At 64.7% G+C, this 57219-nt stretch carries 51 protein-coding genes and 1 tRNA gene (2 of these 52 running past the window's edge); 30 read left to right on the plus strand and 22 right to left on the minus strand.

The genetic code is table 11. From position 1 onward, the window contains the following. From GJ695_RS08155 to GJ695_RS08165, 3 genes are all read left to right on the plus strand, one after another. On the plus strand, positions 1–285 hold the 3' portion of the coding sequence (locus GJ695_RS08155; RefSeq protein WP_166455021.1) for an Ig-like domain-containing protein. The gene continues 12780 nt to the left of window position 1, outside the view; 285 of the gene's 13065 nt are visible here — the last part of the coding sequence; the start codon falls outside the window, past its left edge; its stop codon occupies positions 283–285. Between the two features lie 107 nt (positions 286–392). Continuing rightward, positions 393–1196 (plus strand): response regulator transcription factor, encoded by an 804-nt coding sequence (locus GJ695_RS08160; protein WP_166455032.1) that lies wholly within the window; start codon positions 393–395, stop codon positions 1194–1196. Further along, complete coding sequence (locus tag GJ695_RS08165) at positions 1193–2113, plus strand: ATP-binding protein (protein ID WP_154363652.1); 921 nt, start codon at positions 1193–1195, stop codon at positions 2111–2113. The genes GJ695_RS08160 and GJ695_RS08165 overlap by 4 nt, the downstream gene beginning before the upstream one ends. On the opposite strand, the gene prmC is transcribed toward GJ695_RS08165, so the two are convergent. The 5 genes from prmC to GJ695_RS08190 form a co-directional block, all read right to left on the minus strand. Further along, on the minus strand, positions 2114–2956 hold the full coding sequence (gene prmC / locus GJ695_RS08170; protein ID WP_154363654.1) for a peptide chain release factor N(5)-glutamine methyltransferase: 843 nt from the start codon (positions 2954–2956) through the stop codon (positions 2114–2116). Further along, on the minus strand, positions 2953–3432 hold the full coding sequence (locus tag GJ695_RS08175; protein WP_154363656.1) for a disulfide bond formation protein B: 480 nt from the start codon (positions 3430–3432) through the stop codon (positions 2953–2955). The genes prmC and GJ695_RS08175 overlap by 4 nt, the downstream gene beginning before the upstream one ends. Before the next feature lie 133 nt (positions 3433–3565). Beyond that, positions 3566–4642 carry a peptide chain release factor 1 gene (gene prfA, locus GJ695_RS08180; protein WP_154363658.1) on the minus strand — a complete coding sequence of 359 codons (1077 nt, stop codon included), beginning with the start codon at positions 4640–4642 and terminating at the stop codon, positions 3566–3568. Positions 4643–4711: 69 nt separating this feature from the next. Beyond that, a complete protein-coding gene (gene hemA / locus GJ695_RS08185; protein WP_154363660.1) occupies positions 4712–5986 on the minus strand; it encodes a glutamyl-tRNA reductase in 1275 nt (424 codons plus the stop codon). Positions 5987–6083: 97 nt separating this feature from the next. Then, the gene (locus GJ695_RS08190) at positions 6084–6773 is read right to left on the minus strand and encodes a response regulator transcription factor (RefSeq protein WP_154363662.1); all 690 of its coding nucleotides are present in this window, start codon (positions 6771–6773) and stop codon (positions 6084–6086) included. 236 nt (positions 6774–7009) lie between these two features. Here GJ695_RS08190 and GJ695_RS08195 point away from each other — a divergent pair, with 236 nt between their 5' ends. Next, entirely contained in the window at positions 7010–7522 is a 513-nt protein-coding gene (locus tag GJ695_RS08195) for a hypothetical protein (RefSeq protein WP_154363664.1), read from the plus strand. Positions 7523–7625: 103 nt separating this feature from the next. Here GJ695_RS08195 and minE read toward each other — a convergent pair whose 3' ends face one another. The 4 genes from minE to metE all read right to left on the minus strand — a co-directional run bounded on the left by minE (position 7626) and on the right by metE (position 11953). Then, on the minus strand, positions 7626–7877 hold the full coding sequence (minE, locus tag GJ695_RS08200) for a cell division topological specificity factor MinE (protein WP_154358125.1): 252 nt from the start codon (positions 7875–7877) through the stop codon (positions 7626–7628). 2 nt (positions 7878–7879) lie between these two features. Beyond that, positions 7880–8695 carry a septum site-determining protein MinD gene (gene minD, locus GJ695_RS08205; RefSeq protein ID WP_166455020.1) on the minus strand — a complete coding sequence of 272 codons (816 nt, stop codon included), beginning with the start codon at positions 8693–8695 and terminating at the stop codon, positions 7880–7882. A gap of 27 nt (positions 8696–8722) precedes the next feature. Next, positions 8723–9499: a septum site-determining protein MinC gene (minC, locus tag GJ695_RS08210; RefSeq protein ID WP_154363666.1), complete on the minus strand. Its 777-nt coding sequence runs from the start codon at positions 9497–9499 to the stop codon at positions 8723–8725. A gap of 117 nt (positions 9500–9616) precedes the next feature. After that, on the minus strand, positions 9617–11953 hold the full coding sequence (gene metE, locus GJ695_RS08215; RefSeq protein WP_154363668.1) for a 5-methyltetrahydropteroyltriglutamate--homocysteine S-methyltransferase: 2337 nt from the start codon (positions 11951–11953) through the stop codon (positions 9617–9619). Positions 11954–12060: 107 nt separating this feature from the next. Here metE and GJ695_RS08220 point away from each other — a divergent pair, with 107 nt between their 5' ends. From GJ695_RS08220 to GJ695_RS08245, 6 genes are all read left to right on the plus strand, one after another. Further along, a complete protein-coding gene (locus tag GJ695_RS08220; RefSeq protein ID WP_154363670.1) occupies positions 12061–12969 on the plus strand; it encodes a LysR family transcriptional regulator in 909 nt (302 codons plus the stop codon). A 247-nt stretch (positions 12970–13216) separates the two neighbouring features. Next, positions 13217–14395 (plus strand): acetyl-CoA C-acetyltransferase, encoded by a 1179-nt coding sequence (locus GJ695_RS08225; RefSeq protein ID WP_154363672.1) that lies wholly within the window; start codon positions 13217–13219, stop codon positions 14393–14395. Positions 14396–14468: 73 nt separating this feature from the next. Beyond that, positions 14469–15209: an acetoacetyl-CoA reductase gene (phbB, locus tag GJ695_RS08230; protein WP_154358129.1), complete on the plus strand. Its 741-nt coding sequence runs from the start codon at positions 14469–14471 to the stop codon at positions 15207–15209. Positions 15210–15300: 91 nt separating this feature from the next. After that, positions 15301–16257, plus strand: coding sequence for a prolyl aminopeptidase (gene pip / locus GJ695_RS08235; RefSeq protein ID WP_154363673.1), 957 nt, complete (start codon positions 15301–15303; stop codon positions 16255–16257). A 68-nt stretch (positions 16258–16325) separates the two neighbouring features. Beyond that, positions 16326–16766, plus strand: coding sequence for a DUF2721 domain-containing protein (locus tag GJ695_RS08240; protein WP_154363834.1), 441 nt, complete (start codon positions 16326–16328; stop codon positions 16764–16766). A 20-nt stretch (positions 16767–16786) separates the two neighbouring features. Then, complete coding sequence (locus tag GJ695_RS08245; RefSeq protein ID WP_154358131.1) at positions 16787–17239, plus strand: hypothetical protein; 453 nt, start codon at positions 16787–16789, stop codon at positions 17237–17239. A gap of 11 nt (positions 17240–17250) precedes the next feature. On the opposite strand, the gene GJ695_RS08250 is transcribed toward GJ695_RS08245, so the two are convergent. Then, positions 17251–17847, minus strand: coding sequence for an SRPBCC family protein (locus GJ695_RS08250; protein ID WP_229260295.1), 597 nt, complete (start codon positions 17845–17847; stop codon positions 17251–17253). Between the two features lie 96 nt (positions 17848–17943). Between GJ695_RS08250 and GJ695_RS08255 the strand changes: the two genes are divergently transcribed. After that, positions 17944–20010 (plus strand): NADPH-dependent 2,4-dienoyl-CoA reductase, encoded by a 2067-nt coding sequence (locus GJ695_RS08255; RefSeq protein WP_154363675.1) that lies wholly within the window; start codon positions 17944–17946, stop codon positions 20008–20010. Here GJ695_RS08255 and GJ695_RS08260 read toward each other — a convergent pair. The 4 genes from GJ695_RS08260 to pdxR all read right to left on the minus strand — a co-directional run bounded on the left by GJ695_RS08260 (position 20007) and on the right by pdxR (position 24507). Continuing rightward, positions 20007–20771, minus strand: coding sequence for a substrate-binding periplasmic protein (locus GJ695_RS08260; RefSeq protein ID WP_154363677.1), 765 nt, complete (start codon positions 20769–20771; stop codon positions 20007–20009). The two genes, GJ695_RS08255 and GJ695_RS08260, sit on opposite strands and share 4 nt — an antisense overlap. After that, on the minus strand, positions 20771–22483 hold the full coding sequence (locus GJ695_RS08265) for a cation:proton antiporter domain-containing protein (RefSeq protein ID WP_154363679.1): 1713 nt from the start codon (positions 22481–22483) through the stop codon (positions 20771–20773). The genes GJ695_RS08260 and GJ695_RS08265 overlap by 1 nt, the downstream gene beginning before the upstream one ends. Positions 22484–22563: 80 nt before the next feature. After that, positions 22564–23010 carry a carboxymuconolactone decarboxylase family protein gene (locus tag GJ695_RS08270; RefSeq protein ID WP_154363681.1) on the minus strand — a complete coding sequence of 149 codons (447 nt, stop codon included), beginning with the start codon at positions 23008–23010 and terminating at the stop codon, positions 22564–22566. A gap of 87 nt (positions 23011–23097) precedes the next feature. Next, on the minus strand, positions 23098–24507 hold the full coding sequence (gene pdxR, locus GJ695_RS08275) for a MocR-like pyridoxine biosynthesis transcription factor PdxR (protein ID WP_154363683.1): 1410 nt from the start codon (positions 24505–24507) through the stop codon (positions 23098–23100). Between the two features lie 80 nt (positions 24508–24587). Here pdxR and GJ695_RS08280 point away from each other — a divergent pair, with 80 nt between their 5' ends. Together GJ695_RS08280 and GJ695_RS08285 are read left to right on the plus strand one after the other, a co-directional pair. Then, positions 24588–25007, plus strand: coding sequence for a GNAT family N-acetyltransferase (locus tag GJ695_RS08280; RefSeq protein ID WP_154363685.1), 420 nt, complete (start codon positions 24588–24590; stop codon positions 25005–25007). Next, positions 25004–25534: an FMN-dependent NADH-azoreductase gene (locus tag GJ695_RS08285; protein WP_154363687.1), complete on the plus strand. Its 531-nt coding sequence runs from the start codon at positions 25004–25006 to the stop codon at positions 25532–25534. Before GJ695_RS08280 ends, GJ695_RS08285 begins: the two co-directional genes overlap by 4 nt. Here GJ695_RS08285 and GJ695_RS08290 read toward each other — a convergent pair. After that, positions 25531–26652, minus strand: coding sequence for a beta-ketoacyl-ACP synthase III (locus GJ695_RS08290; protein WP_154363689.1), 1122 nt, complete (start codon positions 26650–26652; stop codon positions 25531–25533). The genes GJ695_RS08285 and GJ695_RS08290 overlap by 4 nt on opposite strands. Positions 26653–26778: 126 nt before the next feature. After that, positions 26779–28212, minus strand: coding sequence for a S41 family peptidase (locus GJ695_RS08295; protein ID WP_154363691.1), 1434 nt, complete (start codon positions 28210–28212; stop codon positions 26779–26781). 344 nt (positions 28213–28556) lie between these two features. Between GJ695_RS08295 and GJ695_RS08300 the strand changes: the two genes are divergently transcribed. From GJ695_RS08300 to GJ695_RS08325, 6 genes are all read left to right on the plus strand, one after another. Continuing rightward, positions 28557–29150, plus strand: a complete 594-nt coding sequence (locus tag GJ695_RS08300; RefSeq protein WP_154363693.1) for a hypothetical protein — start codon at positions 28557–28559, stop codon at positions 29148–29150. Between the two features lie 118 nt (positions 29151–29268). Further along, the gene (locus GJ695_RS08305) at positions 29269–31497 is read left to right on the plus strand and encodes a TonB-dependent receptor plug domain-containing protein (RefSeq protein WP_154363695.1); all 2229 of its coding nucleotides are present in this window, start codon (positions 29269–29271) and stop codon (positions 31495–31497) included. A 57-nt stretch (positions 31498–31554) separates the two neighbouring features. Further along, on the plus strand, positions 31555–33549 hold the full coding sequence (locus tag GJ695_RS08310) for a M13 family metallopeptidase (protein WP_154363838.1): 1995 nt from the start codon (positions 31555–31557) through the stop codon (positions 33547–33549). Between the two features lie 77 nt (positions 33550–33626). Then, positions 33627–35648, plus strand: a complete 2022-nt coding sequence (locus tag GJ695_RS08315) for a M13 family metallopeptidase (protein WP_154363697.1) — start codon at positions 33627–33629, stop codon at positions 35646–35648. Between the two features lie 112 nt (positions 35649–35760). Further along, positions 35761–37800 carry a M13 family metallopeptidase gene (locus GJ695_RS08320; protein WP_154363840.1) on the plus strand — a complete coding sequence of 680 codons (2040 nt, stop codon included), beginning with the start codon at positions 35761–35763 and terminating at the stop codon, positions 37798–37800. A 95-nt stretch (positions 37801–37895) separates the two neighbouring features. Then, positions 37896–38456: a hypothetical protein gene (locus tag GJ695_RS08325; protein ID WP_154363699.1), complete on the plus strand. Its 561-nt coding sequence runs from the start codon at positions 37896–37898 to the stop codon at positions 38454–38456. A 48-nt stretch (positions 38457–38504) separates the two neighbouring features. Here GJ695_RS08325 and GJ695_RS08330 read toward each other — a convergent pair whose 3' ends face one another. Further along, on the minus strand, positions 38505–39053 hold the full coding sequence (locus GJ695_RS08330; protein WP_154363701.1) for a c-type cytochrome: 549 nt from the start codon (positions 39051–39053) through the stop codon (positions 38505–38507). A gap of 201 nt (positions 39054–39254) precedes the next feature. On the opposite strand from GJ695_RS08330, the gene GJ695_RS08335 reads away from it, so the two are divergent. Beyond that, a tRNA-Arg gene (locus GJ695_RS08335) sits at positions 39255–39330 on the plus strand. Between the two features lie 267 nt (positions 39331–39597). Here the strand turns inward: GJ695_RS08335 and GJ695_RS08340 are convergent. The 3 genes from GJ695_RS08340 to GJ695_RS08350 all read right to left on the minus strand — a co-directional run bounded on the left by GJ695_RS08340 (position 39598) and on the right by GJ695_RS08350 (position 41517). Beyond that, positions 39598–40302 carry a hypothetical protein gene (locus GJ695_RS08340; RefSeq protein ID WP_154363703.1) on the minus strand — a complete coding sequence of 235 codons (705 nt, stop codon included), beginning with the start codon at positions 40300–40302 and terminating at the stop codon, positions 39598–39600. A gap of 105 nt (positions 40303–40407) precedes the next feature. After that, entirely contained in the window at positions 40408–40923 is a 516-nt protein-coding gene (locus tag GJ695_RS08345; RefSeq protein ID WP_154363705.1) for a DUF1993 domain-containing protein, read from the minus strand. A gap of 168 nt (positions 40924–41091) precedes the next feature. Next, the gene (locus GJ695_RS08350; RefSeq protein WP_154363707.1) at positions 41092–41517 is read right to left on the minus strand and encodes an Rrf2 family transcriptional regulator; all 426 of its coding nucleotides are present in this window, start codon (positions 41515–41517) and stop codon (positions 41092–41094) included. Between the two features lie 241 nt (positions 41518–41758). Between GJ695_RS08350 and GJ695_RS08355 the strand changes: the two genes are divergently transcribed. The 8 genes from GJ695_RS08355 to GJ695_RS08390 all read left to right on the plus strand — a co-directional run bounded on the left by GJ695_RS08355 (position 41759) and on the right by GJ695_RS08390 (position 54285). Next, complete coding sequence (locus GJ695_RS08355) at positions 41759–43219, plus strand: glycoside hydrolase family 30 protein (RefSeq protein WP_229260294.1); 1461 nt, start codon at positions 41759–41761, stop codon at positions 43217–43219. Positions 43220–43240: 21 nt separating this feature from the next. After that, positions 43241–45952, plus strand: coding sequence for a TonB-dependent receptor (locus GJ695_RS08360; protein WP_154363711.1), 2712 nt, complete (start codon positions 43241–43243; stop codon positions 45950–45952). 97 nt (positions 45953–46049) lie between these two features. Further along, on the plus strand, positions 46050–48209 hold the full coding sequence (locus GJ695_RS08365; RefSeq protein WP_154363713.1) for an ATP-binding protein: 2160 nt from the start codon (positions 46050–46052) through the stop codon (positions 48207–48209). Between the two features lie 100 nt (positions 48210–48309). Beyond that, positions 48310–49719 carry an ATP-binding protein gene (locus GJ695_RS08370; RefSeq protein ID WP_154363715.1) on the plus strand — a complete coding sequence of 470 codons (1410 nt, stop codon included), beginning with the start codon at positions 48310–48312 and terminating at the stop codon, positions 49717–49719. Beyond that, the gene (locus GJ695_RS08375; protein WP_154363717.1) at positions 49716–50396 is read left to right on the plus strand and encodes a response regulator; all 681 of its coding nucleotides are present in this window, start codon (positions 49716–49718) and stop codon (positions 50394–50396) included. The genes GJ695_RS08370 and GJ695_RS08375 overlap by 4 nt, the downstream gene beginning before the upstream one ends. A gap of 21 nt (positions 50397–50417) precedes the next feature. Further along, on the plus strand, positions 50418–51146 hold the full coding sequence (locus GJ695_RS08380; RefSeq protein ID WP_154363719.1) for a gluconate 2-dehydrogenase subunit 3 family protein: 729 nt from the start codon (positions 50418–50420) through the stop codon (positions 51144–51146). Between the two features lie 4 nt (positions 51147–51150). Then, entirely contained in the window at positions 51151–52926 is a 1776-nt protein-coding gene (locus GJ695_RS08385; RefSeq protein ID WP_154363722.1) for a GMC family oxidoreductase, read from the plus strand. Positions 52927–52938: 12 nt separating this feature from the next. Continuing rightward, positions 52939–54285 carry a cytochrome c gene (locus GJ695_RS08390; protein WP_154363724.1) on the plus strand — a complete coding sequence of 449 codons (1347 nt, stop codon included), beginning with the start codon at positions 52939–52941 and terminating at the stop codon, positions 54283–54285. Here GJ695_RS08390 and GJ695_RS08395 read toward each other — a convergent pair. Both GJ695_RS08395 and GJ695_RS08400 read right to left on the minus strand, forming a co-directional pair. Further along, positions 54185–54946 (minus strand): PEP_CTERM-anchored TLD domain-containing protein, encoded by a 762-nt coding sequence (locus GJ695_RS08395; protein WP_154363725.1) that lies wholly within the window; start codon positions 54944–54946, stop codon positions 54185–54187. The genes GJ695_RS08390 and GJ695_RS08395 overlap by 101 nt on opposite strands. A gap of 101 nt (positions 54947–55047) precedes the next feature. Then, positions 55048–55944 (minus strand): LysR family transcriptional regulator, encoded by an 897-nt coding sequence (locus GJ695_RS08400; protein ID WP_154363726.1) that lies wholly within the window; start codon positions 55942–55944, stop codon positions 55048–55050. A 101-nt stretch (positions 55945–56045) separates the two neighbouring features. On the opposite strand from GJ695_RS08400, the gene GJ695_RS08405 reads away from it, so the two are divergent. Both GJ695_RS08405 and GJ695_RS08410 read left to right on the plus strand, forming a co-directional pair. Then, positions 56046–56828 (plus strand): TauD/TfdA dioxygenase family protein, encoded by a 783-nt coding sequence (locus GJ695_RS08405; protein ID WP_154363729.1) that lies wholly within the window; start codon positions 56046–56048, stop codon positions 56826–56828. 345 nt (positions 56829–57173) lie between these two features. Then, a protein-coding gene (locus tag GJ695_RS08410; protein WP_154363731.1) for a response regulator crosses the window boundary here: on the plus strand, positions 57174–57219 show its start. Its footprint extends 3455 nt past the window's final position; the window shows 46 of its 3501 coding nt (coding positions 1–46); the start codon lies at positions 57174–57176; its stop codon lies off the right edge, out of view.

Genomic DNA, 57219 nt, shown 5'->3' on the forward strand with positions numbered 1-57219 from the left:
TTCGGCTACTGGCTCGACACCGGTTTGCAGGACGCCGCGCTGGGCGCCGCCTTCCTCGACTCGGCGGAATTCCGCAGCCGTTTCGGCGGCATGGACGACAACACTTTCGTCAGCCAGCTGTACCACAACCTTGGCCAGCAGGCCGACGGCGCCACGCTGGCCAAGTGGGACACTTACCTGGATACGCATAGCCGCGCCGACCTGACCCTGGCGCTGGCGCACGACGTGACGCTGGTGGGCAGCCAGTTCGGCGCCAACGGCATGAGCCTGATCGCTAGCTTGTAGGATGCCATTCTGAACGAGGTGAAAACAGTTTTGCCGGAGGGCGGACTCGACAACTGTGAAAAAAATGTGGGCATAATCGGGCGGTAGTTCCTGACGAGGAGCGCGCTATTCTTGCCCTGAATACAACTGAACAAGCACGGCCCGGCATCCTGATCGTCGACGACGAGCGGGAGGAACTGCGCTTTCTCACCGATCTGCTGCGCCGCCAGCTGTACCACGTGCGCAGCGCCAGCGACGGCATGGCCGGCTACCAGGCCGCGCTGGCCGCGCCGCCGGACCTGATCCTGATGGACGTGCGCATGCCGGGCATGGACGGCTTTGCCGCCTGCCGGCTGCTGAAGGCCAATCCGGCCACGCGCGCCATTCCCATCATCTTCCTCAGCGCCCTGGACGAGCCGGACGAGCGCGTCGCCGGACTGGCCATGGGCGGCGTCGATTTCGTCGCCAAGCCCTACCACCCGGCCGAGGTGTTCGCGCGCGTGCGCATCCACCTGGAACTGGCCGGCCTGCGCAAGGCCGGGCCGGCAGCCGAGGATGCGCCGGCGCCGGCGCTGCCCAGCCTGCACGACCCGGACGAGGTGGTGGCGCTGGCCGCCATGCGCCTGATCGACGACAACCTGGCGGCGTCGCTGACGCTGGCCGGCATCGCCCGCGCGCTCGGCACGCACGAGAAGCGGCTGTCGCAAGCCTTCCGCCGCCACGTCGGCACCACCGTGTTCGCCTACCTGGGCGAGGCGCGCATCCGGCGCGGCCGGCAACTGCTGGCCGACACCGACATGACGGTGCAGCAGATCGCCGAGCTGACCGGTTTCCGCAGCGCCGCCAACTTCGCCACCGCCTTCCGCGAACAGGTCGACAGCACGCCCACCGCCTACCGCCAGGCCATGCGCCAGCAGGTTTCGCTGCCGTGAGCGGGGACGAGCTGGACGCCGCCCGCATCCGCGCCCGCCTGCTGGCGGCCCTGCACCACGACCTGCGCGCGCCGCTGGCGCGCATCGCCACCCGCGCCAGCACCGGCTGGGTCGACGTGCCGGCCATGGAGAACGACGCGCGGCGCCAGCTGGAGTGGCTGTCCGACTTGCAGGAGTGCGCGCGCTTCGAGTTGCAGCCGCCGGAACTGGCGGCGGCGCCGGCCTATCTGCACGGGCTGATGCGGCATGTGACGCACGACGGCGCCGAACTGCCGCCGCTGGCGGTGCTCGATGCGCGCCGCCTGGCGCAGGTGCTGGCGCGGCTGCGCGAACATTCGGGCGGGCCGCTGGTGCTGCAAGTGCGGCGCACGGCGGACGCGGTGCGGCTGCACTTCCAGTCCGGCACGGCGGAAGCCCCCTGGCGCGACTTTAAAGGCTCGCTGGCGGACGAACGCATCCTGCCCGGGGTGATGGTGGCGGCGCACCTGGTGCGCGCCATGGGCGGCGTTTTGCAGCAGAGCGGCGACGCCCTGCGCTTCGAGACGAGCGCACCGCTGGCGGAGGAGCAGGACGCCATGCCGCCGACGCCGCACTTCGACTGGCCCGAACCGTTCGGCAGCGGCCACGCCATCCTGCTATTGGAGCCGCACCAGCCGATGCAGGATTACCTGAGCGAGATCCTGGAAAGCGCGGAGTTCGACGTGCAGTACGAGCCGCAGGACCGCGAGCCGGCGCTGATCCTGTGCGCCGACGAAAGCGTGTGGGACATCTGGCCGCGCGAGGAAGCGCCGCCGGTGCTGTTGCATGGCGTGGTGCCGCCGGCGCGGCCGATGGATTTCGTCGAGGTGCTGTACAAGCCGGCGCCGCCGGCCATGCTGCTGTCGGCCTTGCGCCGGCGCCTGCAGATCAGGATTTGATTAGCCTGGCAGCTTGCCGCCGCTGACGCGTTCGATGCCGGCCAGGTCCTGCCAGCTGCGGACTTCCGCGTAGCCCGCCGCGGTGAGCAGCGCGCGCACCGCCTGCGCCTGGTCGTAGCCATGTTCCATCAGCAGCCAGCCCTGCGGCTTGAGGTGCGGCGGCGCGCCGGCGATGATGATGCGCAGCGCCGACAGGCCGTCGGCGTGGTCGGTCAGCGCCCCCACCGGCTCGTAGCGCAGATCGCCTTCCGACAGATGCTGGTCGCCGCTGGCGATGTAGGGCGGGTTGGAGGCGATCACGTCGAACGGCGCGGCCCCTTGCAGCGCGGCATACCAGTCGCTTTGCAGGAAGGTGACGCGGGCGTGGTTGGTATCGGCGTTGCGCCGGGCGACGGCCAGCGCGTCGGCGCTGACGTCGAGCGCGGTGACGTCGGCGTCGCGGCGCGTGTGCGCCAGCGAGACGGCGATGGCGCCGCTGCCGGTGCCCATGTCGAGCGCGCGGCCGTTGAGCGGCAGGCGGTCCAGCGTCAGCTCGACCAGCAGTTCGGTGTCCGGCCGCGGAATCAGCACGGCGCTGCCGACTTCAAACGGCAGGCCGAAAAACTCGCGCTGGCCGACGATGTAGGCGATCGGTTCGCCATCGAGGCGGCGCCGCACCAGCGCGGCGAAGCGCTGCGCCTCGCCGGCGCTCAATTCCCGTTCGGACTGGGTGATCAGGGCGATGCGGTTCAGGTCCAGCGCGTGGCACAGCAGCACGCGGTAATCCAGTCCGTCGAGCAGCGACTGTCGTTGCAGCGCGGCGATGGTGACGCCGGCCATGATGGCGCTGGTGGCGTCGATCATGCGCGCACGCGGCGGATCAGCACCCAGGCCAGGGCCAGCGTGCACAGCGCGAACCACAGGAAGGACCACTGCGGAATCGACAGGCCGAACCATGGCGCCAGCGCGTCCTCGCACAGGCCGTCGGCCTGGAACAGGAACGGCAGGTAGGTGGCGGTCGGGATTTTGTTGAGCATGGTTTCCATCGGATCGATGCCGCACGACAGGCCGGGATGGGCCAGCACCCACAGGTGCTTGCCGGCGGTGCCCAGGCCGCCCAGCGCGGCCAGCAGGCCGAGGCCGACGGGCGCCAGCGGCTTCGGCTTGCCGACGTAGGCGCCGATCAGCGCGCACACGCCGATGGCGATGAACAGGTAGCGCTGGATCACGCACAGCGGGCAAGGCAGCATGTCCAGCCCGTGCTGCAGATACAGGGCGACGCCGATCAGGCCAAAGGCGGCGATGGCGATGGACAGCAGCAGGGAGCGGGTAGTTATCATGACGTGGTCCGTAGGGGTAATGCGCGCAATTTTCGCACAATGTTGCTAATCGGGCCTTAGACGGCTCTTAATTTCCCCCACCGGCGCATGCCCGGGGTCTGACCCGGCGGGTCAGACCCCTTCGGCCTTGGGTTTAATCGCCGAGCGCCGCCAGCAGCTCGGCCTGGTGTTCGGCGATCAGCGCGTTGGTCATCTCGGTCAGGTCGCCGTCCATGATGAAGTCCAGCTTGTACAAGGTCAGGTTGATGCGGTGATCGGTCATGCGCCCCTGCGGATAGTTGTAGGTGCGGATGCGTTCGCTGCGGTCGCCGGAACCGATCAGGCTCTTGCGGGTGGCCGCTTCCTTGGCCTGCGCCTCGCGCAGCTGCACGTCCTTGATGCGGGTGGCCAGCACCTTCATCGCTTGCGCCTTGTTCTTGTGCTGCGAGCGGTCGTCCTGGCACTCGACCACGATGCCGGTCGGCAGGTGGGTGATGCGGACGGCGGAATCGGTCTTGTTGATGTGCTGGCCGCCGGCGCCGGACGCGCGGTAGGTGTCGATGCGCAGCTCGGACGGATTGATGTTGACGTCCTCCACCTCATCGGCCTCCGGCATCACCGCCACCGTGCAGGCCGAGGTGTGGATGCGGCCCTGGGTTTCGGTGGCCGGCACGCGCTGCACGCGGTGGCCGCCGGATTCGAACTTCAGCTTGGAGTACACGCCGTTGCCGACCAGGCGCACGATCACCTCGCGGTAGCCGCCCAGGTCCGAGGTCGATTCCGACACCATCTCCACCTGCCAGCGGTTGCGCTCGGCGAAGCGGGTGTACATGCGCAGCAGGTCGCCGGCAAACAGCGCCGACTCGTCGCCGCCGGTGCCGGCGCGGATTTCCAGGAAGATATTGCGGTCGTCGTTGGCGTCCTTCGGCAGCAGCATTTTCTGCAGCTCCAGGTCCAGTTCGGCGGTGCGCGATTTGGCGGCTTCGATTTCTTCCTGGGCGAAGTCCTTCATGTCGGGATCGGCCAGCATCTCTTCGGCGGCGGCGATGTCGCCCAGCGCTTCCTGGTAGGACTTGTAGACCGCCACCAGCGGGCCGATCTCGGCGTGCTCGCGGGTCATCTTGCGGTAGCTGTCCATGTTGTCGGTGGCGCCTTCGGACATCAGCAGTTCATCGAGTTCGACCAGACGGTTTGCCAATTGATCGAGCTTGGCCAGCATGGATGGTTTCATAGCGTATTCTTTGGAGAGTGAAGCAGGCGCCGCGGGGCGGCGAGGGGAGGCGGCAGGGAAGCGGAAGCGCTAACGGCGGCCGCGGAACATCTGTGGCAGGATTTCCGCCAGCTGCGCGCGTTCGTCGCCGTGGGCATGGCGCAGCGCCTGCTGCGGGCCATGCATGAACTTGGCGGTCAGGCCTTTGGACAGGGCTTCGAGCACGGTGTCGATGTCCTCGCCCCTGGCCAGCATCTTGCGCGCGCGTTCCAGTTCCAGCAGGCGCAGCGCTTCGCCGTTTTCCTGCAGGCTCTGGATCACCGGCACCACGGCGCGGTCGTCGATCCAGTGCATGAAGGACTGCACGCGGGTTTCGATGATGGCTTCGGCCTGCGCCACGGCGGCCTGGCGGTTTTCCAGGCCGGTCTGCACCACCTTGCCGAGGTCGTCGACGGTGTAGAGGAAGGCGTCGTTGAGGCGCGCCACTTCCGGTTCGATATCGCGCGGCACGGCCAGGTCGACCATGAACATCGGCTTGTGGCGGCGCGCCTTGATCGCGCGTTCCACCATGCCCAGGCCGATCAGCGGCAGCGACGAGGCGGTGCACGAGATGACGATGTCGTACTGGTGCAGCTTGTCCTGCAGGTCGGCCAGGCGGATGGCGCGGCCGCCGTAGCGGTGCGCCAGCAGCTCGCCGCGTTCCAGCGTGCGGTTGGCGATGGTGATGGATTTCGGATTCTGCGCCGCGAAGTGGGTGGCGCACAGCTCGATCATTTCGCCGGCGCCGATGAACAGCACGTTCTGCTCGGCGATCTTGTCGAAGATGCGCTGCGACAGGCGCACGGCGGCGGCGGCCATCGACACGCTGTGGGCGCCGATTTCGGTGGTGCTGCGCACTTCCTTGGCCACCGAGAACGAGCGCTGGAACAGCTGGTGCAGATAGGTGCCGAGGCCGCCCGCTTCGTCGGCGGTGCGGATGGCGTCCTTGATCTGGCCGAGGATCTGCGTTTCGCCCAGCACCATCGAGTCCAGCCCGGAGGCGACGCGGAAGGTGTGGCGCACGGCGTCGTGCTGCGGCAGCATGTACAGGTGCGGACGCAGTTCGGCGTAGTTGAGCTTGTGGAAATCAGCGAGGAAATGCGCGCCGGCGTCGAGCGGGTCGGGCACGGTGCTGGCCGCGTACAGCTCGGTGCGGTTGCAGGTCGACAGGATGGCGGCCTCGTCGGAACCGCGATGGTCGATGCGTTCAAACCACGAGCGCGCCGCCACCACCGCCTGCCCGAGCTGGTCGGGGGCGAACGCCAACTGCTCGCGGAGCGAGACCGGAGCGGTAGTGTGGTTGAGGCCGACGGCAAGCAGCTGCATTTCGGGTCCAGGCGTTGAATATGCGGTCATTATACCGTGAGTACCCGGATGTTGCTTCTAGGACTGCTCAAAGAGATAGCAACAGCCTGTCCGCAGGTCAGGCGCCGAGCTTTTCCAGGCGGTAGCCGTAGCTGTAGACCGGCACCAGGCGGAAGCCGTTTTCTGGTTTTAACTGCAATTTGTTGCGGACGCGGGAAACGTGGGTGTCCATGGTGCGCGACGGCACCACGGTTTCACGTATCCATACCGCCTCATGGATGTAGGCGCGCGACAGCGGACGGCCGATGTTGCGGAAAAATAACAGTGCCAGGTAGAACTCTTTGTGGGTGACATCCAACACTATGCCGTCCATCAGCAGCCGGCCGGGGCGCGTTTCGAAGACATATTGCCCGAATTGCAACTGCTCGGCGCCATTCTGCGCCGGGTAGGCGCGGCGCAGCAGGGCTTGCACGCGCGCCACCATTTCGCTGCGGCGCAGCGGCTTGATCATGTAATCGTCGGCGCCGGCGGCCAGGCCGGCGACGATGTCGTCCTCGCCCGAGCTGGTGGTCAGGAACAGCACCGGCGCGCTGTCGTGCAGCTTCTCCTTGGCCCGGCGCAGCACCTCGGCGCCGCTCAGGTCGACCACCTGCCAGTCGAGGATCAGCATGTCGTAGCTGTCCTTGCGCAATTGCGCCAGCACGTCTTTGGCGGTCTGGAAGCTGTGGCAGATGTGGCCGGCCGAGGTGAGGACCTGGCAGATCAGTTCGGCTTGGCTGCGATCGTTGTCGAGTACGGCAATTCTCATACTGCTGCCTGCTGGAAAATGTTAAGGAGAAGTCACTCCAAATATAACAGAGATTTACAAATACCTTAGCAAAAAGGCTAAAAATATTTTTTTAAGACACTATCTGTGCCTTCTTGATAATGCTTGATTTCCCTGTGCGCGCCCGCATGTTGATTACACGGTACACTGGAAAAACGCTGAATTCAATGCAGAAGTTGAAAAATAGCAAGAAGTGACAAGGCTCTCCGGGAGGCACGATGCGCGGCAAAAAAGACACAAATTGGGCGCTGGTGCCGGCTTCGGCAGGCGATATCGCCGCCGTGCGCGAACGCTGTCGCCAGCTGGTGCGGCGCCGCGCGATGCTGTCGGCCGGCGTGGCGGCGGTGCCGATTCCGGGTCTCGACGTGGTGTCCGACCTGCGTCTGTTCGCGCTGCTGATCGACGACATCAACCAGGAATTCGGCCTGTCGGAACAACAGATCGAGCGCCTGCAGCCGAAGTTCCGGCTGATCGCCTACGAAGCGGCGATCGGCGTCGGCGGCATGCTGGTGGGCAAGGTGGTGACGCGGGAAGTGGTGGTGCAGCTGTTGAAGCGCACCGGTTTCAAGGCGGTGGCCAGGCAGGCCGGCAAGCTGGTGCCGCTGGCCGGGCAGCTGGCGTCGGCCGGCATCGGCTTTTTCGCCTTCCGCCAGATCGGCTACCAGCACGTGGAAGCCTGCGCCAGGGTGGCGCAGGAACTGGTGACGGCCGGCGTGCACCGGCCGGCGTGATACTCAGGTTGTTTCAAAATGCGCGCAGCGAGGCGCGGCGACGAAGACAGTGCAACCTGCACGGCAAGGAGCCGCAACGAAGCTGCGTGCTTTTTGAAACGACCTAGGCGTCGGGGAGGACCACGTTGACGTCCAGGACTTCCAGGTTGCCCTGGCGGTCCAGCGAGATCTTGATGTCGTCGGCATTGACCTTGGTGTACTTGGAGATCACCTCGATCAGTTCCTTGTGCAGCGCCGGCAGGAAGTCCGGGCCGGCGCGGCCGCTGCGCTCGCGCGCGATGATGATCTGTAACCGTTCCTTGGCCGCGGTGGCGGTCTTTTGTTTAGGCGGAAACAGGAAAGAAAGCAGTGCCATGGTTACTTGCTCCCGAAGATACGCTGCAACAGGCCGGGCTTTTCATAATTGGTAAAGCGCAGCGGCAAGTCTTCGCCGAGGAAGCGCGACACCACGTCTTCGTAGGCTTCCGCAACATCGGTGCCCTTGAAGTGAATCGCCGGGTTGCCCTGGTTCGAAGCATGCAGCACCGATTCCGATTCCGGAATGATGCCGATCAGTGGAATGCGCAGAATCTCCTTCACATCTTCGAACGACAGCATCTCGTCCGCTTCCACGCGTTTCGGCGAGTAGCGGGTGATCAGCAGGTGCTCCTTGACCGGCTCGCCGCCGGTCTGGGCGCGGCGCGACTTGGCCTGGATGATGCCGAGGATGCGGTCGGAATCGCGCACCGACGACACTTCCGGATTGGTGACGATGATCGCTTCATCGGCAAAGGTCAGCGCCATCAGCGCGCCGTGCTCGATACCGGCCGGCGAGTCGCAGATGATGAACTCGAAGCCCATGTTGATCAGTTCATGCAGCACTTCTTCCACGCCGTCTTCCGACAGCGCGTCCTTGTCGCGCGTCTGCGAGGCCGGCAGGATGAACAGGTTGTCGCAGTGCTTGTCCTTGATCAGCGCCTGGGTCAGCGTCGCTTCCTTGTTGATCACGTTGATCAGGTCGTACACCACGCGGCGTTCGCAGCCCATGATCAGGTCGAGGTTACGCAGGCCGACGTCGAAGTCGATGACCGCGGTCTTGTGGCCGCGCATGGCCAGGCCGGTCGAGAAGCTGGCGCTGGAGGTGGTTTTACCGACACCGCCCTTGCCGGACGTTACAACAATAATTCTTGCCACGAATAATCCTTTTCAGAGTGGTGTGCGTCAAGCGCGGTTAGCCGTATTGACAGATGATATATCGATTCTGTCACCGACCAGGCGAATTTGCGTCGGCGAGCGCGCATATTCCTGGGGGAAACCGTCTTCAAACGTGCTGTAGACGCCGGCGATGGAGACCAGCTCCGGCGACATGTTCAGTGCAAAAATGCGCGCCTGGGCATTGCCCGAGGCGCCCGCCAGCGCGCGGCCGTTGAGCGTGTTGTACACGTGGATGCTGCCGTCGGCGATGATTTCGGCGCCGTTGTTGACCACGGCGGTGACCACCAGGTCGCAGCCGCGCGCGTAGATGCGCTGGCCGGCGCGCACCGGCGTGTCGATGATCATCACGCCGCCGTCGGCGACCGGCTGGGCCTGGGCGGCAGCCACCGCCACCGGCGTCGGCGCGGTGTCCGGCGTGGCGGCAGGCGCCGGCCTGGCCGCTTCCTCTTCACGCGGCTTGGCGCTGGCGGTTTCCAGGCTCAGACCGTGGGCGGCGATGTCGGCCGCCATGTCCGGCGGCGCGTTGCGCACGGCGACCGGGTTCAGGCGGTATTTTTTCAGCAGGGCGATCAGGCCGCCCCAGTCGACCGCTTCGCAGCCGGCCGGCAGCGCGGCGACGTCGATCACGGTCAGGTCGTCTTCGAAGAAGTCGGCGGTGCCGCCGGTCATTTCGGCCAGCGCGGCGTCGAGAGCGAGGCGGTCGGCCGTCGCCAGAATGGCGGAGACGGCGACGACGGTGGAAATCTTGATTTCGATGGGCTTTTGAAACAGGCTCTTGGACATGGGCGACAGTATCAGGGTTAGCCTCGCGCGCATGCGCAGGCACCAGCATTCTACTGTGGAAAATGGGGAAAGGGGAGGCCCGCCACGCGTGCGGGCCTTGAAAAATGCGGGATTTGGCTAGTAGATGGCGCGCAGCTGGCGCGCGGCGGCGACCATATTGCGCAGCGCGGCCTGGGTTTCCGGCCAGCCGCGCGTCTTCAGGCCGCAGTCCGGATTGACCCACAGGTTGGCCGGCGGGATCACCGCGCTGGCCTTTTGCAGCAGCCGCACCATCTCCTGCTGGTCCGGCACCCGCGGCGAGTGGATGTCGTAGACGCCGGGACCGATCTCGTTCGGGTAGCGGAACTGGCCGAAGCCGTTCAGCAGTTCCATGTCCGAGCGGCTGGTCTCGATGGTGATGACGTCGGCATCCATGGCGGCGATCTGCGGCAGGATGTCGTTGAACTCGGCGTAGCACATGTGGGTGTGGATCTGCGTGGCGTCGCCCACGGCGCTGGCCGACACGCGGAAGGCCTGCGTGGCCCAGTCCAGGTAGTCGTCCCAGCGGCTGCGGCGCAGCGGCAGGCCTTCGCGCACGGCCGGTTCGTCGATCTGGATGATGCCGATGCCGGCCTGTTCCAGGTCGGCCACCTCGTCGCGGATGGCCAGCGCGATCTGCAGCGCGGTGCGCGAGCGCGGCTGGTCGTCGCGCACGAACGACCATTGCAGGATGGTGATGGGGCCGGTCAGCATGCCTTTCATCGGTTTGCCGGTCAGGCTTTGCGCGTGCACGGTCCAGTCGACCGTCATGGCTTTCGGACGGCTGACGTCGCCGTAGATGATCGGCGGCTTGACGCAGCGCGAGCCGTAGGATTGCACCCAGCCCAGCCGGGTGAAGGTGAAGCCGTCGAGCTGCTCGCCGAAGTATTCGACCATGTCGTTGCGTTCGGCTTCGCCGTGGACCAGCACGTCCAGGCCCAGTTCCTCCTGCTGGCGCACGGCGTAGGCGATTTCCTCGCGCATCGTGGCGGCGTAGCCGGCGGCGTCGAGTTCGCCGCGCTTGAAGCTGGCGCGGGCGCTGCGGATGGCCGGTGTCTGCGGGAAGGAGCCGATGGTGGTGGTCGGGAAGGGCGGCAGCTGGAAGCGGGCGCGCTGTTCGGCCTGGCGCTGGGCGAAGCCGGAGCGGCGCTGGCCGGCGTCGGCCGGCAGGGCGTCCAGGCGCTCGCGGACGGCGGCCTGGTGCACGCGCGGACTGGCGCGGCGGCTGGCGATGGCGGCGCGGGAGGCGGCCAGCGCGCTGGCGGCATCTTCACCGTGCAGCGCGCGTTTCAGCACGTCCAGTTCGTCCAGCTTTTCGCCGGCGAAGGCGAGCCAGGAGCGGATCTCGCCGTCGAGCTGGTTTTCGGCCGCCAGCGTGAACGGCACGTGCAGCAGCGAGCACGACGAGGACAGCCACAGCTTGCCGGCGCGCTTCTCGACGATCGGCGCCAGCACGGCCAGCGCGGCGTCGAGGTCGGTGCGCCAGATGTTGCGGCCGTCGACGATGCCGACCGACAGCACCTTGTGCACCGGCAGCCAGTCGGCGATGCTGGCCAGTTCCTGCGGCGCGCGCACGCCGTCGACGTGCAGGCCGGCCACCGGCAGGCGGCAGGCCAGGCCGAGGTTTTCTTCCAGCGGCGAGAAATAGGTCGCCAGCAGCAGCGGCACGCCGACCTGGTTCAGCTGCCAGTAGCTGTTTTCGAAGGCGCTGCGCCATGGCGCCGGCAGGTCGAGTCCGAGGATGGGTTCGTCGACCTGCACCCATTGCACGCCCTGGGCTTTCAGGCGGTCCAGCACCTGGCCGTAGATCGGCAGCAGCTGGTCCAGCAGGGCGAGGCGGTCGAAACCGGCGGTCCTGGTTTTGCCCAGCCACAGGAAGGTCAGCGGGCCGATCAGCACGGCCTTGACCGCGTGACCGAGGGCCTGCGCTTCGGCCACTTCGTCGAACAGGCGCTCGCAGGCCAGCGAGAAGGCGGTTTCCGGCGTGAACTCGGGCACCAGGTAGTGGTAGTTGGTGTCGAACCACTTGGTCATTTCCAGCGCGGCGGCGGCCGGCAGGGCGTCGGCCGTGTGCGCGCCGCAGCCGCAGCCGGCGTCGTGGGCGTCGCCGCTGCGGCCGCGCGCCATGGTGAAGTAGCGGCTCAGTTGCGACTGCTGCGGCTGGAAGCCGTAGCGCGCCGGTTCGCAGCCCAGCAGCTGGATGTGGTTGGCCACCTGGTCGTAAAAGGCGAAATCGCCGACGCTGACGAAATCGAGGCCGGCGTCGCGCTGCAAGGCCCAGTGGCGCGCGCGCAGTGCGCGGCCGGTGCTTTCCAGTTCGGCGTCGCTGAGTTCGCCGCGCCAGTTTTTCTCCAGCGCAAATTTCAGTTCGCGCGCCGCGCCGATGCGCGGGAAGCCGGGAACGTGGGTATGGATCGCATTCTTGGTGGTGGTCATGGTGCCTGTCATCCGCATTTAATATTGGTGGGATAAAGTGTGCGGCAAACCGGTCTATAATCAAAACGAAAGATTTTGCGGCTTCACATGAAAAAAATTAATAGACCATGCTAGAGATACGCCACCTCCGCACCTTGAGCGCGCTGCGTTCGGCCGGCAGTCTGGTGCGCGCTGCCCAACTGCTCAACCTGACGCAGTCGGCCCTGTCACATCAAATCAAATTGCTGGAAGATCGCTACGGCGGCCCGCTGTTTGAGCGCAAATCGGTGCCGATCGGCTTTACCGCCACCGGCAGCCGGCTGCTCAAGCTGGCCGACCTGCTGCTGCCGGAAATCGAAACCGCCGAGCGTGAAGTTGCGCGCCTAATGCAGGGAGATACCGGCCAGTTGCGGGTGGCTCTGGAGTGCCACACCTGCTTCGACTGGCTGATGCCGGTGATGGACGAATTCCGCAAGCGCTGGCCCGAAGTGGAGATCGACCTGGTGTCCGGCTTCCATAGCGAGCCGGCCGATTTGCTGCGCAGCGGCGAAGCCGACCTGGTGATCGGTTCGGACTACGGCCCGGACTTCGCCACCTTCCCCCTGTTCCGCTTCGAAATCCTGGTGGTGATGGCGCAGAAGCACCGCCTGGCCCAGCAGCGCCGCCTGCAGGCCGCCGATTTCGACGGCGAAACGCTGATCACCTACCCGGTGCCGGAAGAACGCATCGACCTCATCCGCGAGGTGCTGCATCCGGCCCACATCCCGTTCCAGCGCCGCACCGCCGAATTGACGGTGGCGGTGCTGCAACTGGTCGCCAGCCGCCGCGGCATTGCCGCGCTGCCCAACTGGGCCATCAAGAACTACGTCGACTACGACTACGTCATCGCCCGCCCGGTCGGTGAGCAGGGCTTGTGGAGCGATCTGTTTGTCTCGGTGCAGGAGGCGCAAAAGCACAAGGCCTATGTGCTCGACTTCGTCAATGTGATACGCGAACAATGCGCCGCCTCGCTCGACGGTATCAAATTATTATCGTGACAAATAGTTATTGTTTCTGCAAAATATACTCATGGGATTTGATACGCATCAAAGTGCGTGCTGATATCGGCGCATACGATTAGTGCCCACCAGTTGCGCTGCGGGCATGGATGCTGCTAGCAAATCTGGAGTTTCTCGCGGCAGCGCAGCATTGAAACCTCCCACGCCTTTCAGACGGACGGCGTATGATAAAAGTTCGCGTTGTCGCTCAACTTAGCCGGCTCCGGCTGGCGCATTGGAGAATCAAATGGATGATGTAGTTATCGTTGCTGCCGGCCGCACCGGTGTGGGTAAATTCGGCGGCAGTCTGGCCAAGATCCCGGCTTCCGAGCTGGGCGCTCATGTCATCAAGGGCCTGCTGGCCAAATCCGGCATCGATCCCAACCTGATCAGCGAAGCCATCCTCGGCCAGGTGCTGACCGCCGGCGTCGGCCAGAACCCGGCGCGCCAGGCGGTGATCAAGTCCGGCCTGCCGAACACCATTCCCGGCTTCACCATCAACCACGTGTGCGGCTCCGGCCTGAAGGCCACCCACCTGGCGGCGCAGGCGCTGAAGGCGGGCGACTCGCAGATCATCATCGCCGGCGGCCAGGAAAACATGAGCGCCGCACCGCACGTGCTGCCGGGCTCGCGCGACGGCTTCCGCATGGGCGACATCAAGATGATCGACAGCATGATCGTCGACGGCCTGTGGGACGCCTTCAACCAGTACCACATGGGCACCACCGCCGAGAACGTCGCGAAGAAATACGAGATCTCGCGCGCCGAGCAGGACGAGTTCGCGCTGCAGTCGCAGTTGAAAGCCGAAGCCGCGCAAAAGGAAGGCAAGTTCAAGGACGAAATCCTGCCGCTGGAAATCGTGCAGAAAAAAGGCAGCTTCGTTTTCGACACCGATGAATACGTCAAGCCGGGCTCGACGCTGGAAGGCCTGGCCGCCCTGCGTCCGGCCTTCGCCAAGGACGGCACCGTCACCGCCGGCAACGCCTCCGGCATCAATGACGGCGCCGCCGCCGTCATCATGACCACCGCCACCAAGGCCAAGGAACTGGGCCTGCCGGTGCTGGCCAGGATCAAGGCCTACGCCTCGTCCGGCCTGGACCCTGCCTACATGGGCATGGGCCCGGTCTCGGCCACCAAGCTGTGCCTGAAAAAAGCCGGCTGGACGCCGGACGACCTGGACCTGCTGGAAATCAATGAAGCGTTTGCCGCGCAAGCGGTGGCGGTCAACAAGGAAATGGGCTGGGACACTAGCAAGATCAACGTCAATGGCGGCGCCATCGCCATCGGCCACCCGATCGGCGCGTCCGGCGCCCGTATCCTGGTCACGCTGATCCACGAAATGATACGCCGCGACGCCAAGAAAGGCCTGGCCTCGCTGTGCATCGGCGGCGGCATGGGCGTGGCGCTGGCGATCGAGCGCGCGTAAGCACAATAAAAACAGCGGCCCGGCTCCAGGCCGGGCCAACTTCGAATTTTCGGCATCATACGAGGGGACAATTATGGCAAGAGTGGCATTGGTAACCGGTGGCATGGGTGGTCTGGGCGAAGCAATCAGTTATAAACTGTCGGCGCTGGGCTATTGCGTCGTGACGACCTATTCCCCCGGCAATCCGAAGGTGGAACAGTGGCTGGCGACGACGCGCGACCAGGGCTACAACTTCCGCGCCTATCCATGCGACGTGTCGGACTACGAGTCGGCACAGGCTTGCATCGCCGCGATCGAAAAAGACATCGGCCCGGTCGACATCCTGATCAACAACGCCGGCATCACGCGCGACATGACGTTCAAGAAAATGGACAAGGTCAACTGGGACGCGGTCATGAAGACCAACCTCGATTCCGTGTTCAACATGACCAAGCCGGTGTGCGACGGCATGATCGAGCGCGGCTGGGGCCGCATCATCAACATTTCGTCGGTCAACGGCCAGAAGGGCGCGTTCGGCCAGACCAACTATTCAGCCGCCAAGGCCGGCATGCACGGCTTCACCAAGGCGCTGGCGCTGGAAGTGGCCAAGAAGGGCGTCACCGTCAACACCATCTCGCCCGGCTACATCGGCACCAAGATGGTGATGGAGATCCCGCAGGACGTGCTGGACAGCAAAATCATCCCGCAGATTCCGATGGGCCGCCTGGGCAAGCCGGACGAGGTGGCGGGCCTGGTGGCCTACCTGTCGTCGGACGAGGCAGCTTTTGTCACCGGCGCCAACATCGCCATCAACGGCGGCCAGCACATGTCGTAACACGCGGCACCGTTGAAACGCCAGAGCCGGGTTCGTTCGCGATCCCGGCTTTTTTTTCGTACAATCTGCTATCGATGCCTAAAGGATAGCCATGTTCGACCCTGCCGCCACTTTGTTCCCGCCGATCGCGCCGTCCCGTCACGGCATGCTGGCGGTCGACGACCTGCACACCATTTATTGGGAAGAGGTCGGCAATCCGGACGGCATTCCGGTGATTTTCCTGCATGGCGGCCCCGGCGCCGGCCTGTCGCCGCAGCACCGCCGCTTCTTCGATCCGGAACAGTACCGCGTGATCCTGTTCGACCAGCGCGGCGCCGGCAAGTCGACGCCGGTGGGCGAGTGCCGCCACAACACCACCCAGCTGCTGATCGAGGACATCGAGCGCCTGCGGCGGATGTTCGGCATAGAACAGTGGCTGGTGTTCGGCGGCTCGTGGGGATCGACCTTGGCGCTGGCCTATGGCGAGGCGCATCCGGAGCGCTGCCTCGGCTTCGTGCTGCGCGGGATCTTCCTGTGCACGCAAAAGGAAATCGACTGGTTCCTCGACGGCGCCCAGTGGTTCCATCCTGAAATCCATGCCGAATTCATCGCGCCGATTCCCGCAGCCGAGCGCGGCGACCTGTTGCAGGCTTATGTGAAGCGCATCATGAGCGACGACCCGGCCGTGCACTGGCCGGCGGTGCGCGCCTGGAGCCGTTTCGAAGGCCGCCGCGTGTTCCTGCTGCCGCAGCCCGACGATACGCCGTCCGACGCGCTGGACCTCGGCATCGGCCGGCTGGAATCGCACTACATGGCCAACCTCGGCTTCTTCAGCGACGACCAGCTGGTGCGAAACGTCAGCCGCATCGCCCACCTGCCGGTGGTGATCGTGCAGGGCCGCTACGACGTGATCTGTCCGCCGGTATCGGCCTGGCGCCTGCACCAGGCCTGGACCGGCTCGGTGCTGCACCTGATTCCGGACGCCGGCCACGGCGCCATGGAAAAAGGCATCGCGCAGGCGCTGGTGACGGCCACCGAGCAGTTCAAGCGGCAGCGCCGCTTTGCCTGAAAACGGCCCGTGGGAGACGCGGGCTGCTACACTGTGACTAATCGATAAGAATAAAACGTATGGCAATCATGAACATCCAGACCGGGGACATCGGTCACATCATTCAACTGGCGATCGCGCCGGTGTTCCTGCTCTCGGGCGTGTGCACCAACCTGATCGTGCTGACCAACCGGCTGGCGCGCATCATCGACCGTTCGCGCGTGCTGGAAGACCGGCTCGATGTCGCCTACAGCGACCCGTATCTGAATGAACTGGATCTGCTGTACCGCCGTTCGCACCTGATCAATATGTCGATCGGCCTGTCGACCGCCTGCGGCCTGATGGTCTGCCTGATCATCGCCCTGCTGTTCCTGGGGGACATCACCAACATCGCGCTCGATAAATACATCGCCGGCATGTTCGTGGTGGCGGTGATCTGCCTGGTCGGCAGCTTTGTCGCCCTGATGCGCGAAATCTTTGTGGCGTCGGCGTGGATGCGTTCCCAGCGCCACGTGCGCCGCAAGCGTTAACCTTTTTTTGTGAGAACACCATGCACGACTACCAACGCCCGCCCACCCTGTACCGCTACGGCGTGCGCGAAGACCTGGAACTGGCGCTGACCCAGGGCCAGTTCATCCTCCGTCCCGCCTCCAACTGCCTGACCCTGAGCTTTTCCCAGGCCTGGGACAGCAAGCTGTTCGAGCTGTTCTCGTCGGATGCCTGCCTGATCGTGCACAACACCGAGGAATTCGGCGAGCGCCTGCACCGCGCGGTGCAGCGTGCCCTGCCGAGCTGGGCCGGCATCGACGGCGCGGTGGAATACGGCACGCGCGCGGCCCTGGGCGCGGCCTTCACCAAGACCGCCGCCGAGGCGCAGGAACAGGAGTGGCAGTTCGCCTGGCGCGCCATGCAGGCGCAATTGAGTCTGAATCCGGTGCTGATCAAGATCGGCAGCCTGGAAAACTTCGCCGAGCTGCGCTCGCAGGACACCTACCTCGCTTAGATAGCAGCCGCTCAAGGCTGGGGAATCGCCTCGACCTTCGGCGCGTCGCGCCGATCGAGGCGCGCCAGCACGGCGTTCATCATTTTCTCGATGTCGCCGCGCACCATCTTGGCGCCGAGCAGGCTGGGGACGTAGAAGTTCGGCATCAGCTTGCCGTGGTAGATGATCTTGGTGCCGCCGGTTTCCGGCACCGGCACCAGTTCCCAGCGCGCCTCGTAGTGCTTCATGTCGCCGGAGATCAGCGAGATCTCGATCGAGGACATCGGCTGTTCGACCGCGCGCACGATCAGGTGGATGGTCTTGGCCATGAACAGGAAGCGGGCCACGCCGAATTGTTCGATGATCACCTCACCGCTGTTGCGCGACAAGACCTTGGACGATTCCATGTCCGGGACAAATTCCGCCATGCGTTCGTAGCCGGTGAGGATGCGCCATACCTTGGGCAGTGGCGCGGCCACCGTGCCGGTGGCGTCCACTTCATACATATGTTGGCCGTCCTGATCGACGCGGTTGACCGACACTTCCAGCTTGGGCAATTCAAGCTTTGGTGTTTGCGCCATCACCTGGGCGGTCACACCCAACAACAAAAACACAAGGAATCGCATCATTTGACCAGCGTAAGGCAAAGGGTGGCAGAATACAAGAGCAGCACGCACGGACTTTAGAAGCCCGGGTCTAGAGATTTGGGATTTAATGCGGGCATTATGAAAACGACACCTTACCCCCACCTGCTGGCTCCCCTCGACCTCGGATTCACGACGCTGCGCAACCGCGTCGTCATGGGATCGATGCATACAGGCCTCGAAGACCGCTTCTACAACTACGGCAAACTGGCGGCATTCTATCGCGAACGCGCGCGCGGCGGCGTCGGTCTGATCGTCACCGGCGGTATTTCTCCCAACCGGTCCGGCTGGCTGTTACCCTTTGGAGGTACGCTCAATTACAAGGGCGACGTGGTCAATCACCGCCGCGTGACCAGGGCGGTGCACGAGGAGGGCGGCAAGATTCTGATGCAAATTCTGCATTCGGGCCGCTATGGCTACCAGCCCTTCGTGGTGTCGGCCTCCGACAAGAAATCGCCGATCTCGCCGTTCAAGCCGCGCGCGCTGACCGAGGCCGGCATCGAACAGACCATCCGCGATTACGCGCGCTGCGCCAGGCTGGCGCGCGACGCCGGCTACGACGGCGTCGAGGTGATGGGCAGCGAAGGGTATCTGCTCAACCAGTTCCTGTGCGCGCGCACCAACCTGCGCACCGACCAGTGGGGCGGCAGCATCGAGAACCGCATGCGGCTGTCGGTGGAAATCGTCAAGCGCATCCGCGCGGAAGTGGGCAATGACTTCATCATCATGTACCGCCACTCGCTGCTGGACCTGGTCGAAGGCGGCAACACCTGGGACGACGTGATCGCCGTCGCCAAGGCCTTGCAGCATGCCGGCGTGTCGATCCTGAACACCGGCTACGGCTGGCACGAGGCGCGCGTGCCGACCATCGTCACCTCGGTGCCGCGCGGCGCCTTCGCCAGCCTGGCGGGCCGCCTGCGGCTGGAGGTGAGCATTCCGGTGGTGGCGTCCAACCGCATCAACATGCCGGCCGAAGCGGAAGGCATCCTGCAGCGCGGCGAGGCCGACATGATTTCGATGGCGCGGCCGTTCCTGGCCGATTCGCATTTCGTGGTGAAGGCGGCCGAGGGGCGCGCCGATGAAATCAACACCTGCATCGGCTGCAACCAGGCCTGCCTGGACCACACCTTCTCGCGCCAGCGCGCCAGCTGCCTGGTGAATCCGCGCGCCTGCCACGAGACGGAGCTGGTGTATGCGCCGGCGGCGAAGAAGCGCCGCGTGGCGGTGGTCGGCGCCGGACCGGCCGGCTTGTCGGCGGCCACGGTGGCGGCCGAATGCGGCCACGATGTGACGCTGTTCGACGCCAGCGACAGCATCGGCGGCCAGTTCAAGATCGCCATGCAGGTGCCGGGCAAGGAGGAATTCGCCGAGACCATCCGCTACTTCGGCCGCAAGATCGAACTGACCGGCGTCAAGCTGCAACTGAACACGCGCGTCACGCGCGAGCAGCTGCTGGCCGACGGCTATGACGACGTGATCGTCGCCACCGGCATCAAGGTGCGCATGCCGCCGATCGACGGCATCGACCACCCGAAGGTGCTGTCGTACCTCGACGTCCTGCGCGACAAGGCGCCGGTGGGCAAGCGCGTGGCCATCATCGGCGCCGGCGGCATCGGCTTCGACATGGGCGAGTACCTACTGCACGATCCGAAACATGCGCTGCCGCTGGCGCTGGATGTCTGGGCCAAAGAGTGGGGCGTGAGCATGAAGGGCGATACGCCGGGCGGCCTGGTGCCGGCGGCGCAGCCGGAGCCGGTGCGCCAGCTGTATCTGTTGCAGCGCAAGACCTCGCGCCTTGGCGCGGGCCTGGGCAAGACCTCGGGCTGGGTGCACCGCGCGGTCTTGGCGCGCAACGGCGTGGTGATGATCGGCGGCGTGCAGTACGACCGCATCGACGAGCAGGGCCTGCACATCACGGTGGGCGGCGAACAGCGCCTGCTGTCGGTGGATAACGTGGTGATCTGCGCCGGGCAGGACAGCCTGGTGGAGTTGATGCCGTCCGAGGAAGAGGCCAAGGCGAATGCGCAATGGCCGCGCTTCCACAAGATCGGCGGCGCCGCGCTGGCGGCGGAACTGGACGCCAAGCGCGCCATCAAGGAAGGCGCCGAACTGGCCGTCGCGCTGTCGCCGCTGACGGCTAACCGCTAGCAGCTGCTTTCGGCGCTGCGCTTGTCCATGTACTTCTGCACGGTGCGCGCCTTGTTCATGCGCTCGATGGCCTCGTTCAGCACCGGCATATAGCTGTTGAAGGACGAGGCTTTCGGCACCGCGATCACCGCCGGTTCCGCGTTGACCGGCCTTGGCGTCACCGCCCATTTGCTGACGCCGGGGAACAGGCAGTTGAGGCGGACTTCCAGCTGCGGCGGGGTGCGGTTGCTGTCGATGAGTACCGCGTCCACGCGGCCGCTGTCGAGCATCTTGAAGCGGCTCGCGAGCGTGACCGCGTTTTCCTCCACCATGAAGGTCTTGCCGCGCTGCGCCTCGAATTCGGGGCCGAACTGGCCGCCGCTGGAAATCGAGATGATCTTGCCGCGCAAATCCTCCCAGCTGCGGAAATCGATCGGCCGCTGTGTGGTCGTCACCAGCCACTGATTGACTTCATACAGCGGCCTGGTGAAGTTGAAGACGCGCGCGCGTTCCTGCGTCTCGGTGGCGCCGAACAGCAGGCCTTCGCCGTTCTTCGCCTTCATCTGTGCGCGGCGCCACGGATAGGGGTGCACCACCAGCTTCAGGCCCGACTCGGCGGCCAGCAGGCTGATGATGCCGCTCATGGTCACCATGCCGGTGGAGGGCTGGCCATTCGGTTCGATCTGCTCGGCGAGGAACACCGGGATTTCCGGCTTGTCCTCGGCCCGGCTCACCGCGCTCAAGACGGTGAGCGCCAGCATGGCAAATACAGTTTTCTTCATCAGTGCGCGTGGTCGGTTTTCTTTAGCGTGTCCATCACGTAGGCGGTCATGCCCTTGGCCAGCTCCTGTTCGCCCATGAAGATCTCGCCGGCGCGCTCGCTGCGCAGCAGGTCCGCTTCCGCATCGTTGTGGGTGCGCACCACGGTCTTGATGTCCGGGTTGAGCGCGCGCGCGGTCTCGATCATGGCGCGCACGTGGAAGGTGTCCGGCGTGGCGATCACCAGCATCGACGCGTGCTGGATGTGGGCCTGGATCAGCACCGCCGGCTCGCCGGCGTTGCCGGCCACCGCCGGCGTGCCTTCCTTGCGCAGCTGGTCCACCACTTCGCGGTTCTGCTCCGCCACCACGTAGGGAATCTTCTGCTCCTTGAGCGCGGCGGCGATGCGGCGGCCCACGCGGCCGTAGCCGACCAGCACCACCTGGTTGCGCAGGTGCTCGTGCGGCACGTTCATCGGCAGCTCGGCCAGCGGGTCGGCCGGGCGGTCGAACCTGGCGGCCAGGCCGGGATTCCGGCCCAGCCAGCGCTCCAGCGGCTTGGTGAGGCGGAACACCACCGGATTGACGGCGATGGAGATGATGGCGCCGGCCAGGATCAGGCTCTGGCCTTCGACCGGCATCAGCTTCAGCGACAGGCCCAGCGCCGCCAGGATGAAGGAGAACTCGCCGATCTGCGCCAGGCTGGCCGAGACCATCAGCGCGGTCTTGGCCGGGTAGCGCAGCAGCAGCACCAGCAGGAAGGCGGCCACCGACTTGCCGACCACGATGATGGCGACCACGGCCAGCAGCTTGAGCGGCTGCTCGACCAGAATCGACGGCTCGAACAGCATGCCGACCGAAACGAAGAACAGCACCGCGAAGGCGTCGCGCAGCGGCAGCGATTCCTCGGCGGCGCGGTGCGCCAGCGCCGATTCGCGCAGCACCATGCCGGCAAAGAAGGAACCCAGCGCGAACGACACGCCGAAGTAATGGGTGGAGGCGTAGGCGATGCCGACGGCGGCGGCGATCACGCACAGCGTGAACAGCTCGCGCGAGCCGGTGCGCGCCACCTGCCACAAGATCCACGGGAACAGCTTGCGGCCGACCACCAGCATCAGCACGATGAAGGCGCCGACCTGGCCCAGGGTGATGGCCAGCGTGGTCCACAGGCCGCCGTCGCCGGCGCCGTGGCCATCCACCGCTTCACCGCCGAGTGAACCGGCCAGCGCCGGCAGCAGCACCAGCACCAGCACGGTGACCAGGTCTTCCACCACCAGCCAGCCGACCGCGATGCGGCCGTTGAAGGTGTCGAGGATGCCGCGCTCCTCCAGCGCGCGCAGCAGCACCACGGTGCTGGCCACGGACAGCGCCAGGCCGAACACCAGGCCGCCGCCGATGGTCCAGCCCCAGAAGTGGGCCAGTCCCATGCCAAGCGCGGTAGCGACGGCGATCTGCAGGATGGCGCCGGGCAGCGCCACCTTGCGCACATCCCACAGGTCTTCCAGCGAGAAGTGCAGGCCGACGCCGAACATCATCAGCATCACGCCGATTTCGGCCAGCTGGCCGGCCAGGGCGGTATCGGCCACGAAGCCCGGCGTGGCCGGACCGATGATAATGCCCGCAGCGAGATAACCCACCAGCGCCGGCAGCTTCAGGCGCGTTGCAAGATAACCGAACAGGAGACCGGCTCCCAGTGCGGCGGCGATGGTGGTAATCAGACCGATATTGTGGGGCATGCGTGCGGGGTTCCTTCAAAAAGGATAAGGGAAACCCCGAGATTATCATACTCGCCCTGCCGGAACCTTAAGCTTGCCCTTTAAGCCAATGCCGCCGGCTGCATGCGGAAGCTGACGCCGAAGCGGTTGTAGGCGTTCATCAGCGCCACGGCGACGGTGAGGTCGGCCAGCGCCTGCTCGCCCAGCACTTTCAGCGCCTGCTGGTAGTCGGCGTCCGGCACCCTGGTCTGGTCGACGCGGGTGACGGTTTCGGCCCAGGCCAGCGCGGCCTGTTCCTTGTCGCTGAACAGGGCGGCCGCTTCGTCCCACACCGGCACCAGCGCGATCTTGTCGCTCTTGACGCCCTGCTTGAGCAGGTCGCGGGTGTGCATGTCGATGCAGTAGGCGCAGCCGTTGATCAGCGAGATGCGCAGGTACACCAGTTCCAGCAGCTCGGCCGGCAGCGCCGACTTCACATACTCGTGGACGGCGCCGAAGCCTTTGTACGCTTCCGGGGCAAATTTGAATACTTCCAGACGCTTGCTCATGATGATTTCCTTTAAGTGGTGAATGACGATGGAATCATTGTGCGCGCACATGGCCTATGCTTGAAGGGCCATAAATGGCATTTGAAACTAGGCCATGATTTTCAGGATGCGTTTGCCCAGCTCACGCGCGCGCGCCGGCGTGTCGATATTGGTGAAGGCCAGCAGCAGCGCCGGCCCGCCGTGCGGCAGCACGCCGCGCTCGGACAGCGCCAGCGCCGACATGCCATGCTCGCGCATGCGCGCCGCCACGGCGCGGTCGCTGTGGCGGCCCTTCATGCGCAGCACCAGGTGCATGCCGCCCGGCTGCGGTTCGACCTGCACGTGCCTGCCCAGCGCCGCCGCCAGGCCGTCGGCGGCGATCTGGCGGCGTTCCGCATACAGGCGCCGCATGCGCTGGATGTGGCGCGCGAAGTGGCCCTCGTTCATGAAGTCGGCCACGATGTGCTGCATCAGCGTCGGGCCGGCGGCGGCGAAGGTGCGGGTGATGTGTTCGAAGCGCTCCACCTGCGCCGGCGGCACCACCAGGTAGGCCAGCCGGATCGCCGGGAACAGCACCTTGCTGAAGGTGCCGGAGTACAGCACGCGGCCATCGCGGTCCAGGCTTTTCAGCGCCGGCAGCGGGCGGCTGACGTAGCGGTATTCGCCGTCGTAGTCGTCCTCGACGATCCAGGCGCCGGCCTGCGCGGCCCAGTCCAGCAGCGCCAGTCGGCGCGGCAGCGACAGCGACACGCACAGCGGGCTTTGATGCGCCGGCGTGACGATGGCGGCCCTGGCGCGCGGCGCGCTGGCCACGCCGTGCGCCACCATCAGGCCTTCCGCGTCGACCTGCACCGGCACCGGCGTCAGGCCGGCGTCGCGCAGCAGCTCGCTGGTGGGCGGGTAGCCGGGATCCTCGACCCAGACGTCGTCGCCCGGTTGCAGCAGCGCGCGCGTGACCAGCTCCATGCTGTTGCGGTAGCCGTTGGTGATGAACACCTGCGACGGTGTGCAGTCGATGCCGCGCGACAGTTGCAGGTAGGTGGCGATGGCGATGCGCAGCTCGGGCAGGCCGGCCCACGGCGGGTAGATCATGTCCTCCGGCTGGGTGGCGCGCACCGCGCGCGCCGCCAGCCGCGCCCACACCTTGCGCGGGAAGACGTCCAGCGCCGGTATGCCCATCTGGAACGGCCTGGTGGAGGAGGCGGCGTCGCCCAGGTTGCTGTGGGCCGGCGCCGAGGACAGCATGGGCGCCGGCGCCGCGGGTGCGCGGCGCGCCAGCGCGGTCGTGACCACGGTGCCGGCCTGGCCGCGCGCTTCCACATAGCCTTCCGCCGTCAGCAGGCCGTAGGCCGATTCCACCGTGCCGCGCGCCAGGCCCAGCTCCAGCGCCAGGGCGCGCGCGGCGGGGATGCGGTCGCCCGGCTGCAGCAGGCCGTCGGCGATGGCGCCGCGGAAGCGGCTGTAGATCTGGCGGTACAGCGGTTCGGCCGCGCTGGTGTCGAGCTGAAGGAAATCCATGGTCTACTCCATATGTCGTTTCATGGCTCTGTGGATTATGCCATCGCCGCACTACGATGGCGTCTTTGAAAGGACATGCCATGAAAATCGTCGAAACGGAACAAGAGCTGCGCGCCTGCTATCCAGTGATGAAGGAGCTGCGGCCGCACCTGGCGTCGGAGGACGCGTTCGTGGCGCAGATACTGCGCCAGCGCGAACAGGGTTACCGCATCCTGGCGGTGTGGGAGAATGCGGAGGTGGTGGCGCTGGCCGGCTACCGGCTGCAGGAGAATACGGTGTACGGCCGCTTCCTGTACGTCGATGATCTGATCGCGGCGGAGCAGCACCGCAGCCGCCGCTGGGGCGCGCTGCTGCTGGGGCAACTGACGGTGTTTGCCGAAGAGGCGCGCTGCGCGCGGCTGGTGCTCGATACGGGATTGACCAATGTGCTGGCGCAGCGTTTCTATTTCCGCGCGGGGCTGCTGCCTGGCGCGCTGCGTTTCGGGAAGGTGCTTGCATGAAGACGATACTGCATATCAGCGCCAGTGCGCGCGGCGAGGAATCGGCCAGCTACCGCCTGTCGCGGCGGATGATCGCGCAATTACGGGAACAGCATCCGGATGCACGGGTGGTGTCGCGCGATCTGTACGCCGAGCCGGTGCCGCATATCGACAGCCTGTATGCCAGCACGCTGGCGCGGCTGCCGGGTGGCGCGCCGCATGCGCAGGGCCTGTCGTCGCTGGCGTGGTCGGATCTGCTGATCGAGGAACTGAAGGCGGCGGACGCCGTGGTGATCGCCACGCCGATGCACAACTTCACGGTGCCGTCGGTGCTGAAGGCGTGGCTGGACCATGTGGTGCGCATCGGCGTCACCTTCAACGCCACGCCGCAAGGCAAGGTCGGCACGCTGCCCGACCGGCCGGTCTACATCGCGGTCAGTTCAGGCGGCCCGCGCAGCGGCGAACGCGCGCGCCAGCCGGATTTCCTCGAACCCTATCTGCGCGCCATCCTCGCCACCATCGGCCTGACAGACCTGCACTTCGTTTAGAGGCGCTTGACCACCACGCAGCCGATCGAATAGCCGGCGCCGAAGGAGCAGATGACGCCGAGCTCGCCGGCCGCCATGTCGTCGGAATATTTGTGGAAGGCGATGATGGAGCCGGCCGACGAGGTGTTGGCGTATTCGTCCAGGATCACCGGCGCTTCGCCCGGTTCGGCGTCGCGGCCCAGCACCATGCGGCTGATCAGCAGGTTCATGTTCAGGTTGGCCTGGTGCAGCCAGAAGCGCTTCACCTGCGGCACTTCGAGCTGGGCGCCGGCGATGGTGTCCTTGATCATCTCGGCGGCCATCGGGCACACGTCCTTGAACACCTTGCGGCCCTGCTGGCGGAACAGCTTGTCGGCCTGGCCCACGCCGGCTTCGTCGAAGCGGTTGAGGAAGCCGAAGTTGTTGCGGATGTTGTTGGAGAAGCTGGTCTTCAGCTTGGTCTCCAGGATTTCCCAGCGGTGCGCGCCCTTGGCCGTGTCGGCCGCCTCGATCACCATCGCCGTGCAGGCGTCGCCGAAGATGAAGTGGCTGTCGCGGTCGCGCCAGTTCAGGTGGCCCGAGGTGATTTCCGGATTCAGCACCAGCACCGCGCGCGCCTGGCCGCTCTGCACCGCCGCCACCGCCTGCTGGATGCCGAAGGTGGCCGAGGAGCAGGCCACGTTCATGTCGAAGCCGTAGCCGTCGATGCCCAGCGCGCCTTGCACCTCGACCGCCATGGCCGGATAGCCGCGCTGCATGTTGGAGCAGGCCACCAGCACCATGTCGATATCGGCCGGCGTGCGGCCGGCGCGGTCCAGCGCCTGGCGCGCGGCGGCGACGCAGATCTCGGCCTGCAGCGACAGTTCCTCGTCGGCGCGTTCCGGGATGTAGGACACCATGCGCTGCGGATCGAGGATGCCGGCTTTTTCCATCACATAGCGGGCCTTGATGCCGGAGGCTTTCTCGATGAAGGCCACGCTGGACGGTTCCAGCGCCGTCACCGCGCCGTCCGCGATGGCGGCGGCGTTGTCGGCGTTGAACTGTTCGACATAGGCGTTGAAGCATGCGACCAGTTCTTCGTTGCTGATCGACTGTGCCGGAGTGAAGAGGCCGGTACCGCTGATGACGGCTTGTTTCATGATTAAACTTTCAAATTGAGCAATGGCAGATGCCAATAATGGAGCAAATTCTACACAATGCGTGCGCGGTCAGCGCAAATAAAAGCGGCGCCCTTGAGGCGCCGCTGGGTCTGCTACAACAGCTGCTTATTTTTTAAGCGCCGCGTTGTCCACCGAGACCACGGTGGTGCCCTGTTTGGCCAGTTGCACCGGCAGGCCCTTCAGGTGGTTCAGCGCCTGCTGCAGCTGGAAGTCGTCGTCGCTGCCGTATTCCAGCGGCTTGCGTTTCTTTTCCAGCGCCACCATGCGCAGCTGCTCTTCCAGTTCGTCGCGCTTGCTCTTGGCGCCTTCGGCCTCGCGGTCGTTGACCAGGTGCTTGTCGAGGTCGGCTTCGCGCGTGCGCAGCGCGTTGAGGCCGTCGCCGTCGGCGTTTTCATCCACCGCCACGTCCGGCGTGATGCCCTTGGCCTGGATCGAGCGGCCGTTCGGCGTGTAGTAGCGCGCCGTGGTCAGCTTGACGGCGGTGTCGGCCGTCAGCTGGCGGATGGTCTGCACCGAGCCCTTGCCGAAGGTCTGCGAGCCGATGATGTCGGCGCGCTTGTAATCCTGCAGCGCGCCGGCGACGATTTCCGAGGCCGAGGCCGATCCGGTGTTGACCAGCACCACCATCGGCACTTTCTTGAGCGCGGCCGGCAGCCTGGCCAGGGCGTCGTTCTCGCCGCGCAGCTCGTAGTATTCGGGGCGGCCGTAGAAGATCTGCTTCTGGTCCGGCAACTGGCCGTTGGTCGAGACGATCGGCGAATCCTTGGGCAGGAAGGCGGCGGCGACGCCGATCGCGCCTTGCAGCACGCCGCCCGGATCGTTGCGCAGGTCCAGCACCAGGCCCTTGATGTTCGGGTCCTGCTTGTACAGTTCGAGGATCTTGGCCGCCATGTCGTCCACGGTCGGCTCCTGGAACTGCGAAATGCGCAGCCAGGCATAGCCCGGCTCGACCAGCTTGCCCTTGACGCTCTTCTGGTGGATTTCCTCGCGCGTGATGTTGAACACCAGCGGCTCGGCCTCGCCCTTGCGCAGGATGGTCATGCTGACCTTGCTGTTCGGCTCGCCGCGCATCTTCTTGACCGAGTCGTCCAGCGACATGCCCTTGACGGGAATGTTGTCGAGACGGCTAATCAGGTCGCCCGGCTTGATGCCGGCGCGCCAGGCCGGCGAATCCTCGATCGGCGCCACGATCTTGATGTAGCCATCCTCGCTGGGGCCGATCTCGATGCCGAGGCCGACGAACTTGCCCTGCGACCCTTCGCGCAGTTCGGCGTAGGCTTTCTTGTCCAGGTAGGCGGAATGCGGGTCGAGCGAGGCGACCATGCCGGAAATGGCCTCGGTCAGCAGCTTCTTGTCCTCGACCGGCTCGACGTAGTCGGATTTGATCAGGCCGAACACGTCGGCCAGCTGGCGCAGCTCTTCCAGCGGCAGCGGCGGGTCCACCGGCTTTTGCGCCATGGCGGAAAATTGCAGAGAAATGGCGACGCCGGCCACCACGCCCAGTCCGACCAGACCGGAATTCTTTAGCTTCTTGCCCATGTTTCACCTGTCTTAGCTAGCCGCTGCGGAGATGCAGCCTGCATGAATCGAGTATAAACCTGATTCCCAGCAAACGTAGTAGCCGTCACGAAATGATTTATACCTTTACGAGGTTTTACAACGGTTGCCGTTGACTTTTAAAGCGCGCCAGCCGGGGCTTGGCGGAACGTCATGTTTACCGATTTGTGTACAGTGTATCCCTAGCGTTCACGACGGTAAGTAATTGTAAGAACTCCTGAAACCCCGAATTTCGCGGCCTACACTGGGCTCGTATTTCTCTCTACCCTGAAGTGGTTTTTTGCCAGCGCCCCAAGCGCTGGCTTTTTTTTATCTACGGAGCCTCCATGCGTCTTCCATCCCCGTCCTTCCTGCGCCGCGCCGGCGCCGCGCTGGCCCTGTCGGCCCTGTTGTCGTCCGCTTTCGCCCTGCCGGTGATGGAGATGCGCGCCGACGATTATCTGCCGATGGCGGCCGAACTGAAGAAATCGCTGAATCTGAACGCCAACCAGCAGACGCTGTGGGCGCAGACCGAAACCAGGACCCGCAACCTGCTGCGCGAGCGCAAGGCGCGCCGCGAGCGCCTGCAGGCCGCCACGCTGGCCGCCGCCCAGGGCGCCAATGTCGAGCTGCGCGACCTGGCCAAGGCGATCGACGACGAAACCAACCTCAGCACCACGGAAGAGAAGCAGCTGCGCGAATGGTGGTTGAGTGTCAATGACGCCCTGTCGGAGAGCCAGCGCCAGACCGTGGTGCAGCTGGTCAGCGAGCAATTGCAGCGCGTGCCGGACAGCGGTGGCGGCGCCCCGCGTCCGGAACGCAAGGAAGAGGGCGGCGAACATCGCGGCGGCAAGGGTGGTGGCCGTGGCGGCATGGGCGGCGGCGGCCTGGGTGTCGGCGCCGGCGGCGTCAACGTCAGCCTGCCGGGCAGCGGCGGTTAAGGGATACCCTTAGAGGTGTTGTTGCTACTGTATCGTAAAGTAAAAAGCCCGCCGCCGGCATGGCGGCCGGCTGGGCTGACGGTAGAATTCCCCGCAAGAATTCCACCCGATAACGATCATGAGCAAATTACTACCCCTCGCCTGGCTGGCCGTGCTGGGCGCGGCCGACGCCTGCGCGCAAGCGGACAGCGCAGCGGCGGATGCGGCACGGCCGGCCGTCAAGGCGGCAGACGACAAGCCAGTACAGCAGGTCACCATCAGCGGCGGCCGCGCCAGCGACATGGACGAGCGCCGCAACTCGGTGGCCGGCAAGCAGGTCTACGGGCGCGAGGAGCTGGACCGCAACGGCGACAGCAACCTCGGCGACGTATTGAAACGCCTGCCCGGCGTCACGCTGGGCGGCCGTCCGGGTCGCGGCGGCGACGTGCGCATGCGCGGCATGGGCAGCGGCTACACGCAGATCCTGGTCAACGGCGAACGGCCGCCGGCCGGCTTCTCGATGGAGTCGCTGGCGCCGGACCAGGTCGAACGCGTCGAGATCATGCGCGGCCCGGTGGCCGAGCACAGCACGCGCGCCATCGCCGGCACCATCAACATCATCCTGCGCGACGGCTACCAGCAGCGCGACAACCAGCTCAAGCTCACCGATTCGATCGAACAGGGCCGCCATTCGCCCAACCTGTCGCTGACGGTGCCGGGCAAGACCGGCAGCCTGACCTGGCTGCTGACCGGCTCGCTGTTCGAGAACCGCCAGCATGACCAGACCGAAACCGTCAACCGCGACACGCGCGCCGATGGCGTGGTGGTCAAGGACGAGCACGTCCTCGACGAGACCAGGCGCGAGACGCGCGGCCTGTTCCTGACGCCGCGCCTGTCGTACAAGTTCGATGGTGGCGACACGCTGAATTTCCAGCCCTTCCTGATGGCCAACCGCAGCGACAGCAACGGCCGCAGCGACCTGGCGCAGGGCACCGGCCTGGTGCCGCCCGGCCTGCTGCAACCGCCGGAATACAACCTGGCGCTGACCGACGGCCACACCGAGTCGACCTTCCTGCGCGGCTTCGGCAACTGGGTGCACAAGCTGCAGGGCGCAGCCAAGCTGGACGTCAAGTTCGGCTTCGGCGCCGGCCACAGCGACAACGACTCGCTGCGCTACCAGTACGACAACGCCGGCAATCTGCTGGACCGCTACACCGACACCGCCACCGTGCGCGACCGCAGCGCCAACACCGGCGGCAAGTACAGCACGCCGCTTGGCAAGCAGCATTCGCTGGCGGCCGGCTGGGACGTGGAACTGGGCCACCGCCAGGAAACCAAGGTATCGCTGGACAAGAATGGCGCGGCGCAGTTTGCCGATTCCGGCGACAACCTGACCGCCGACACGCGCCGCCTGGCGGCCTTCGTGCAGGACGAGTGGGATATCTCGGCGCAATGGTCGGGTTATGCCGGCGTGCGCTGGGAAGGCATCCGCACCACCAGCAGCGGCGGCAGCGCGGGCGAGATCAGCAACACCAGCAGCGTGCTCAGTCCGCTGTTGCACGCGGTCTACCGCATTCCCGGCCATGACAAGGACCAGCTCCGCGCCAGCCTGACCAAGAGCTACAAGGCGGCCAATATCCAGGATCTGATCGCGCTGCCGGCGCTGTCGCGGCTGAACAGCGCCACCCAGCCGGACCGCACCGGCAATCCCAACCTGAAGCCGGAGCTGGCCACCGGTCTCGATCTGGCCTACGAGCATTACCTGGGCCGCGCCGGCATCCTCAGCGCCAGCGGCTTCATCCGCAATATCGAAGACCTGATCCGGCGCGACATTTCGCTGGAAAACACGCTGACCGGACCGCGCTGGGTGTCGACGCCGCGCAACATCGGCCACGCGCAGACCAAGGGCATCGAGCTGGAAGCCAAGTTCCAGCTGCAGGAGTTGGTGGCCGACGGGCCGGCCATCGATTTCCGCAGCAACTACAGCCATTTCTGGTCCAGCGTGGAGGACATTCCGGGCCCGAACAACCGCCTCGACGCGCAGCCGAAACAGACCGCCAACGTCGGCCTGGACTACCGCATGAAGGACGCGCCGCTGACCCTCGGCGGCAGCCTCAACTGGACGCCGGAAACGCTGATCCAGAGCAGCGTGTCGCAGCTGGTTTACACTAGCCGCAAGCGCTCGTTCGACGCCTATGGTTTGTGGAAGTTCGACGCCCGCAACCAGCTGCGCGTTTCCGCCAACAATCTCATGGCAGAGGACGCCATCGGCGCCAACACCGTGAGCACCAACGGCCTGACACAATTGGCCAACACGACCAACCAGACCTATGTGGTCTGGAGCGTCAAATATGAAATGAAGTTCTAACCATAAGGACACGCTGTGAACAAACGATTGCTGCTGACCACTCTGACCCTGAGCCTGATGACCGCCTTCGGCGCCGCCACCGCCGCCGACACCCTGTCCTCCGGCATCGACATCCCGAACATGGACACCAGCGTGCGTCCGCAGGACGATTTCTTCACCTATCTGAACGGCAGCTGGCTGAAGACCACCGAGATCCCGGCCGACAAATCGAGCTGGGGCACCTTCGCCAAGATGCGCGACGACACGCTGCCGCAGCTGCGCGGCCTGATCGAAAAAGCCGAAGCCGACAAGACCCGCAAGAACGGCAGCGAGGCGCAGAAGATCGCCGACCTGTACGCCAGCTACATGGATGAAGCCAAGCTCAACGAACTGGGCATCCGTCCGCTGGCCGGCGAACTGAACCACATCCGCGCGCTGAAGGACAAGAAGGGCCTGCCGATCCTGATCGCCCACCTGGCGCAGATCGGCGTCACCACGCCCTACGGCGTCAGCGTGCGCCAGGATGCGCGCGAGTCGACCAAGTACGCGGTGTACGTCAGCCAGAGCGGCCTGGGCCTGCCGGACCGCGACTACTACCTGAAAAAAGACGACGCCAAGATGGTCAACGCCCTGGCCAAGTACGAGCTGTTCGTCACCAAGCTGCTGACGCTGTCGGGCGACCGCAACCCGGGCGCCAACGCCAAGAAAATCATTGCGCTGGAAACCGCGCTGGCCGAAGTGCAGTGGACCAAGGTCGAGAACCGCGACCCGGTCAAGCGCTACAACAAGATGCCGCTCAAGCAGCTGGCCGAACTGGCGCCGGGCTACGACTGGGGCCACGCGCTGGCCGCCGCCGGCGTCGCCAACAAGATCGACTCGGTGATCGTCAGCCAGCCAAGCTTCCTGACCGGCTTTGGCGCGGTGCTGGAGAAGACCGACCTGGCCACCTGGAAAGCCTATTTCGAATGGCAACTGCTGCGCGAAACCGCGCCGTTCCTGTCGAAGGATTTCGCCGACGCGCATTTCGATTTCTACAGCACCGTGCTGACCGGCGTGGCGGTCAAGCCGCCGCGCTGGAAAACCGGCGTCAGCCTGGTGGAAGGCAGCCTGGGCGAAGCGCTGGGCAAGCTGTACGTGGCCGACTACTTCCCGCCCGAGCGCAAGGCGCGCATGGACGAGCTGGTGAAGAACGTGCTGGCCTCGTACAAGACCTCGATCGACAATCTGGACTGGATGAGCCCGGCCACCAAGCTGGAAGCGCAGGCCAAGCTGGCCAAGTTCACGCCGAAGATCGGCTACCCGACCAAGTGGCGCGACTACTCGACGCTGGTGATCCTCAAGAACGACCTGGTGGGCAATGTGCTGCGCACCTCGAATTATCGCCACCAGCGCATGCTGGCCAAGCTGGGCAAGCCGATCGACCGCGAGGAATGGGGCATGACGCCGCAGACCATCAACGCCTACTACAACTCGACCATGAACGAGATCGTGTTCCCGGCCGCGATCCTGCAACCGCCGTTCTTTGACGCCAAGGCCGACGACGCGGTCAACTACGGCGCCATCGGCGCGGTGATCGGCCACGAGATCAGCCACGGCTTCGACGACGGCGGCAGCCAGTCCGACGGCGACGGCAACCTGCGCGACTGGTGGACCAAGGAAGACCGCGCCAACTTCAAGGCCAAGGCCGACGCGCTGGTCAAGCAGTACGACGGCTACAGCCCGCTGCCGGGCTACCACGTCAACGGCGCGCTGACGCTGGGCGAGAACATCGCCGACAACAGCGGCATGGCGATCGCCTACAAGGCCTACCAGCTGTCGCTGGGCGGCAAGCCGGCGCCGGTGATCGACGGCTTCACCGGCGAGCAGCGCTTCTTCATGGGCTTCGGCCAGATCTGGCGCGTGAAGATGCGCGAAGACCAGCAGATCCTGCAGATCAAGACCGATCCGCATTCGCCGGGCCAGTACCGCACCAACGGCCCGGTGGTCAACCAGCCGGGCTTCTACGACGCCTTTGGCGTGAAACCGGGCGACAAGCTGTATGTTGCGCCGGAACAGCGCATCATCATCTGGTAAGCGTTTATTCATAGCAAAAAAGCCACCCCGGGTGGCTTTTTTGTTATTGTTTCAAGACTTTCGGGAGAGCCACTACAATGAAATCACATCTGCTCAGCGCCTTGATGCTGGCGCTGCTGGCCTCGGCCGGCGTACAGGCGCAACAAAAAACCTCCGGCGTCGACATCGCCGACATCGATCCGGCCGTGCGGCCGCAGGACAACTTCTTCCTCAACCTGAACGGCAAATGGCTGGCCAAGACCGAGATCCCGGCCGACAAGTCGAGCTGGGGTTCGTTCGAGAAGCTGGACGACGACACCAAGCCGCAGCTGCGCGCCATCATTGAAGGCGCGGCGGCCAACCAGGCCGGCGGCCCGGAAGCGCAGCGCATCGGCGATTTCTTCGCCAGCTACATGGACGAGGCCAGGCTGGAAGCAGTGCGCCTGGCGCCGCTGAAGGCCGACTTCGACCGCGTGGCCGCGCTCAGCGACAAGAAGCAGATCCCGGCGCTGATCGCCCACTTCAACCGCTACGGCTACACCGCGCCCTACGGCTTCTCCATCCACCAGGACAACAAGGATTCGACCAAGTACGTGGCCGACCTGATGCAGGACGGCCTGAGCTTGCCGGACCGAGACTACTACCTGAAAAAATCGGACAAGAAACTGGCCGAGACGCTGGCCAAGTACCAGCAGCACGTGGCGAAGATGCTGACCCTGGCCGGCAACGCCAACGGCGCGGCCGACGCCAAGGCCATCGTGGCGCTGGAAACCGAGATCGCCAGGCTGCAATGGACCAAGGTGCAGCTGCGCGATCCGGTCAAGGCCTACAACAAGGTGCCGCTGAACCAGCTGTCCAGGCTGGCGCCAGGCTATGACTGGACCACCTGGCTGAACGATACCGGCATCGGCAGCAAGGTCGACTACGTGATCGTCAGCCAGCCGAGCTTCATCACCGGCTTCAACAAGCTGCTGAACAAGACGCCGCTGTCGACCTGGAAGGTCTACTTCCAGTGGCAGGTGCTGCACGCCAACGCGCCATATCTGGCCAAGGATTTCGCGCTGGAGAACTTCGCCTTCTACGGCAAGGTGTTGAGCGGCATCGACGAGCAGCAGCCGCGCTGGAAACGCGGCGTCAACGCCACCGACGGCGCGCTGGGCGAGGCGCTGGGCAAGCTGTACGTGGAGCAGCACTTCCCGGCCGAGCGCAAGGCGCGCATGGAAGCGCTGGTGAAGAACCTGCTGGCGGCGTTCAAGGAAAGCATCAACACGCTGGACTGGATGAGTCCGGAAACCAAGCTGCAGGCGCAGGCCAAGCTGGCCAAGTTCACCACCAAGATCGGCTATCCGAACAAGTGGCGCGACTACTCGAAGCTGACGGTGGCCAAGGACGACCTGGTCGGCAACGTGCTGCGCTCGCACGCCTTCGATTACCAGAAGGAAGTCGACAAGCTGGGCAAGCCGATCGACCGCGACGAGTGGGGCATGACGCCGCAGACGGTGAACGCCTACTACAATCCAGAACTCAACGAGATCGTGTTCCCGGCCGTGATCCTGCAGCCGCCGTTCTTTGACGCGGACGCCGATGATGCGGTGAACTACGGCGCCATCGGCGCGGTGATCGGCCACGAGATCAGCCACGGCTTCGACGACCAGGGCGCGCAGTACGACGGCGACGGCAACCTGCGCGACTGGTGGACCAAGGCCGACCACAAGAACTTCGCGGCCAAGACGCAGATGCTGGTCAAGCAGTACAACGCCTACAGTCCGGTCAAGGGTTACTTCGTCAACGGCGAGCTGACCTTGGGCGAGAACATCGCCGACAACAGCGGCGCGGCGATCGCCTACAAGGCCTATCTGATTTCGCTGCAGGGCAAGCCGGCGCCGGTGATCGATGGCCTGAGCGGCGAGCAGCGCTTCTACATGGGCTTTGGCCAGGTATGGCGCAGCAAGATCCGCGACGCCCAGCAAATCGTTTATCTCAAATCCGATCCGCACTCGCCGGATCAGTTCCGTGCCAACGGCACGGTGCGTAACCAGCCGGGCTTCTACGAAGCCTTTGGCGTCAAGCCGGGGGACAAGATGTACCTGGCGCCGAAAGACCGCGTCATCATGTGGTGATGTGATATAAAAGCAGGGTATCAAGCAGCACTGGGCCCATGTGAGCAATGGGCCATCACTTATTAATATAGCAGAAGGAAAACTCGTGAAACGTCATCTCGTAAGTGCATTGATGCTGAGCCTGATCGCAGGCCTGGCAGGCGCCGCGGACACTGCCAAAAGCACCGCTCCGGCCAACGCCAAAGTAGCAAGCAAGACCGCCGCCTCCGGCATCGCCACCGAATACATCGACCCTGCGGTGCGCGTGCAGGACGACCTGTTCACCCACATGAACGGCAAGTGGCTGGCGACGACCGAAATCCCGGCCGACAAATCGAGCTGGGGCAGCTTCGCCAAACTGCGCGATGACATCCAGCCGCAGCTGCGCGCCATCATCGAAGGCGCGGCCGCCAACAAGGCCGGCGGTCCGGAAGCGCAACGCATCGGCGACTTCTACGCCAGCTTCATGGACGAAGCCAGGCTGGAACAACTGGGCCTGACGCCGCTGAACGCGGAACTGGCCAAAATTGCCGCGCTGAACGACAAGAAACAACTGCCGCAACTGATCTCGCACTTCAACCAGATCGGCGTGACCGCGCCCTACGGCTACGGCATCCACCAGGACAACAAGGATTCGACCAAGTACGTGGTCGACATCGGCCAGGACGGCCTGGGCCTGCCGGACCGCGATTACTACCTGAAAGCGGACGACAAGAAACTGGCCGACACGCTGGCCAAGTACGAACTGCACATCGGCAAAATGCTGACGCTGGCGGGTGACGCCCACGGCGCGGAAACCGCCCACGCCATCGTGGCGTTCGAAACCGAACTGGCCAAGCTGCAATGGACCAAGGTCGAACTGCGCGATCCGATCAAGGCCTACAACAAGGTCGACATCGCCAAGCTGAATGAAGTGGCGCCAGGCTACGACTGGAACGCCTACCTGAGCGACGCCGGCGTGGCCGGCAAGGTCAACTACGTGATCGTCGGCCAGCCAAGCTACCTGAAAGGCATGACCGCGCTGCTGGCCAGCACGCCGCTGGACACGCTGAAAGCCTACTTCCAGTGGCATCTGGTGCGCGCCAACGCGCCGTACCTGAGCAAGGCCTTCGTCGATGAGAACTTCGCCTTCTACGGCACGGTGCTGAGCGGCGTGACCGAACAGCGTCCACGCTGGAAACGCGGCGTTGGCGTGACCGAAGGCGCGCTGGGCGAAGCGGTCGGCAAGCTGTACGTGGCGGAACAGTTCCCGGCCGAGCGCAAGGCGCGCATGGAAGCGCTGGTGAAAAACCTGCTGGCCACCTACAAGACCAGCATCGACAAGCTGGACTGGATGACCCCGGCCACCAAGAAGCAGGCGCAAGCCAAGCTGGCCAAGTTCACCTACAAGATCGGCTACCCGAACAAATGGCGCGACTACTCGGCGCTGACCATCAGCAAGGATGACCTGATCGGCAACGTGATGCGTTCGCGCCAGTTCGACTACAACAAGGAACTGAACAAGCTGGGCAAACCGATCGACCGCGACGAGTGGGGCATGACGCCGCAAACCGTCAACGCCTATTACAACCCGGAGATGAACGAAATCGTGTTCCCGGCAGCGATCCTGCAGGCGCCGTTCTTCAACGCCGACGCGGATGACGCGGTCAACTACGGCGCCATCGGCGGCGTGATCGGCCACGAAATCAGCCACGGCTTCGACGACCAGGGCGCCCAGTACGACGGCGACGGCAATCTGCGCGACTGGTGGACCGCCGCCGACCACAAGGCGTTCGCGGCCAAGACCAAGATGCTGGTCGAGCAGTACAACGAGTTCAGCCCGCTGCCTGGCTACCACGTCAACGGCGAACTGACGCTGGGCGAGAACATCGCCGACAACAGCGGCGTGGCGATCGCCTACAAGGCCTACAAGCTGTCGCTGCACGGCAAGAAGGCCCCGGTGATCGACGGCCTGACCGGCGACCAGCGCTTCTACATGGGATTCGCCCAGGTATGGCGCCTGAAGATGCGTGAAGCGGCGCAGATCCAGCAGATCAAGACCGATCCGCACTCGCCAGGCCAGTTCCGCGCCAACGGCCCGATGCGCAACCAGCCGGGCTTCTACGACGCCTTCGGCGTCAAGCCGGGCGACAAGATGTACCTGGCGCCAAAAGACCGCGTGATCATGTGGTAATGCGGTGATATCGCAGTAAAAGCAAAGGCCGCAGCGATGCGGCCTTTTTTCATCCAGTTATACTAGCGGTTTGTCCATTCAAGAAGCCAGCCATCATGCGTTTGCGTTACGTCGCATCTTCCCTTGCCCTGCCGCTGCTGTTGAGCGCCTGCGGCGATTCCTATACGCCTGTCGATGTGTACATGGCCAAGACGCCGGAGTGCAAGGAATGGCAGGAGGGATCGCGCTTCGAGCTGCCACGCGGCATCAGCGTGTCGACCACGCCGCCCGTGACGCTGCCCGATGGCGGCGCCGAGTTCACCTTCGTCTACCTGGTGCCGCGCGGCGAGCGCGCGCTGTTCCAGACCCGCGACTACAACGTCACCCAGCCGAAAGGCGCGCTGATCGCCACCGGCAAGCTGGTGACGTTCTACCAGCGCACCACCAACTCGCCGGCGGAAATCGTCGAGTCGATTCCGAAAGTGCCGGACATGCTGATCGCCGGCGCCACCGGCGCGGAAACCATCTGGCGCGTGCGCCTGCGCGTGACGGAAAAGCTGCCGGAGCGCTTCGACCTGACGCCGCCGGCGTTCGAGATCGCGCTGCACAAATATCCGATGCGCACCTTCACCTACCGCTATTTCGCCGACCGCAAAGCCTACGGTCTGTGCCGCTAACAAAAAACCGGCCGCAAGGGCCGGTTTTTTGTTGGAGGCAAGCGCAGCTTACTTCGGCGGCTCGGACGCGGCTGGCGCGGCGGCGGCGGCCGGGACTTCCGGTTCCTTGAACTTGGCGCCGCCATTGTTGGCCATGTAGACCACCGCGCGCGCCACTTCCACATCGTCGAGGTCCGGATTGCCGCCCTTGGCCGGCATTGCGCGCAGGCCTTCGATAGCGTGCTTGAGGACGGTGTCGTAACCCTGGGCGATACGCGCGCTCCAGGCGCCGGCGTCGCCGAACTTCGGTGCGCCGGCGGCGCCGGTGCCGTGGCAGGCCACGCAGGTCACGTTGTAGACCGCTTCGCCGGTTTGCAGCACTTTCGGGCCGCTGGCGTCTTTCAGCGTGTAGCCTTCGTTGGCCACGGGCGCGATGCGCGCCGCCACTTCTTCAGGCGCCTGGCTGTTGGAGCCGGCGCCGGTCAGCTTGGTGGTGGTGACATATTGAACCAGCAGGATGATGCCGAGAATAGTGACTGCGAAGAAGCCGACGACGGCCACTACGAGCTGCTTGGGAGTGCGGATAAGAGATTCTTGTTCGTTGTGTGCGTCGCTCATGATTTCCTTAAGAGACTAAATTCAAGCCGGGTGGCGCGAAGAGTTGATCAGCAGCTGCCTTGTAAAACCTTCACCAAACGGGTGATTATAGACACAAGAATGCCGCGAAGGAAACGCAAACATGTCTAAAACGACACTGGCCCATGGACGGCTCCCGATAAAAACGGTATCCTACGGCACGCGTTAGCGCATCCTCCTGTCGCGGCTGTAGCTCAGTGGATAGAGTATTGGCCTCCGAAGCCAAGGGTCGTGGGTTCGATCCCCGCCAGCCGCACCATCAATTCCCCGTAGAATCAATCACTTAGACTGTGCGATAGCAGGCGTTATCGCGCCGAAAAGCGCAGGATTCCACACGGTCGCCATGCACGAAACTGTGCCGAATTCAGCCGTTGTATTGTGCCACCGCAGCATTCATGGTTTTGGCCGCTGCGGATGGAACACAACCGGAAAGCCCGATTTGGCTGTTTTTGACGTCCTTTTTGCTCAGAAATTTCCTGCAGCTTTTTGATGTGCGTCAAAAATGCCTGTAATTGTTTTTCAGCTTTTAGCGATACTTGTGCGCAAAGGATGGCGCGATGTCGGCGTGCAGCACGTGCTCGCGGAATTCATAGATCAGGGGATGGAAGATATCGCCGAGTAATTCCGTCCAGCGGATGGGGTAGGCGGAAACGGTGCCGTCGGTAAAACTGACGCCCAGCTGATCCTGCGGATGACGGGCCGGATGGCGTTTCAGGTCTTCATATTTGCTGTCGAGCAGGGCGTGGGTACGTGTGATCCAGGCTTCTGTCAGCGGCGTGTGTTTCCGGAAGATGAAGGCGCACAGGCCGATCAGGTCCTGGTAGTTCGCGCGCAGCACTTGTTCCAGTTCGCCGCCTACCGCCGCCACGCCGTGCGGGCCCACTTCCGTATAACCGAGGCACCACTTGTCGCTGTTCTGCAGCGCTTCAAAGAATGGCGTCCAGTTCTTGGTGGTGAACTTGATGTCGGTATAACCGCCGCCAAAGTGATGCATCATGTAGACGCGCAGATAGTCCGCCTTGTGCGTGTCGCTCAGGTACTGGAAGGCCGGGTGGAATGGCGCTTCCGGTACTTCCCATTCCGGATAATGGCTGTTGGTCAGATAGACGAACGGGCAGTGGACGTTGTTGAAGATGGTGAACAGGGACGAAATGCGGTCGCCGGACATGGCGTTATTGCCAGCCCAGACGCAAAACACGATGTTGGAGGAAAGGCAGTCTGATTTGATCATGAACGATATGTGAAAATGTTTTACGTGTAGTCAAAGCATATCAGTGTTCAGATGCACTTTCGTAAAAATTCGCGTTGCGCCGGGCGTGGCTTGGGTCCGGCGGTTTTATTGCGGTCCGTAGGGCCCGAGGAAATCAAGCTTGCCGACCTTGACGCCCTGGTTGCGCAGGATGTTGTAGGCGGTGACGACGTGGAAGAAAAAGTTCGGCAGCGCCACGGTCAGCAAATAACTTTCGCCGGTGAACGGTACGTCCGCTGAAGGCCAGCTCAGTGCAACGGCGCGCTCGCCGCCGGCATCGAGCTGGGCGGTGTCGACGCTTTCCAGATACGCGATGGTGTTGGCGATGCGCTGCTGCAGTTGCGCGAAGGTGGTTTCGTCGTCCGCGAAGCGCGGGCCTTCGCCGCCGCTGATGCGCTGTGCGGCAAACTTCGAACTGTCGCTGGCGCGCTGGACCTGCGACGACAAGGGCAGCATGTCGGGCGCCAGACGCGCGCCGAGCATCGCCGCCGGCGCGATGCCGTGCTGGAGGGCATGCGCCTCACCCTTCTGCAGCAGCGTGGACAATATCTTCAGCGCGCGGACAAACACGGGAACGCTGAGGGTGGACATCTTCGTGGACATGGTGATTCCTTTCATGAGGTTGGGAAATGACGAGGCGCTGCGGTTGCCAGGCCGAATACCTGTTGCAGCAACTGCCGCGGGGAGGTGTGGCCGGCGAAGTGTCGCGCCAAGAGAAACAGCGCCAGCACCACGCCCGCTTGTCCCGGGCCCCGATGCCGCAGTGGCATGTCAGGCGGCCAGTTGTAGGCTGGCGGCGAAGTCCGCCAGCGTGTTCTGTGCCAGGCTGTGTTCGAAGTCGCATTGCACCCGTTGCAGCAGCTGCTCCATGCCGCCCTTGATGGTGCGGCTGACCTGGCAGTTTTCCTGCGTCGGATAGGCGTGCACAGCGAACGCCGCCGGCGCCTGGCTGGCGCGGTAGACATCGAGCAGGGTGATCTGCGCCGGATCGCGGGCCAGCGTGCAGGCGCCGCTCTTGCCGCGCGTGGTCGCCACCAGCCCGGCCTTGGCCAGCTTGGACACCACCCGCCGCACGAAGCTGGCATCGGCGTTGACGCTGCCGGCCAGTTCGGCGGAACGCACCGGCGTGCCGTGGTGGGTGGCCAGCGCCGCCATCACATGGGCCGCGACGGAAAATTGAACGTTAATCTGGGTCATATTGTGATCCTAAACGGCACAATTTGATTTGTCAAACGCGGGCGCGGTTGCCCGGATCTCCCGTATCCGGCGCCAGCGCAGCGACGCGTGCACATTCAGCCACAGTGCATGTGTACGCGTTGACATCAAAGATCGGCCGGTGCTATAGTTTTTTCAACGAGTGGAAACGATTCCACTTATTTCATAAATAAACAAACGGAGACAGGCGGACCATGATCCGCCTGCGCGAGGAGACATGCTCATGACTGCAAGCCCTGCTTTGCCGGGCGATGGACAACTGCGCCCATCGTCTTTGAAATCCCTCTCAAAACTGCTGCTGTTGTGCGCTTTCGGCGCAGCGGTGTACCCCTCGGCGCAGGCGCAAACCGTGCAGGCCTGGGTCACCACCGGCGACCAGACGCAACTGCTGGCGCGCAACGCCGACACCAGCTTCCACGCCGGCGCCAAGGCCGCCACCATCATCGAAGTCGATCCGCGCCAGCGCTTCCAGGAGATAACCGGCTTCGGCGCCGCCATTACCGACGCCTCGGCCTGGCTGATCCAGAACAAGCTCGACCCGCAGCAGCGCAGCGCGCTGTTGAACGAGCTGTTCGGCAAGGCGCCGGGCCTCGGCTTCAGCTTCACGCGCCTGACCATCGGCGCCTCGGATTTCTCGCGCCAGCACTACAGCTTCGACGACATGCCGCCCGGCCAGAGCGATCCGCAGCTGCAGCACTTCTCCATCGACGCCAACCGCGCCGACGTGCTGCCGGTGACCAAGGCCGCGCTGGCCATCAATCCGAAGCTGCGCGTGATGGCCTCGCCATGGAGCGCGCCGGGCTGGATGAAATCCACCGACAGCCTGATCCAGGGCACGTTGAAAACGGAAGCCTACGCGCCGTTCGCCCACTACCTGTCGCGCTACATCGGCGCCTATGAAAAGGAAGGCGTGCCGATCTTTGCGCTGACCCTGCAGAACGAACCGCACTTCGAGCCCAAGGATTATCCCGGCATGCGCGTCAATCCGGCCCAGCGCGCGGCTTTCATCGGCGGCCATCTCGGCCCGCTGCTGGCGCAGGAGCATCCGCACACCAAAATCCTCGACTGGGACCACAACTGGGATGAGCCGTGGTCGCCGGCCGAGGCGCTGAAAGATCCGATCGCCAACAAGTACGTGAGCGGCGTGGCCTGGCATTGCTACGGCGGCGACGTGCGCGTGCAGTCCGCGCTGCACGACCACTGGCCGGACAAGGAAACCTATTTCACCGAATGCTCGGGCGGCAAGTGGGCGCCGGTGTGGTCGGACAATCTGCAGCACTTCGCCCGCACGCTGGTGATCGGCGCCACGCGCGGCTGGGCTAAGGGTGTGCTGCTGTGGAACCTGGCGCTGGACGAGAACGACGGCCCGCACCTGGGCGGCTGCAAGGATTGCCGCGGCGTGGTCACCATCGACAGCCGCGACGGCAAGATCACCCGCAACGAAGAGTACTACGCGCTGGCCCAGGCCAGCCGCTTCGTGCGCCAGGGTGCGCGCCGCATCGCCTCCACCAGCGGCTACGACCAGCTCGACACGGTAGCCTTCCGCAATGCCGACGATGGCTCGCTGGCGCTGCTGGTGGTGAATTCGGCCAGGGAGCCGCGCCGCTTCGCGGTACGCGTCGGCCAGCGCAGTTTCGATTACGTTTTGCCGGCTGCCAGCGTGGCCACCTTCACCTGGAAATAAAACTATAAACGGAGATGAGAAATGAAAACCAAGAAGAAACCAATCGCCGCCGCCTGCGCCGCGCTGGCGTTTGCCGCCAGTCCCGCCACCGCGCAACAGCAGGCCGCCGCACCGCAAGCAGATAAAGCCGATGACGCGCCGGTGCAGGAAGTGGTGGTCACCGGTATCCGTCGCAGCATCGAAACTTCGATGGCCATCAAGCGCGACGCCGACGCCATCGTCGAAGCCGTCACCGCCGAGGACATCGGCAAGCTGCCGGACGTGTCGATCGCCGAATCGATCGCCCGCCTGGCCGGTCTGACCGCGCAGCGCGTCGAAGGCCGCGCCCAGGTGATCTCGATCCGCGGCCTGGCGCCGGACTTTTCCACCACGCTGCTCAACGGCCGCGAGCAAGTCTCCACCAGCAACAACCGCGGCGCGGAATACGACCAGTATCCGTCCGAGCTGATCAACGGCGTCACGGTCTACAAGACGCCGGATGCGGCGCTGGTGTCGGGCGGCCTGTCCGGTACGGTGGACTTGCAGACCGTGCGTCCGCTCGACATCCGCCAGCGCACCTTTGTGTTCAATGCGCGCGGCGAACACAACTCCAACGGCAAGCTCAACTCCAATACTTCGGCCAACGGCAACCGTTTGAGCGCGTCGTATGTGGACCAGTTCCTCAACAACACGCTGGGCATCGCGGTCGGCTACGCGCACCTGGATTCGCCGGGCCAGCAGCAGGAATACAAATCGTGGTGGTGGGGCACGAATAAAAACCTGCCGGCCGACATGCAGAACGTGGTCACGCTGAACGGCGCCGAGGTCACCGCCTCGTCGCGCGAGCAGAAGCGCGACGGCCTGATGGCGGTGGTCGAATACCGTCCGTCGAAGGAATTCCGCACCACGCTGGACATGTACTACTCCGAGTTCAAGCAGAACACCACCATGCGCGGCCTGATGTGGAATTCGAACCAGGACAATCCGATCCGCTACCTGAATCCGCAGGTCGAGGACATCGGCGGCACCCGCCTGCTGGTCGGCGGCGCGCTGACCAACCTGGAACCGATCGTGCGTAACGACTACAACCAGCGCAAGGACCAGCTGGGCGCGCTGGGCTGGAACAACACCTTCAAGAAGGACGGCTGGACGCTGGTCGGCGACCTGTCGTACTCGAACGCCAAGCGGCGCGAGGAAGTGCTGGAAACCTATGCCGGTCTCGGCCGCGCCGGCTCGGGCGTCACCGACAACAACTTCCAGTTCAAGATTCCGACCGGCAGCGGCCTGCCGACCTTCACGCCGAGCATCAACTTTGCCGATCCGAACATCATCAAGCTGACCGACGTCGGCGGCTGGGGCAAGGATGCGGACATGCACCACCCGGTGGTCGAAGATACGCTGAGCTCGGCCAAGTTCTCGGCCAAGAAGGAGCTGGCCGGCATCTTCCGCAGCCTCGAAGGCGGTCTCAACTACAGCAAGCGCGAGAAGACCCACGCCGACACCAATAACTACTGGTTCCTGAAAAACGGCCGCGCGCCGGCCACGGTGTCGTCGGACCTGCTGCAACCGTCGACCTCGCTGTCCTTCGCCGGCATTCCGTCGGTGATGAGCTATGACGTGCTGGGCGTGCTGAACAAGTACTACGACAAGCAGCCGGCCCGTCCGGACGACCAGGCCTTGCAGGACTGGGGCGTGACCGAGAAGATCGCCACCGCCTACGCCAAGCTGGGCATCGACGCCGACCTCGGCCCGATTCCCGTGCGCGGCAACCTCGGCCTGCAAGCGGTCAACGTCGACCAGCAATCGCGCGGCGCCACCGTCAATTCCGGCGTGCTGGGCACCATCACCGGCGGCAAGCGCTACACCGACTGGCTGCCGAGTCTGAATCTGAATTTCGACCTCGACAAATACCTGACCACCACCAACCTGCGCTTTGGCGCGGCCAAGACCGTGGCGCGGCCGCAGATGTCGGACATGCGCGCCGGCGTTTCCGGCGGCGTCGACCAGAGCACCCGCATGTGGAACGGCAGCGGCGGCAATCCGGAGCTGGAGCCATGGCGCGCCAACTCGTATGACCTGTCGCTGGAGAAGTACCTTGGCAAGCGCAGCTACATCGCCGGCGCGCTGTGGTACAAGAAGCTGCAAAGCTATATCTACAACCAGCAGACCGCGTTCAGCTTCGCCGGCTTCCCGAATCCGGGCGCGGTGATCCCGATCCAGGATATCGGCACGCTGAACCGCCCAGCCAACGGCGCCGGCGGCCTGGTCAAGGGTGTCGAGCTGTCCGGCGCGCTCGATGCCGGCCTGTTGTGGGCGCCGCTGGACGGCTTCGGCGTCACCGGCAGCATGTCCGGCACCGAAAGCTCGATCCATCCTAATGGTCCGGGCACCAAGGAGAAACTGCCGGGCCTGTCCGGCGTGGTGTCCAACTTCACCGTGTACTACGAGAAGGACGGCTATTCGGCGCGCGCCAGCCGCCGCTACCGTTCGGCGTATCGCGGCGAGGTCACCGGCCTGTTCGCGCAGCGCGCCTTCAGCGAGATCCTGGCCGAGCGCCAGATCGACCTGCAGCTGGGCTACGCGATCGAGGAGGGCACCTACAAGGGCCTGTCGTTCCTGTTCCAGGTGAATAACCTGAACAACTCGCCGTACCAGACGCGCCAGGGTGATCCGTTCTCCGGCGGTTCCTACGCGCCGGAGCGCTACACCACGTACGGCCGCCAGTTGTTGTTGGGTCTGAACTACAGGCTGTAAGTACGCTAGCGAACATAGGCGGCAGCCGTGCTGCCTGTGTCGGGCGGGGGATGATAGAATTCCAGCTTCTCCCCTCTCGAAAAAGCGACTTCGCCCGATGCAAGCGACCGATTCCGTCACGCTGGACAATTGTGCGGATGAGCCTATTCACATCCCGGGCAGTATCCAGCCGCACGGGGCATTGCTGGCGTTCGACCTGGCCGGCGCCTTGCTGGCCTGGAGCGACAACGCGCCGCAATTGCTGGGCCTGGCGCCGGCGCTGAACATGCCGCTGGCCGAGTTGCCGTTGCCGCCGGAAGTGCACGACGTCGCTGCCGAATGCCGCGACAGCATCGAAGACGGCGAAGCGCCGGCCAGCGCGTTGGAAGTCGCCATCGGCGGCTTGCAGTTCGACTGCATCGTCCATGCTTACCAGTCGCGCCTGATCATCGAATTCGAATTGCGCGATACGCCAAGCGACGCCGTCGCCGCCTTCGCGCTGAAGGCGCACGCCGCCATCGACCGTCTGAAGCGGCAGAAATCCATCGATGCGCTGTTGCAGCTGGCCACCGAACAGGTGCGCGCCATCACCGGCTTCGATCGCGTGATGGGCTACCGCTTCCACCAGGACGACAGCGGCGACGTCACCGCCGAGTCGCGCCGCGACGACCTGGAACCGTACCTGGGCCGCCGTTATCCGGCCAGCGACATTCCGGCGCAGGCGCGCCGGCTGTACATCATCAACACCTTGCGGCTGATCGCCGACGTCGGCTACACGCCGGCGCCGCTGCGCGGCCGCGCCGGCGATGCGCCGCTGGACCTGAGCCACAGCGTGCTGCGCAGCGTCTCGCCGATCCACATCGAATATTTGCAGAACATGGGCGTGGGCGCGTCGATGAGCGTGTCCATCGTCGTCAACGGCCGCCTGTGGGGCCTGCTGGCCTGTCACCACATGGCGCCGTTACAGGTGCCGTATTCGATCCGCATGGCGGCCGACGTGATGGCGCAGGTGATCGCCTCGCTGGTGCAGTCGATCGAAGCGCGCGAGCGCACCAAGCTGGTCGAGCAGTCGGCCGAGGTGCGTACCCGCGTCATGGAAACCCTGCTGCACCACGACGAACCGGCGCGCGCGCTGCTGCAACATGCGCCGGCGCTGTGCGAGTCGTTGCAGGTGGAAGCGCTGGTGGTCACGCAGTACGGCAAGATCATGGTGCATGGCGACATCGACGCCGCGCTGGCCGCGCGCATGGTGGCGTCGCTGCCCGAGGGGGGCAATGACCTGGTCGAACGCATCGCCGTCACCGACTGGCCGCAGGAGATTCAGGAAGCGCTGGCGCCGTGGGCCGGCCTGCTGGCGCTGCGATTCGATCCCGCCACCTCGGGTTGGCTGCTGGGCCTGCGCCGCGAACAGATCCACACCATCCGCTGGGCCGGCCGTCCGGAAAAAGTGGTGGTTGCCGGTCCGCTGGGCCCGCGCCTGACGCCGCGCGGCTCCTTTGACGAGTGGCGCGAGATGGTGCGCGGTCGCGCCGTGCCGTGGGACGCGACCGAAAAGCTGGCCGCCACGCAGCTGCTGGGCGAGATGCACCGCGCCAGCGTCGCCAAGCACATCGAGACCGACCGCGCCCGCGCGCAGCTGCTGGCGATGTTGGGCCACGACCTGCGCGGCCCGCTGCATTCGATCAATATGGCGGCCACCGTGTTGCAGCACGGCGGCGCCGCCAGCACCATGAGCACCCGCATCCAGGCATCGAGCACGCGCATGGAACGCCTGATCAGCCAGGTGCTGGACATGAGCCGCATCAATGGCGGCCTGAGCCTGGGCCTGACGCGCAGCGAAGTCGACCTGGTGGTGCTGTTGCAGGACTTGCTGGACGAGGCGCGCCTGTCGCACGCCGACCTACGCATCGAAACCAGCCTGCCGCCGACGTTGCTGGCGCAGGTCGATGGCGACCGCATGGTGCAGGTGGTGAGCAACCTGGTCAGCAACGCCCGCCACCACGGCACGCATGGCGAGCCGATCCACGTGCTGCTGTCCGACCAGGGCGACCAGGTGCTGCTGGAAGTGCGCAACGTGGCGCCGGAAATTCCGGCCGAGCTGGTGCCGATGCTGTACAGCCCGCTCAAGCATGCGTCGGTCGGCAATGTGCGCAATCGCGGCGGCCTCGGCCTCGGCTTGCATATCGCCCAGGAGATCGTCCAGCAGCATGGTGGCGAGATCGCCTACCGTTACGAATCGCCACAAGTTGTCTTCGCTGTAACGTTGCCGCGCGCCTGAAGCTATACACTTCCACAACAATGTGGAGTTTCTGTGAAGAATTACGGCAGTTTCAAAGCGGACGCTTGAAGCCGGTCCGGCATCGTGGCTAAATGGCCTGATGGTCAAGATCGGTATTACTGCCCGGCTGTTTCTTTCACTGCTGATCGTCAGCATGCTGACGGCGGTCGGTGTCGGCCTCGGCACGCGCTGGAGTTTCAAGCGCGGCTTCCAGGGTTATCTGAATGAAGTCGAAGCGCGCCGCATGGAGGCGATGGCGTTCGAGTTCTCACGCGCCTACCAGGAGCACGGCAACTGGGACTTCATCCGCAACAATCGCGAGGCCTGGGAGCGCTACACCGGCGCCATCGGCCGCGAACGCGCCACCTCGCCGCGCCCCGGCGGCGACTCCATCTATTACGCTGTCCCGGACAAAGCGCCACGCCGCCTCGGCCTGTACGACCAGCAGGGCAATCACCTGGCCGGCAACCTGCAAACCGGCGACGACCTACGCTACCAGCCGGTGCTGGTGGATGGAAAAATGGTCGGCACCCTGGCCGGCGCGCCGCTGCGCGGCTTGCAGGAAGAAGCCGAACTGACCTTCCAGGCGCAGCAGCAGCGCGACAGCCTGTTCATCGGCCTCGGCACGCTGGTGCTGGCCGCGCTGGCGGCGATGCTGCTGGCGCGCAGCTTCGTGGCGCCGACGCGGCGCCTGATCGCCGCCGCCTCCAAGGTCGCCGCCGGCGACTACGGCGTGCGCGTGCCGCACGCGCAGCGCGACGAGCTCGGCACGCTGGCGCGCAACTTCAACATCATGGTCGCCACGCTGGAAAGCAACGAGGCGCTGCGCCGCCACTTCATGGCCGACATTTCGCACGAATTGCGCACGCCGCTGTCGGTATTGCAGGCCCAGCTGGAGGCGATGGAAGACGGCATCGAACCGATCGACGCCAGCAGCCTGAAGGCGCTGATGGACGAGGTGACCACGCTGAGCCGGCTGGTGGACGACATGCGCCAGATCACGCTGTCCGAAGTGGGCGCCTTCGATTACCGCCGCGAGCCGCTCGACCTGGCGGCGCTGCTGCACAGCGAAATCCAGAAATGGAGCGAACCGCTGGCGCAGGCCGGCATGGAAATCGTCCTCGACAGTCCTGCCGCGATGCCGGTGCAGGGCGACACCGTGCGCCTGCGTCAGTTGCTGCGCAACCTGTTCAACAACACGCTGCGCCACGCGGAAGGCGCGACCCAGTTGAGCATCAGCCTGCACGTGATGCGCAGCCAGGCCGTGCTGATCCTGGCCGACAACGGCCCCGGCGTCAGCGACGCCGGCCTGCCGATGCTGTTCGAGCGCTTCTGGCGCGGCGACCGCGCGCGCAGCCGCACCACCGGCGGCAGCGGCCTCGGGCTGGCGATCTGCCGCAGCATCGTCGAGGCGCACAGCGGCAGCATCAGCGCCATGCACACCCATACCGCCATGCCGCGCGGCCTGACCATCCGCATCACGCTGCCCTTGTCGGGAGAAGCCGCATGAACGCGCCACATGTGCTGGTGGTGGAAGACGAACAACGCCTGGCGCGGCTGCTGGTCAGCTATCTGCAGGCGGCCGGTTACCGCGCCAGCGCGCAGCACGACGGCCTGTCGGTGCAGGCCACGGTGGCGGCCGGCGATGTCGACCTGATCCTGCTGGACTGGATGCTGCCCGGCATGGACGGCCTGAGCCTGTGCCGCGCGCTGCGCGCCAACAGCGACATTCCCATCATCATGATGACGGCGCGCGCCCAGGAAGAAGACCGTCTCGACGGCCTGGACAGCGGCGCCGACGATTACATCTGCAAGCCTTTCAGCCCGCGCGAAGTGGTGGCCAGGGTGCGCGCGGTGCTGCGCCGCCGCCCGGCCGGCACGCCGACGCCCGGCTTGCAGATCGACGACCAGGGCATGCGCGCCTTTGTCCACGGCACGGAACTGGCGCTGACGCCGGTGGAATTCCGCCTGCTGAAACGTTTGCGCGACGCACCCGGCAAGGCCTTGTCACGCGATGACTTGCGCACCTGGGTGTATGAGGACCGGCGCATCGTGCATGACCGCACGATCGATACGCATGTGAAGAACCTGCGCCGGAAACTGGAAGAAGCTGGCCTGGCCGAAGCGATTTCGGCCGTTTACGGGGTCGGCTATCGGTGGGAAGCACGCAGCGCGCAGCAACCCTGAAGTCAAACAGAGGAGAAGAAAATGTCTGACGACACACAGTCGCCATCCCGGCGCAATCTTATCAAGAGCATGGTGTTCATCCCGATCGGCGCGGCGGCCACCACCGGCGTGGTGCGCGCACTGTCGCCGGCCACCGCCGCCGACGCCAACGCGCCCGAGGGCAAGCCGGACGCCTACACGCCGGCTTTCTTCAACCAGGTCGAGTGGAAGTTCCTCAACGCCGCCGTGGACCGCCTGATTCCGCATGACGAGCACGGCCCCGGCGCCATCGAGCTGGGCGTGCTGGAATTCCTCGACCGCCACATGCAGACGCCCTACGCCACCGGCGACATCTGGTATATGCAAGGCCCGTTCGTCAAGGCCGCGCCGGAGTTCGGCTACCAGGGCAAGCTGGGCCTGCGCGACATCATCCGCGTCGGCATCAAGAACGTCGACGGCTATTGCGCCTCGCAGTTCGGCGGCAAGGCGTTTGCCGATCTGGACCGCAAGCAGCAGGAGGAAATCCTCAAGGGCTGCGAAGGCGGCAAGCTGAAGCTGGAAGACATTTCGGCCAAGCTGTTCTTCACCAACCTGCTGAATGAAGTGCGTAACGGCTACTTCGCCGATCCCAAGCACGGCGGCAACAAGGGCATGGGCTCGTGGAAGATGATCGGCTATCCCGGCATGCGTGCCGACTATCTGGACTGGGTGGAAGTCCGCGACAAACCATATCCGATCGGCCCCGTCGATCTGGCTGGACGCAGAGGTTAAGACTATGAGTATCGTAAAAAACAAAGTAGACGCCGTCATTGTCGGCATGGGCTGGACCGGCGCCATCATGGCCAAGGAACTGACCGACGCCGGCCTGAGCGTGGTGTGCCTGGAACGCGGCCCGGACCGCGACACGCAGCCGGACTTCGCGTATCCGCGCGTGGTCGACGAGCTGGAAGGTTCGGTGCACCGCAAGTACCTGCAATCGCTGTCGAAGGAGACGGTGACCATTCGCCACAACATGAGCGACACGGCCGTGCCGTATCGCCAGATGGGCTCGTTCAAGCCGGGCACCGGCGTTGGCGGCGCAGGCAGCCACTGGTCGGGCTGCCATTTCCGCGCGTTGCCGGAAGACTTCAAGGTGCGCTCCAACGTGGAACAGCGTTACGGTAAGAAATTCATCCCGGCCGGCATGACGATCCAGGATTTCCCGGTCACCTATGAAGACCTGGAACCGCACTTCGATCACTTCGAATATGTCTGCGGCACCTCCGGCAAGGCCGGCGTGCTGAATGGCCAGAAGGTCGAAGGCGGCAATCCCTTCGAAGGCTCGCGCTCGCGTGAATTCGCGCTGCCGCCGAACCCGAACTACCTGGGCGCCGAGATGTTCTACAAGGCCGCGCGCGAGATGGGCTACCACCCGTATCCGATTCCGGCATCGAACGCTTCCGGCCCGTATGTGAATCCCTACGGCTGCCAGATGGGACCGTGCAACTTCTGCGGCTTCTGCTCCGACTACGGTTGCCTGAACTACTCCAAGGCCAGCCCGAACGCCTGCATCATGCCGGTGCTGCGCGGCCGCAAGGGCTTCGAGCTGCGCACGCTGGCGCAAGTGTTGAAGGTCAACCTGACCGCCGACAAGAAGAAAGCCACCGGCGTCACCTATCTGGATGCGCAAGGACGCGAGACCGAGCAGCCGGCCGATCTGGTGGTGCTGTGTGCATTCTCGCTGTTCAATGTGCACCTGATGCTGTTGTCGGGCATCGGCGTGCCGTATGACCCGGTCAGCAACACCGGCACCATCGGCCGCAACTACTCGTACCAGAACTTGAACCGCGTTTCGCTGTTCTTCGATGAAACCGTGCACGCCAACCAGTTCATGGGCATCGGCGGCGGCGGCACCACCATCGACGACTTGAACGGCAACCAGAACGACAGCACCAAGTCCGGCTTCATCGGCGGCGGCCTGGTCTGGGCGCGCCAGCCGGGCGGCGGTCCGGTGCGCGGCATTGCGACCGCGCCGGGTGTGCCGAACTGGGGCAGCGGCTGGAAGAAGGGCGTCAAGGAGGCCTTCCGCCATTCGTTCTACTACGAGGTGCAGGGTTCGTGCATGTCCTACCAGGACGCCTACCTGAGCCTGGACCCGACCTACAAGGATGCCTTCGGCCGTCCGCTGCTGCGCATGACCTTCGACTGGCACGACAACGAGGTCAAGGCCTCGCAGTACCTGGTGGAGAAAGCGTCGGACATGTGCAAGGTGCTGGGGCCGAAAGCCATCAAGGGCGACGCCAAGAAGGACGGCGACCACTACAACGTGACGCAGTACCAGTCGACCCACACCTGCGGCGGCGCCATCATGGGCTCCGATCCGAAGACCTCGGCGCTGAACCGCTACCTGCAGTCGTGGGATGTGTCGAACGTGTTTGCGCCGGGCGCCAACGCCTTCCCGCAAAACAACGGCTACAACCCGACCGGCATGGTCGGCGCGCTGACCTACTGGTGCGCCAAGGCGGTCCGCGAGCAGTACTTGAAAAACCCGGGCCCACTGGTCCAGGCTTAAGGAGACGACGACATGAGCAATGTTAAAAAAGGAATCGCGGTCGTCGCGGCGGTGGCGGTGGTTGGCGTGGTGGCTGCATTCGCCTATGCCAAGCAGGCGACTGCCACCAAGGACATCGGACCGGGTGCGGAGAATCTGGCCACGCCTAGCGCGCAATTGATCGAGAAGGGCCGCTACCTGGCCGTCGCGGCCGACTGCGTGGCTTGCCACACGGCGCCGAAAGGCCAGCCGTTTGCGGGCGGCCTGTCGATGGCGACGCCGATCGGCGCCATCCACAGCTCCAACATCACGCCGGACAAGGCCACCGGTATCGGCAACTACAGCCTGAACGACTTCGACCGCGCCGTGCGTCACGGTATCGCGCAGTCGGGCGACACGCTGTATCCGGCGATGCCGTATCCGTCCTACGCCAAGGTGACCGACGACGACATGCGCGCGCTGTATGCGTATTTCATGCACGGCGTGCAGCCGGTGTCCAAGCCCAACCTGGGGCATGACATCGCCTGGCCGCTGTCGATCAACTGGCCGCTGGCGATCTGGCGCAAGACGTATGCGCCGGCTGTTGAACCGCTGGTGTTGAGCAAGTACCAGGGCGAAGCGCTGGCGCGCGGCGCTTATCTGGTGCAGGGCCTGGGCCATTGCGGCGCCTGCCACACGCCACGCGCATCGACCATGCAGGAGCTGGCGCAGGACGAGTCGAACCCGGCTTACCTGTCCGGCGGTCCGGTGATCGATGGCTGGCTGGCGGTAAACCTGCGCAGCAATCCGGCTGGCGGCCTCGGTCGTTGGACCGAGCAGGACATCATCGATACGCTGAGCAAGGCACGCAACGCGCATTCGGCGGTGATCGGCACGCCGATGGCCGATGTGGTTGCGCACAGCACGCAGGAGATGTCGCCGGAGGATCTGAAGGCCATCGCCGTCTACCTGAAGTCCCTGACGCCGGGGCCGGATGAGAAGGCGCGCTATGCGGTCAGCGATGTCACGGCCAAGGCCTTGAAGGCGGGGCATGACGACACGCGCGGTGCGCAGCTGTATCTGGACAACTGCGCGGCCTGCCACCGTTCGGATGCGACTTCCAACGCCAAGGTGTTCCCTGCGCTGGCTGGCAATCCGAGCGTGCTGTCGGATGATCCGACGTCCTTGATCCGCCTGGTGCTGGCGGGCAGTTCGCTGCCTTCCACCAAGGGCGCGCCATCGGCGCTGGGCATGCCGGGCTTCGCCTGGCGTCTGTCGGACGACGAGGCGGCGCAGCTGGTTACCTTCGTGCGTCAGAGCTGGGGTAACCAGGCGTCCGCTGCGGATGCCGGGCAGGTGGCCAAGATCCGCAAGCTGGTCGACGCCGAAGCGAAGCACTAAGCAGCAAGGCCGCGAGTCCCGCCAGCAGCAGCAACGCTGGCGGCGGCTCCGGCACCACGGCCGCGCTGATGGTGAATACCTCCAGCGCGGCCAATTCCATGTTCGGCGCGTCCAGCGTGCCGTCGACGATGGAGCGCCCGCGATTGGCGGCGCCGCCATACGACCATCCCCCCAATGAAAATACCTGCGACAGATCGGCGGTGACGCCAAGGTCCGGCCCCAGCGGCATGGCGCCGAAGGTCGGGCCGTCAAAGTAGCGGTTGTAGGTTTGCACCGGGCCGCTCTGGCGCCACAGCACATCGTCGCTGAGGTTGAAGATGAAGGCGCTCCAGTCGCGTGGATCGGCGGTGTAGTGGGCGCCGTTGCTGCTGTCCCAGCTTTGGGGATTGTAGCCGCCGATGAGTTTCCAGCTGCCGTCGCCGGCCCGCGCGCGCATCAGCGAGAAGGTCGGTCCCTGGTTGTCGGCCGCCGCGTGGAAGTCGACGCCGATGTCGCCTGGGTCTTTGCTGTAGATATTGGTCAGCGTCAGGCTGCCGTCGCCAAGCCAGTGTTCCAGCGTGCCGAGGTCGCTCGTACCCAACAGCTGCGAGCCGCCGACGATGACGCCGCCCTGTGCCCACAGCGGCAGGCACAGCAGTGCAATCGCCAGCAGTCTGTTCATCGGTCACCTCCGCCTGTCCAGTGTAGGCGGTGGCTTGCGCTGCCGCGCGCCGCTTTGCGTGCGGCCTGCGGCGGCTCAATGATGCGGCGGATTACGGGAACTTATTCCAATGACTCCGCCAGCATGTCGGTGAACACGCGGATCTTCGAGGCGCCACGGCGGTTGGCCGGGTACACCGCGTAGATGCCGACGTCCATCTCGCCGGGATTGGCCTGGTATTCGGTCAGCACGGCCACCAGCTTGCCGTCCGCCAGATCCTGCTGGATCAGCCAGCCCGGCAGCAGCGCCAGGCCGAGGCCGCCCAGCGCGGCCTGGCGCAGCATGTCCGAGTTGTTGACGTGCAGGCTGCCGCGCACTTCCACTTCGGTGGCCAGGTCGCTGTTGCGCAGCCGCCAGGTCGAACGGCTGGCGCCGTAGGCGAACAGCAGGCAGTTGTGCTGGCCCAGATCGTCCGGCGTCCGCGGTGCGCCGTGCGCGGCCAGGTAGGCCGGGCTGGCGACGATGTGGCGCTGGTGGCCGGCCAGCTTGCGCGCGATCAGGTTGGGCTGCTGCTCCGGGTTGCCGATACGGATGGCGACGTCGATCGCTTCATCGACCATATTGGTCAGCGCGTCGTTGAGGCGCATGTCCAGTTCCAGCTTCGGATAGCGGCGCGCCAGTTCCGGCAGCAGCGGGGCGATGTAGCGGATGGCCAGCGTGACCGGGGCGGCGATGCGCAGCACGCCGGCCGGTTCGGCGTCGCGCCCGGAGGCGGCATCGTCGGCTTCGTCGAGCGAGGCGAGGATTTGGGTGGCGTGGTCGAAGTAGCCGCGGCCGCTGTCGGTGAGGGTGATGCTGCGCGTCGAGCGGTTCAGCAGCGGTGCGCCGATGCGCTGTTCCAGCGCGTCCACCAGCCGCGTCACCGAGGAGGTGGCCACGCCAAGCTGGCGCGCGGCGGCGGAAAAACCGCCGTTGCTGGCCACCAGGCAAAACGCTTTCAATTCGGCAAATCTATCCATGTATTGCGCCTTACGCAAAGGTGTGTGCGAATTTGCCCATATTATCAGCAGAACGCGGTGGGATTATAGTGATTTCATACTTAAATTGCTTTGGAGGTTGTATGAATATCACCCCGCTCCCTGTAGGTTTTGGCGCTGAAATCGATGGTTTCGATATGCGCGAGGCTGATGACAGCATGGCTGAACAGCTGCGTGCCGCGCTACTGCAATATGGCATGCTGGTGATTCGCGGCCAGTCGTTCACGCCGCCGGAGCAGATCGCCGCCAGCCAGCTGTTTGGCAGCCTGGAGACTTTCCCGACCATGCGCGGGCAGTTGAACGGCTTGCCGGAGATCTTCCGCGTCGCCAGCCGGCCGGAGGATGGCCATGTCGAGGTGGGTCGCTACTGGCATTCGGACGGTTCGTTCCGCGAAGATCCGACGCCGATCAGCTTCTGGTATTCGGAAGTGCAGTCGGAGGAGGGCGGCGACACGCTGTTCACCGACTTGCAGCGGGCGTATGCCGAGTTGCAGCCGGAGATACAGCAGGAATTCGCCGGCCTGACGACGGCGCACCGCAATGGCGTGGTGCATCCGCTGGTGCTGCGTCATCCGAAAACGGAGGTGCCGGCGCTGTACCTGAACATCGGCCTGACGGCGGGCGTGCTGGGCTACAGCCCCGACCATTCGCGCGCGCTGATGGAAGCGGTGGACCGTCACTACTCGCGTGACGGCGCCACCTACCGCCACCACTGGCTGCCGGGTGACGTGGTGGTGGCCGACAACCTGCACGTGGCCCACAAGGCAACGCCGATCACGCCGCAGACGCGCCGCATCCTCAACCGCACCACCATCCGCGCCGACGGCGTCATCTGGGCGAATGGTGTGCAGAAACAAGCCGCTTAGCGATTCATCTCAAGCAGTGGCAACAGCGGAAACCTTAGTCTGTGGAGGTACCTAACACGTGATTAAGGTTTCTGCATGAGTTCATGCGAGCAGATATCAAGAAAAATTTGCGATCCAACGAAAAAAATGACTACTCGTGGGCGGTTGATTTTCTGCGTGAAAGTGACGTTGTGGAAAGTTGCTTTGGCGGAAACCTTGCCATCTCCGATTGGAACAGCGCACAGTTTGTAGAATAGGTTTGCATGAGGGGATATGTTATTTCCCTCACGCACAATTGAAATGTGGTCTGGAAAAGCTTGTGTTTGAGATAAACTCTTCGCTTCTCAAGCTATTCTGGCCCAGACCATGCCAAACTCTTCCATGCTGGACGACCGCGGGTTCCGTCGTATTC

It is taken from the genome of Duganella alba (assembly GCF_009674495.1).
Lineage (GTDB): Bacteria > Pseudomonadota > Gammaproteobacteria > Burkholderiales > Burkholderiaceae_D > Rugamonas > Rugamonas alba.

Bases quoted from the DNA above. Each gene is read 5' to 3' on its own strand.
- GJ695_RS08320 (WP_154363840.1), top strand. From the start codon at position 35,761: ATGCTGAGCCTGATCGCAGGCCTGGCAGGCGCCGCGGACACTGCCAAA.
- GJ695_RS08365 (WP_154363713.1), top strand. From the start codon at position 46,050: ATGCAAGCGACCGATTCCGTCACGCTGGACAATTGTGCGGATGAGCCT.
- GJ695_RS08340 (WP_154363703.1), bottom strand. From the start codon at position 40,302: ATGATCAAATCAGACTGCCTTTCCTCCAACATCGTGTTTTGCGTCTGG.
- phbB (WP_154358129.1), top strand. From the start codon at position 14,469: ATGGCAAGAGTGGCATTGGTAACCGGTGGCATGGGTGGTCTGGGCGAA.
- metE (WP_154363668.1), bottom strand. From the start codon at position 11,953: ATGACCACCACCAAGAATGCGATCCATACCCACGTTCCCGGCTTCCCG.
- GJ695_RS08290 (WP_154363689.1), bottom strand. From the start codon at position 26,652: ATGAAACAAGCCGTCATCAGCGGTACCGGCCTCTTCACTCCGGCACAG.
- GJ695_RS08395 (WP_154363725.1), bottom strand. From the start codon at position 54,946: ATGAACAGACTGCTGGCGATTGCACTGCTGTGCCTGCCGCTGTGGGCA.
- GJ695_RS08315 (WP_154363697.1), top strand. From the start codon at position 33,627: ATGAAATCACATCTGCTCAGCGCCTTGATGCTGGCGCTGCTGGCCTCG.
- GJ695_RS08240 (WP_154363834.1), top strand. From the start codon at position 16,326: ATGAACATCCAGACCGGGGACATCGGTCACATCATTCAACTGGCGATC.
- GJ695_RS08305 (WP_154363695.1), top strand. From the start codon at position 29,269: ATGAGCAAATTACTACCCCTCGCCTGGCTGGCCGTGCTGGGCGCGGCC.
- prmC (WP_154363654.1), bottom strand. From the start codon at position 2,956: ATGATCGACGCCACCAGCGCCATCATGGCCGGCGTCACCATCGCCGCG.
- GJ695_RS08190 (WP_154363662.1), bottom strand. From the start codon at position 6,773: ATGAGAATTGCCGTACTCGACAACGATCGCAGCCAAGCCGAACTGATC.
- GJ695_RS08295 (WP_154363691.1), bottom strand. From the start codon at position 28,212: ATGGGCAAGAAGCTAAAGAATTCCGGTCTGGTCGGACTGGGCGTGGTG.
- GJ695_RS08265 (WP_154363679.1), bottom strand. From the start codon at position 22,483: ATGCCCCACAATATCGGTCTGATTACCACCATCGCCGCCGCACTGGGA.
- GJ695_RS08325 (WP_154363699.1), top strand. From the start codon at position 37,896: ATGCGTTTGCGTTACGTCGCATCTTCCCTTGCCCTGCCGCTGCTGTTG.
- GJ695_RS08385 (WP_154363722.1), top strand. From the start codon at position 51,151: ATGAGTATCGTAAAAAACAAAGTAGACGCCGTCATTGTCGGCATGGGC.
- prfA (WP_154363658.1), bottom strand. From the start codon at position 4,642: ATGAAACCATCCATGCTGGCCAAGCTCGATCAATTGGCAAACCGTCTG.
- GJ695_RS08220 (WP_154363670.1), top strand. From the start codon at position 12,061: ATGCTAGAGATACGCCACCTCCGCACCTTGAGCGCGCTGCGTTCGGCC.
- GJ695_RS08330 (WP_154363701.1), bottom strand. From the start codon at position 39,053: ATGAGCGACGCACACAACGAACAAGAATCTCTTATCCGCACTCCCAAG.
- GJ695_RS08390 (WP_154363724.1), top strand. From the start codon at position 52,939: ATGAGCAATGTTAAAAAAGGAATCGCGGTCGTCGCGGCGGTGGCGGTG.
- GJ695_RS08355 (WP_229260294.1), top strand. From the start codon at position 41,759: ATGACTGCAAGCCCTGCTTTGCCGGGCGATGGACAACTGCGCCCATCG.
- GJ695_RS08285 (WP_154363687.1), top strand. From the start codon at position 25,004: ATGAAGACGATACTGCATATCAGCGCCAGTGCGCGCGGCGAGGAATCG.
- GJ695_RS08225 (WP_154363672.1), top strand. From the start codon at position 13,217: ATGGATGATGTAGTTATCGTTGCTGCCGGCCGCACCGGTGTGGGTAAA.
- GJ695_RS08400 (WP_154363726.1), bottom strand. From the start codon at position 55,944: ATGGATAGATTTGCCGAATTGAAAGCGTTTTGCCTGGTGGCCAGCAAC.
- GJ695_RS08380 (WP_154363719.1), top strand. From the start codon at position 50,418: ATGTCTGACGACACACAGTCGCCATCCCGGCGCAATCTTATCAAGAGC.
- GJ695_RS08280 (WP_154363685.1), top strand. From the start codon at position 24,588: ATGAAAATCGTCGAAACGGAACAAGAGCTGCGCGCCTGCTATCCAGTG.
- GJ695_RS08310 (WP_154363838.1), top strand. From the start codon at position 31,555: ATGACCGCCTTCGGCGCCGCCACCGCCGCCGACACCCTGTCCTCCGGC.
- GJ695_RS08260 (WP_154363677.1), bottom strand. From the start codon at position 20,771: ATGAAGAAAACTGTATTTGCCATGCTGGCGCTCACCGTCTTGAGCGCG.
- GJ695_RS08270 (WP_154363681.1), bottom strand. From the start codon at position 23,010: ATGAGCAAGCGTCTGGAAGTATTCAAATTTGCCCCGGAAGCGTACAAA.
- GJ695_RS08250 (WP_229260295.1), bottom strand. From the start codon at position 17,847: ATGATGCGATTCCTTGTGTTTTTGTTGTTGGGTGTGACCGCCCAGGTG.
- hemA (WP_154363660.1), bottom strand. From the start codon at position 5,986: ATGCAGCTGCTTGCCGTCGGCCTCAACCACACTACCGCTCCGGTCTCG.
- GJ695_RS08360 (WP_154363711.1), top strand. From the start codon at position 43,241: ATGAAAACCAAGAAGAAACCAATCGCCGCCGCCTGCGCCGCGCTGGCG.
- GJ695_RS08370 (WP_154363715.1), top strand. From the start codon at position 48,310: ATGGTCAAGATCGGTATTACTGCCCGGCTGTTTCTTTCACTGCTGATC.
- GJ695_RS08375 (WP_154363717.1), top strand. From the start codon at position 49,716: ATGAACGCGCCACATGTGCTGGTGGTGGAAGACGAACAACGCCTGGCG.
- GJ695_RS08175 (WP_154363656.1), bottom strand. From the start codon at position 3,432: ATGATAACTACCCGCTCCCTGCTGCTGTCCATCGCCATCGCCGCCTTT.
- GJ695_RS08195 (WP_154363664.1), top strand. From the start codon at position 7,010: ATGCGCGGCAAAAAAGACACAAATTGGGCGCTGGTGCCGGCTTCGGCA.
- minE (WP_154358125.1), bottom strand. From the start codon at position 7,877: ATGGCACTGCTTTCTTTCCTGTTTCCGCCTAAACAAAAGACCGCCACC.
- GJ695_RS08345 (WP_154363705.1), bottom strand. From the start codon at position 40,923: ATGTCCACGAAGATGTCCACCCTCAGCGTTCCCGTGTTTGTCCGCGCG.
- GJ695_RS08350 (WP_154363707.1), bottom strand. From the start codon at position 41,517: ATGACCCAGATTAACGTTCAATTTTCCGTCGCGGCCCATGTGATGGCG.
- GJ695_RS08245 (WP_154358131.1), top strand. From the start codon at position 16,787: ATGCACGACTACCAACGCCCGCCCACCCTGTACCGCTACGGCGTGCGC.
- GJ695_RS08300 (WP_154363693.1), top strand. From the start codon at position 28,557: ATGCGTCTTCCATCCCCGTCCTTCCTGCGCCGCGCCGGCGCCGCGCTG.
- GJ695_RS08255 (WP_154363675.1), top strand. From the start codon at position 17,944: ATGAAAACGACACCTTACCCCCACCTGCTGGCTCCCCTCGACCTCGGA.
- GJ695_RS08405 (WP_154363729.1), top strand. From the start codon at position 56,046: ATGAATATCACCCCGCTCCCTGTAGGTTTTGGCGCTGAAATCGATGGT.
- minC (WP_154363666.1), bottom strand. From the start codon at position 9,499: ATGTCCAAGAGCCTGTTTCAAAAGCCCATCGAAATCAAGATTTCCACC.
- pip (WP_154363673.1), top strand. From the start codon at position 15,301: ATGTTCGACCCTGCCGCCACTTTGTTCCCGCCGATCGCGCCGTCCCGT.
- pdxR (WP_154363683.1), bottom strand. From the start codon at position 24,507: ATGGATTTCCTTCAGCTCGACACCAGCGCGGCCGAACCGCTGTACCGC.